Source organism: Pseudarthrobacter raffinosi (assembly GCF_023913835.1).
Classification (GTDB): Bacteria; Actinomycetota; Actinomycetes; order Actinomycetales; family Micrococcaceae; genus Arthrobacter; species Arthrobacter raffinosi.
Genome location: NZ_JAMXBG010000018.1, coordinates 56,485 through 106,052, shown reverse-complemented (window position 1 = coordinate 106,052; position 49,568 = coordinate 56,485). Strand labels below are relative to the sequence as shown.

Here is a 49,568-nt window from a genome sequence, read left to right as displayed (position 1 = left end):
CAAACCACCAAAACCAGTCCGGAACTTCCCTAGCGCCAACGGCTGCACGGGATCCTACTCCACCCGTAGATTGCCCCTGGGGACACGCTCAGGAGTACTGGGCCACTAGCGGAGACTCAACCCTGCTCCAACGCTATTCGCCCGGTGCCGACACCATAGCCAGCGGTGTGATCGTCCACGACTACTGGGAAGAAGTCATGATTCTCTCTGGAGAACTCACTGATGTGAGTCTCGGGAGGACTTTCACACCCGGCATGTACGCCTGCCGCCCACCTGGCATGCGTCACGGACCCTACCTCAGCGGCGCCGGCTGCAGCATGCTCGTTGTTGTTCGGCCTTCCCCGGAACCCGGCGCGAACGGACTCTTGGGGCCCTAGCCGAACGGACGCACGACGGCGGGACCTCCTTGAGTTCGTCCGCTTCCGCCTGATGCCGCGTCAGGAAGGCAACGGAACAGACAGCAGACCGAGTTCAGCCGAGTGGGGTGGGTTTGCCCCCGGCCTGGAGCAGGTGATCGCCGCGGCGCGGTTAGCGTAGGCGGCGAGCGCGTGCAGTTCATCGCGGGATAGGCTCTGGAGCCCGTCCCGCGCGCGGGCCCCGAGCGCTGCGAGCTGGTCCAGACCGGAGATGAGCGCGGCCATGAAGGAGTCGCCGGCGCCCACGGTGTCTGCCACGGAGACGGGTTCGGCTGCCATTTCCGCCCTCCCCTGGCGGGCAAGAATGACCGGGCCTGATGCGCCGCGCGTCAGGGCTACGAGTGCCGGTCCGAGTTCAAGCCAGGCTGCCAGGCTTTCCTCCGGCGTCCGGTGCGGATAGAGCCAGGCGAGGTCCTCATCGCTGGCCTTGACGATGTCGCTCACGGCGACGAAACGCTCCGCCTGCGTGCGGGCCGCGGCCACATCGGGGCAAATCGCCGGCCGACAGTTGGGGTCGAAACTGGTCGTCGCCCGGTCACGGGCGGCCTCCAGCAGTCCAAGCGTGGCCTGGTCACCGGGCGCCAGGACGGCCGCGATCGATCCCGTGTGGACGTGGGTGGAACCTTGGACCGCGGCCAAGGCCGGAAGCGACGCCCCATTGATGTCCCAGCTGATGTTGAAGGCATAGATGGCCGCCCCATCCGGACCGAGCGTGGCGGTCGCCGTTGACGTGGGCGAACTGCCGCCCCGGATCACACTGACGCCATTGGCCTTCAGGTGCCCCTCGATCATGTCCCCATGCGGATCACCGGCATAGTGCGTCACAAGGTTCGTCGCCAAGCCCAGCCGTGCCACGCCCACAGCCACGTTGAGGGGACTACCTCCCGGGTGGGCCTGGACCTCCCCCGGCCGGCGGGGGTCCCTGATGATGTCCACGAGCGATTCGCCGATGACGGTGATCATGTTCAACGGCCCGGGTAGACGACGGCTTTGAGCTGGCCGGCCTGCTTGCCCGCTTTCAGGGCTTCTTCGGACTCGGCAAGGGTGAACTTTCCGGTCACGAGGATGTCCAGGTCCACTTTTCCATCCGCGATCAGTTGGATCGCCAGCGGCCAGGTGTTGGTGTAGCGGAACACGCCGGAGAGCCAGATTTCCCGGTTCTGGATGAACGAAACAGGGAGTTCGACGTCGTCCGCCCCGAGCCCCACCAGGATCACCCTGCCGGCCGGCCCAACGGCTTTGATCCCGGAACGGACTGCCTGCGGTGCGCCGGAAGCGTCAATGAACGCATCGACGTCGAGCCCTTCCACACTGTCCGTTATCGCGTTGAGCGCGTGCGTTGCGCCGTGTTCCAAAGCGAATGCGAGCCGGTCCTCGGCGATGTCCGTGATGTAGATTTCACTCGCCCCAAAGGCGCGTGCGGCCTGCGCGGCGATGATGCCGATAGGGCCGGCGCCGGCGATCAGCACCCGGCTTCCGGGCTTGATCTGGGCCCGTTCGCAGGCCCAGAGTCCAACCGACAACGGCTCAATGAGGGCGGCGGCCTCGTCGCTCACATTGTCCGGAATGTCATAGGCGAAATCGGACTGGATGGTGACGTACTCAGCAAACGCGCCATCGATCGGCGGGGTGGCGTAGAACTCGATGTCCGGGCACAGGTTGTAGCGGCCGGCTTTGCACTGCCTGCATTTACGGCAGGGGCGCTGAGGCTCAACCGCCACCCGCTGTCCGACCCGGGCGGGATCCACTTCGCTGCCGACGGCGGCGATCCTGCCGGAGAGCTCGTGGCCGAGAATCAGCGGGTGGTCCACCACGTAGTCGCCGATCCGGCCGTGCTCGTAGTAGTGGACATCGCTGCCGCAAACGCCGACGGCGGCAACCTGCACCAGGACCTGGTCGGCCTCGAGCCGGGGAACGTCCAGGGTTTCCATTGCCATGTCCCCTTTGCGCTTAAGGACGGAGGCGCGCATGGTTGCCGGCACATCCGTACCGAGCGCAGGGGACTGTGCGGTTGGTGTTGTCATGGAAAGGCATCCTTAAGAATCGGGCGGGAAGACGGTTACTTGACGGCGCCGAGTGAGAGGCCCTGGACCAGCTTGTCCTGGGCGGCGAAGCCTGCGAAGAGGACGGGCAGGGAGATTACGACGGCGGCGGCGCAGACTTTGGCGAGGAAGAGTCCTTGGCTGGAGACGAAGCCGGTGAGGAAGACCGGGGCTGTTCCGGCCATGACGCCGGTGAGGACGCGGGCCAGGAGGAGTTCGTTCCAGCTGAAGATGAAGCAGATCAGGGCTGTGGCGGCGATGCCGGGCATGGCCACGGGGGCGACGATCTTGCGGAGGGTCAGCAGCAGCCCGGCGCCGTCGATCTGTGAGGCTTCAAGCATTTCCACCGGCACTTCGGCCAGGAAGGAACGCATCATCCAGACCGCGATGGGCAGGTTCATGGAGGTGTACATCAGGACCAGGAACCAGATGTTGTCCAACGCTCCTGCCATCTTGGCGAACAGGAACAGCGGCAGGATGGCGGCCACCACGGGCATCATCTTGGTGGAGAGGAAGAAGAACATCACGTCTGTCCACTTCTTGACCGGCCGGATGGACAGCGCGTAGGCGGCCGGGATGGCGAGCACCAGGACCAGCACGGTGGAGCAGATGGAGGCTGTGGCTGAGTTGATCAGCGGCGGCCAGGGGCTGACGCCTGAGCTGGCGCCGAAGAACTCCTGGTAGGCGTCCAGCGTGATGTCGGCCGCGAGAGAGGGCGGATTGGTGGCGGCGTCGACCTCGGAGTGGAAGGAGGTCAGGATCATCCACAGGACCGGCGCGGCGAAGAGCAGGGCCAGGATCCAGGCGGCGACACCGGCGGCTGTGTTGTTGCGGGTCGGGTCCATCCGGGACTTGCCGCGGCGTCGTGATCCGGTGTTCCGGGCCGTCGGACGATGTCTTGTGTTGCGGGGTGTGTTGCGGGGTGTGTTGCGGGGTGCGGCAGGAGTGAGGGCGCTCATCGTGCTGCCTCCTTCTTGAAGAGCGAGAAAACGGTTCGCAGCGCAAAGGTGGCCACGATGATGGTGCCGATGACCACCACGACGCCGGCCGCTGATGCCAGGCCGTATTCGTTGGCGAAGTAGAACGTCTGGTAGACGGCGTAGGGCAGGTTGGCGGTGCCCAGGCCGCCGGAGGTGAGGGTGAAGACGGCGTCGAAGTTCTGCACGATGTAGATCGCGCCGAGCAGGCCGCCGAGCTCCAGGTACTGGCGCAGGTGCGGCAGTGTCAGGTGCGTAAAGATGTTCCAGGGGCTGGCGCCGTCCATCTGGGCTGCTTCCACCGTGTCCATGGGACGTGACTGCAGGCCCGCGAGCAGGATCAGCATCATAAACGGCGTCCATTGCCAGACCAGGGACAGGATGACAGCCATCAGCGGGGCCTGGGACAGGAGGTCCGGCTGGGGCGGGGTGTCGCTGCCGAACAGGGACCAGATCCGGGTGAGGATGCCGTTGATCAGGCCGTAGGTCGGGTTCAGGAGTGCGTGCTTCCAGACGAGGGCGGCTGCTACCGGCACCACGAGGAACGGTGCGATCAGCAGGGTGCGGGCCAGGCCGCGGCCGATGAACTTCTTGTCCAGCAGCAGCGCGAGTCCCAGGCCGATGACCAGGGACGCCAGGACCACCGAGACGGTCAGGACGATGGTGGTGAAGATCGCCTGGCGCAGGTCAGCGTTGGTGAGGACCTCGATGTAGTTGCTGAATCCTGCGAAGCCGGTCTGGTCCGGGCGGAGGCTGTTCCAGTTCAGGAACGAGATGAACAGGCTCACCACGAACGGCAGCTGGGTGACGATGATGAGGAAAATCAGGGCCGGCAGCAGCGGTGCTCTCCGTGCCCACGCCATGGCACGTTCGCGTGATTTGGCGTTCTTGGAAGGTTTGGCTGCACTGTTCCCGGTCCGGGAGACGCGCGCTGTTGCGGAAGTCATGATGTTCTCCTGGGGTTCCGTGGCCCGCCGGGGCGGGCCACGGAACCGGTTGGTAGGTGGTTACTTCTGGTACTTGTCGCCGATTTTCTGTGCCGCTTCCTGGCCCTTGGCCAGTGCGTCGGCCACTGAGCCCTGACCGGCGATGGCGGAGCTCACACCCTGGGAAACCGTGGTGCCCAGATCCGCGAACTCCGGAATGCCCACGAACTGGATGCCTACGACGGGCCGTTCCTGGAGGCCAGGGTTCTTCGGGTCGGCGTTCTCGATGGCGGAGCGCTCAGCCTCGAAGAACGGGGCGGCCTTCTGGAATTCGGCGTTCTCGTAGGTGGAGATGCGCTTGCCGGACGGAACCTTGGCCCAGCCAAGCTTTTCGGCGACCAGTTCCTCGTATTTCTTGGAGCTGGCCCAGGCGATGAACTTGCCCGCCGCGTCCTGCTTCTTGGAAGCAGCCTGCACGCCCCAGGACCAGGTCCACAGCCAACCCGAGGACTTTGTCTCCTTGACCGGGGCCTGCACGTAGCCGATCTTGCCCTTAACCGGGGAGGAATCGGCCTCGAGCGAACCGGCAGCCGAGGTGGCGTCGTACCACATGGCCACCTTGCTCTGGCTCATGTTGTTCAGGCATTCGGTGAACCCTGCCTGTGCGGCACCGGCCTCGCCATGCTTGCGCACCAGGTCCACGTAGAACTCGGTGGCCGCGGTGAACTCCGGAGAGTTGACCTGGGCATTCCAGTCCTTGTCGAACCAGGTGCCACCAAAGGTGTTCACGACGGTGGTCAGCGGTGCGAAGACCTGGCCCCAGCCCGGCTGACCGCGAAGGCAGATGCCTTTCATACCGGCCTCGGCGCCGTCGGCCTGGGCTGCGAGTGCCGCCACCTCATCCCACGTCGGGTTCTCCGAGATCTTCAGGCCCTTGGCCTCAAAAACATCCTTCCGGTACATCAGGAAAGAGGACTCGCCGTAGAACGGTTCACCGTACAGCTTGCCGTCCTTGCCCGTCAGGGAAGCCGTGTAGGCGGGGAGGATGTCGTCCTGGTTGAACTCGGCATCCTTGGCGACGTTGTCCAGGGGCGCCAGCCACCCGTTGGCCGAGTAGAACGGAATCTCGTAGTTGGACAGCGACGCGACATCGTACTGCCCGGCCTGGCTGGAGAACTCCTGGCTGATCTTTGCGCGGACATCGTTCTCCGGCAGGATCGTGTAGTTGACCTTGATGCCGGTGTCCTTGGTGAAGTTGTCCGCAGTCAGCTTTTGCAGGTCCTCCATCTGCGGATTGTTCACCATCAGGACGTTGATGCTGTTCTGGTCACCGGCGGTGCTTCCGCCGCCGGCGCCCGAACAGGCTGAGGCAGAAAGTGCGATACACAGGGCACCTGCGGCGAGAGTTGCGGCGCGAATTTTCGGGCGCATTAAGGACTCCTTTGTTCTTCATGGTGTGCGCAGTCGCAGCACCCCGACTGCTGTGTCGAAGTACCGGACTGGAGCGAGGCGAAAGATCGGGAATCCGACGTGCCGCGCTGTTGTTCCTCAACATTAGGCCTGTGGGACAGGGCACAACTAGCGTCGTGGTTGCTACTTTCCGATACTAATTTTCCCTAACCACCCTCCGGGATAGGCGCTAATCTGAGGGAAGGCGCCAACGGCGCTGTCCATATTTCATGAACTCGGATGCCTGGAGAACCACTATGAGCGCTGCAGATACCGGCGACGGGGCATCGGCCAGGCTTGCCGAAAGGCTGCTGGGGATGCGGGCCAGCCGGGAGGTCATCCCGGCGGACCCGCACCATTCGGTCCGGTGGCACGAGCATGACTACCCCACCGCGGCGGCCCGCTGGAATTACCACCCCGAGTACGAGATCCACCTGATCAGGAAAGGCACCGGCAAGTTCATTGTCGGGGACCACATCGGCACGTTCGAGGCCGGGCATGTGTCCCTGGTGGGATCAGGACTACCCCACGACTGGGTCAGCGACCTCGAGCCCGGGGAGGTCATTGCCGGCAGGGACGCCCTGATCCAGTTCGATGGAAAGTGGGTGGAGCAGACCGCGGCCCTCGTCCCAGAGCTGGCCGAAATCGAACCCCTGCTGGAACAGTCCGCACGCGGCATCGAGTTTCTCGGGAGCACGGCCCTGTCTGCGGCCGCATCCATCGAAGCGATGGGCACCGCCACCGGGCTGGGGCGTCTGTACCACCTGCTGGAACTCTTTGCCATCCTTGCGCGCTCACCGCAGGAGGACCGGCGCTACCTCGCTGACGAATGGTTCAGGCCGCAGCTGGACGGCCAGGCCGCGGCGGTGGTGGACATCGTCCTGGAGTACGCGTTCGGCAATCACGCCGACAGCGTCAAAATGTCCGAGGCGGCGGCCCTGGTGGGAATGTCCGAACCGACCTTCTCGAAATACTTCAAGCGCGCCACCGGCCAGAACTTCAGCGATCTGGTCCGCAAACTCCGGCTGGCCCATGCACGGCGGCTGCTCGAGCGCAGCGACAAGCCAATTTCGGACATTTGCTACGAAGTCGGGTTCTCCAACCTTTCCAACTTCAACCGGCATTTCCTGAACGACGCCGGCGAAACGCCCCGGAGCTACCGCCAACGAATGCAGGGGTGACCCACACCCAACGTGCGCTAAGCGGTGGGCGAGCTAGAGTGAAAGCCCACTTCGAGGAGGCCATACACGTCGAAATACGGGGAGCGGAAGACGGCGAACTATATCTACCTGACCGCCACGTTGGATGCGGCTACCTGGGAGCGGAGCTCGGGGTGGGCGAGGGACCAGGCAGGATCTACCGAGTCGAACCCACAGGACCCTTTGAGGATGACCCCAACCTGACGGACAAGAAGTTCCCTGGCAACCCCACGAGGTCCTACCGCACCCAAGAGCCCCTGCGCGTAGTTGACGAGATCTTGGATTGGCAGCCCCATTCCCCCCCAGTGGCTTCAGAACAAGCGGAACCACCTTGAAGAACTCAAACGGCTGGGCATCGAGGCAATCAACTGAACTCCCGCGTAGTCCAGCGGGAGCGCAGTGAACTCCCACCACGGGACCGCAGCCTCGTCACTGTTGCCAGCTTGGTCACCGGCGGCAGCACGGAGCAGCTCCGAGGACATCTCGTCCGGGCCAAGGCCAATGGCCTCACCGAAGCCGAACTCAAGGAAATCATCATCCACCTGGCTTTCTAGCGGGGTGGCCCAAAGCCATGTCCGCCATCACGGTAGCCAAGGAAATCTTTCGCTCCTGAATCCGCGCACGTCCGCTCTCTGTTTCAGAGGGGTGCTTTGGCGGTGATGAACTGCCGGATCCACTGGATGGTTTCCGGGCGGTCCAGGTGGAGGCCGTGGCCGGCGCCGGGGACTTTGACCAGCGTGGAGCGGCGGATGTGCCGGTGCAGCTGGACGGCGTTGGGCATGGGCGTCAGGGCGTCGTGCGTGCCGTGGAGGATGAGGGTGGGCGATTCGATGGCGCCGAGCCGGCTCCACGCATCGTGGTCCCGGCTGGCGCGGAAGTGGCGTGCTTTGGCCCAGGCGGTGGCCCTCGAATTGAAGAAAGTGTGTATTGCGTCGGAGTGGTCCGCGGCCCATTCCGGCGCGAAGAACAGGGGCTCCAGTCGCGCCATGTCGCCGCTGACCAGCGCTTCCATGGCGTACTTGGTGGGCTCGGCCCCGGCCAGTTTGCCTCCGCTGGTGGCAGCAAGAATCAGCGTACGAACACCTTGCGGGTGGTCGATGGCGAGCCATTGGGCGACCCGCCCGCCCATGGAGTGGCCGTACACGTGCGCACTGTCCACGTTCGCCGCCTTGAGGACAGCCGCTGAATCGGCGGCGAGGAGCCGCGTGGTGTAGCGGCCGGCGTCGCCATTGCTGCTCCCGCCGATCCCCCGATGGTCGAAACGAATGACGCGGAAATGCTGTGCCAAGGCCTCGGCCGCTGGCCCCCAACCGTCCATGGCGGTTGCCTGGCCGGCGATCAGGAGCAGGGGCTCGCCATGCCCTTCTTCGGCCCACGCCAGCTCGGCGCCGTCGGGAGCCAGGGCAATCTTCACGGTGACACTCTATCTTTACGCGCGGCCAGGGCGATGTGGTGCAGGGCACGGCGGGCATGCGCCGGGCCAGCCCGGAACGCTGTCCCGGGGGGCCCTTAGTTTGCCACCACCCAGATTGCTTCGGCCGCGGAGGGGCCCAGGTCAACGTCGCGGTCCCCGACCCGAATCGTGGTCACGTCCGCATACGGGCGGTGTGCCAAGACTTGGAGCCGGGTGTCCGGTCCCAGCCCGAGCTGGGTGAAGTACCGGAGCATGTCCGGGTCCGCGTCCGAGATTCTTGTGATGGTGACCGTCCGTTCCGGTTCCACGGATGTCAGGGGATCCCCTTGCGGGGGGTGCGGTAGCCCATTTCCCGAGGGGATTGGGTCGCCGTGTGGATCCCTGGTGGGGTGGCCGAGCTTCTCGTCGATGCGCTGGATCATGGTGTCGGAAACGGCGTGTTCGAGGATCTCGGCCTCGTCGTGTACCTCGTCCCAGCCGTACCCCAGAATCTGCACGAGGAATGTTTCCAGAAGCCGGTGCCTGCGCACCATTTCGACAGCGTGTGCCCGGCCGGCGGGCGTCAGTTCGATGCTGCCATAGGGGGCATGGGTGACCAGGCCCTGCTTTACCAGCCGACGGATGCCGTCCGAAACGGTTGACGGTTTCACTGCCATCCGCTCGGCCATGGCGCCAACAGTGATGGGAGCCTCGGCCCATTCCGTTGAGGACCAGATCATCTTCAGGTAGTCCTGCGCGGAAGCTGTCAGCTCGGAGACGGTCATAACCCCATATTACCAGCCGAACATGAATGTTAGACTGGCCTAACATAAGTGTTTGACCAATGGAGATGAGATGGACGGCATGCCGAAACCTGAGGGAAAGACGATGCCGACCCGGCGTGCCATGCTCACAGGAGCGGCGGCCTTCGCCGCCGCGCCTGCGCTTGCCGGCTGGGCACCGTTGGATTCCAAGGATCCCGGGCATCACGCCGGACACGGCACGGTCTCAGGTCAGGCAGCGAAGACCTCCACGGGCGGTTCCTCAGCGGCGGGCGCTGGTTCGCCCCGCACGGACTCTGGCCACATGGCGAACCATGCCGGTCACGCAGGCTTCGCCGGCGGTTCCGTCCCGCCGGAGCGCGCCGGGATGGACCCGACCGCGATCCTGCACGATTTTGACCGAGGGACGACCAGTAAGCTTCCGGACGGCCGCACCCTCCGGGAATGGGACATCGTCGCGGTGGACAAAGATTTCGAGATCGCCCCCGGCGTGACGTTCCCGGGCTGGAGCTACAACGGCCGGATCCCCGGTCCCACTCTCTGGGCGCAGGAAGGCGACGCCCTCCGGATCCACTTCACCAACGCCGGCGCGCACCCCCACACCATCCACTTCCACGGGATCCACCGGGCCGAGATGGACGGCACCCCGGGGATCGGCGCCGGGTCCATCGCTCCGGGCCAAAGCTTCACCTACGAATTTGATGCCACACCATTCGGCACGCATCTCTACCACTGCCACCAGTCACCACTGGCGCCGCACATCGCCAAGGGCCTCTACGGCGGCTTCATCATCGAACCCAAAGAAGGCCGGCCGAAAGCCGACAACGAAATGGTCATGGTGATGAACGGGTATAACACCGACGGCGGCGACGACAACGAGTTCTACTCCGTCAACGGCCTGCCGTTCCATTTCATGGACTTCCCTGTCCAGGTCAAGCAGAACGAGCTGGTCCGGATCCACCTGATCAACGTCCTCGAATACGACCCCATCAATTCCTTCCACGTGCACGGGAACTTCTTCCACTACTACCCGACCGGGACCATGCTGACCCCCAGTGAATACACCGACACCATCTCCCAGGTGCAGGGCCAGCGCGGCATTGTGGAGCTCCGCTTCCCGTACCCGGGCAAATACATGTTCCACGCCCACAAGACCGAGTTCGCTGAACTGGGCTGGATGGGCTTCTTCGAGGTAGGCGCATCATGAGCCTTGATGAAAAGTCAGCAGCCGCCCTGGCGGCAGCACCCCACCGCCGGCCGCCGGTCCCGCGGTGGCTGCTCGGCATCGGCCCGCTGGTCCTGATCGCGATCCTCCTCGGACTGTTCACCTTGCTCAACGCACCGGGCCTCAACAAACTCTCCGAGGGCGTTCCGCCGAAGGAGGAGGTCGCCGTCGAAGACGTCCGCCTGACGGCCGGCCAGATCGCCATTACCGTCCGCAACGAAGGACCGGACCCGGTATCAGTCGCCCAGGTGAACGTCTCGGATTACTATGCCCTGTTCACGCAGACCCGGGAGACCATGGCGCCGCTGGAGTCCACCACACTGACCATCAGCTACAACTGGGTGGAGGGGGACCCCTACGAGGTGGCGCTAATGACCTCGAACGGCGGCAAGATCCCGGCGGTTATTGAAGCGGCCGCCCTGAGTCCGGAGCGCGGTAGTTCCTTCTTCGGACTCATGTTGCTCATGGGGATCTATGTAGGCGTGATACCGGTAGCCCTGGGAATGCTGTGGATGCCGTTCGTGCGCCGTTCGTCCGCGTCCTGGGTCCGCGTCCTCTTGGGAGTCACCGTCGGGCTGCTGGCCTTCCTGGCCATCGACGCGACCCTCGAAGCCGTGGGACTCGTCGCCGGCAGCGGCGCGTTCGGCGGCCCGATGGTCGTCTTCCTCGGCGCCGTGACCGCCTACCTCATCCTCGAGGGAACGGATGCGTGGATGCGCCGGCACCAGAACGCGACTACCGCTGGCCAACCTTCAGCCCTGCCGCCCCAGCACCTGGCGCTGCTGATCGCCATCGGCATCGGCCTGCACAACTTCGGCGAAGGACTCGCCATAGGATCCGCCTACGCGGTGGGCTCACTCGCCCTGGGCGCCTCCCTGATCGTCGGTTTCGCCATCCACAACACCACCGAGGGCCTGGCGATCGTCACCCCGCTCGCCAAACAAGCCCCCGGCCTGGGCCGCCTGGTGATCCTGGGCCTGATCGCAGGAGCGCCCGCGGCCGCCGGAGCCCTCATCGGGGCGACCGTTTACCAGCCGGCCCTCGCGGCCTTCCTGCTCGGCATCGGAGCCGGAGCCGTCGCCCAGGTGGCCGTCAAACTCCTGCCAATGCTCAAGGACACCGCGGGCAAGACCCTCACCCCGCTCACCGGTGCCGGCGTCGTCCTGGGCATGGGACTGATGTTCGCCACCGGCCTGCTAGTCCAGGCCGAGGCCAACGAACCAACAGCGACTTGGCGGACGACGGCGGGACCTCCCGCCGTCGTCCGCTGGCGTTTAGTCGGGCTGCCCCGATTTTTTCGGCCTACCTATTGCCCCGGGACCAACGCTTCAGGCACACTGGCTACAGATCCGCAGGAACAAATGCTTCCGCCGATCCAGCCCGCCGGACAATTCGGCCGGCCACCGCCCCATCAGAGATGCCGGGCAACCCCTCTGGAACCACCGCTTTCCGCCTCCCCGGTACGCCCGGCCCCGGAAGCCTGTGCCCACCCAGAGTCCCGGGATCCCGCCGAGAAAGAGACCACCATGATCAAGCGCCACTCTGACCTCGTCCTGGCAATCACAGCCCACGATCCTGACACCGTCGAAAACGACCTCAACACCGCCGTGGAAATGGCCCGCGAACACGCCATGAGGGAAAGCCGCCACGGCATCCTGGTCACACAACACAGCTACACCAGCTACACGGTCGCCGTCAGCCGCGATGTCCCCTACGGGCAGACACACGAACGGCGCGATCTGCCCGCGTAGCAGTAACGCAAGCGGACGACGGCGGAACCTCCCGCCGTCGTCCGGTTGCGTCTGGGGCCTGCGCGAACGGTCACTTAAGCCCCCGTGCGGTGGCGTAGTTTTGTGGCATGACGGAAACCTATCGGTACGACGTTGAGGTCCTGCATCTCCTGGTGTCGCCGGCGCACGCGTACTTTGGCCGAGCCCGCGAGGGTGCCGCGGACGTCCCCACCACGGATGCCGGGCGGGTGGAGTTGGTGGCGGGCAAGGGCATCGTCGGTGACCGGTTCTTCGGCAAGGCCGCGCACATGGACGCCGCAGTCACCCTGTTCGCGATCGAGTCACTCGAGGCCATCGCCGCGGAGCTGGGAACGGCACGGCTGGACCCGCTCCTGACCCGGCGCAATGTTGTGCTCCGAGGGGCCCACCTGGCTCCGCTCCTGGGGCACGACTTTGCTCTGGAATCCCAGGGAGACCTGGTGCGGCTCACGGCCGGGCGGCCCGCCCATCCCTGCGTCTGGATGGATGAGATGCTGGCCCCGGGGGCGCACAAAGCAATGCGCGGGCGGGGCGGTGTGCGGTGCCGGGTACTTTCCGACGGCGTCCTGCACCGCGGGCCGGCGGTGCTGGTCAGCCCCGTGCCGCTGGAGCCCGAACGGGCTGGCGAGGCAACGGTGTTGCGGGCGTCGCGGCTGCCCTAGTCAGACATGCTGATCCACGAGCACCGGATTGCCGTCCGGATCCACGACAATAAAGCTCCCCGGCCCGCTTATAGCTTCATCAGCCTCGGAAACGAACTCGGTGCCTGCGGCTTTGAGTTCCCGCTGGAGGTCGCGCACATCGGTGAAGGAATCCAGCGCTTCCGCGTTCTGGCTCCAGCCCGGGTTGAACGTCAGCATGTTCTTCTCAATCATCCCCTGGAAGAGGCCAATAACGGTCTCGCCGTTCTTGAGGATCAGCCAGTTCTGCGTGATATCCCCGCCGAAACTCGTGAAGCCCAGCTTCTCGTAGAACGCAGCCGACGCCGCGATGTCCTTAACGGTGAGGCTGATCGAAAAAGCGCCGAGCTGCATGCGTAACTCCACTCTCAAAGGGACGGGTGTTCCGATGATACCCACGGACGCAAGCGGACGACGGCGGGAGGTCCCGCCGTCGTCCGCTCCCGGTCAGCCCCGCTCGAGTCGGGCGGCTGCGGAGCTGTAGTCCCGCTGGTGCAGCCGTTCGATGCCGTCGAGGAGGAGATCCAGGGCGAACTCGAATTCAAACTGGTCGTCGCAGCCGCCGCCGACAACCGAGCCGTCATCGTGGCTGGCAGCAGTCGCCACCTGCAGGACGTTCGGGTAGCTGGCAGACATTTCCTGGAACATGGCAGCCTGGACTTCCGGCGCCACGTCAGCCGGCCCTTCGCCGGACTCGCTGGCGGCCGAGTCGAACAGTTCCTGCGTGAAGCCCCACATCCGGCTTCCGATGGCGTGCATCACGTGGTGGGTGAGATCCACCGAGAAGCCCCCGGTGAGGAACATGCCAATGAACGAGTCCATGTAGCCCAGGACGGCGGGGGTCCGGTTGGTGCGCGTTTCGAGGACGGGCCGGGCCCACTTGTGGCGCTGGAGGACGCGCCTGGCCGAGAGCACCCTCAGCCGCACGGTGCTCTTCCAGTCAACATCGGCAACGGGAGGATCAATCTCGCCGATGATCACCTCCACCATGCCGTCGAGGAGCTCGTCTTTGTTGGCCACGTGTTTGTAGAGCGCCATGGGCACCACGTCGAGGTCCTGGGCGAGCCGGCGCATGCTGAGCGGGCCGATCCCCACCTCATCAGCGAGGGAGACGGCCGCCTGCAGCACGCGATCCCGGTTCAACCGCGGCCGGCGTTCCACGGAAATCTGCTGAGCCACTGTTCCCTGCTTCCGACGGTATATACATCTTCCATTGACAAGTGTACTAAGTACACCTACAGTCATTTTCATCAGAAAGGTGTACGCCGTACACCTTATGTAAAAGTCGGGAGTTCATCATGAATCCAACCCAGCCGGCGGCTGCCACGGCCGCTGCCGGAGCCTCGCTGTGAAGGCCGCGACGTACCGCCGCTCCGGCGGCCCGGACGTCGTCAGCGTCGAGGAGATCCCCCAGCCGCCACCGCGGCCCGGAGAAGTGCTCATCAAGGTCATGGCCAGTACTCTCAGCGCCGCCGACTACCGCGCCCGCAGCCGCAAGGTACCCGCGGGGCTGGAGGCACTCACGGCGCTGGCGCTCGGCGTCTTCCGCCCCCGGACCCGGGTCCTTGGTATGGACATTGCCGGCGTAATCGACTCCGTCGGCCAGGGCGTGACCGCGTTCCGGCCCGGCGATGAGGTTATTGCGATGCTCGGCGCCAGGTTCGGCGGGCATGCCGAGTACGTCTCGGTCCCGGCTGACGGGCCCATCGCCGCCAAACCCCGGAACATGGGCTTCGAGGAGGCCGTCACGTTGATTTTCGGCGGACTCACGGCCAAGAACTTCCTGGGCCTGGCGGCCATCAAGCCCGGAGACACTGTCCTCGTCAACGGAGCATCAGGCGCGGTGGGAACGGCGGCAATACAGCTGGCCAAACACCTGGGCGCCCATGTCACCGCCGTGTGCAGCGGAGCGAACAAGGAACTGGTCGAATCACTCGGGGCGGACAGCTTCATCGACTACACCACGGATGATTTCACCGAAGCGGACACAACGTACGACGTCGTTATGGACTGCGTCGGGAACGCTCCGTTCACCAAGGTGGAGGGGTCCATCACACCGGGAGGTGCCCTGCTCCTGGTCATCGCCGACTTCAAAGGACTTCTCGGCGCACGGGGACAGAGCCGCCGAAGCGGCAAGCTGGTCACCGCCGGCAGCCTCAAGCTCACATACACCGCCGACGACGTCGCTTTCCTTGTGGGCCTCGCGGAGGAAGGAAAGTATCAGGCAGTCATCGACCGGACCTACAACCTCGCCGACGTGGTCGAGGCCCACCGCTTCGTGGACACCGGACGCAAGCGGGGCAATGTGGTCCTGCGCGTCCACCAGCTTCAGGGACAGATGCCAAACCACTGAGGCGGCTAGACGGACGGCGCGCCGTAAAGCGGACGACGGTGGGAGGTCCCGCCGTCGTCCGTCCTCAGATCATCCGCCCGCCTAGGACTTTTTTGCGGACTTTGCCGGAGCCTTGGCTTTGGTCTCTTTCGGGCTGTCTGCTTCCTTGAGCTCCACCTCGGCGGTGGCCTGGATCAAGGCGAGCAGGTCGGGATCGAGCCCAGGTGAGAACTCCTCACGGCGTTCGGGTGAGATGGTCATGGGGAAGCCTTCGGGGGCGACGTCGGTGCTGAGTTCGGTGCCGTCATTGGAGGGCGAGGCTCCACGGTAGAGCTTTCCGGCCTCGCTGAGGTTATCTGCGCTGAACGTGTACTGGATGCTCTGCAGCCCCTTGTCCAGCAGCTTCTTAACCTCGGGGAACTGCTCGGCATTGGTTTTGGGGATGGGCAGCACTTTGCCCCAGTTCACGCCCAGGCTTTCCAGCGCCTTGGCGAAGGCGTTCTCGTGGGCCTGGTCCCGGACAATGAGATACGCGATCGTGGACCGCGCCGTTTTGTTCTCCGTCATCTCGTAGATCCGGCACTTCTGCAGCCGGCCGGTGGATTCCAGCATGAGGTTGTACAGCAGGTCCAGGACCAGGTTGCCGCTGTTGTAGACGTAGGATCCGCTCCAGGGGTTGCCCGCAGCGTCTACCGGCAGGGCACCCTGGGCGCCCACCAGGTAGTGGTGGATATTGCTGGTGTCCAAAGCTATTTTCAGGGGTGTGGCACCTTTGGCACCCGGCTCATCCACGGGATCAGTCTTCTTGCCCTGGTACCGCGGAGATCCGTCCAGGAGTTGGGAGATAGTGGTGCCGATGAGCTCGACGTGGCTGATCTCCTCAGTACCGACGCCCTGGAGCAAGTCCTTATAGGGCTTGGAGGCAGGATCGCCACGGAAGTTCATGCTCTGGAACAGGTACTGCATCATGGTGCGCATCTCGCCGAACTGCCCGCCAAGGCCCTCCTGCAGCGCGTTGGCTGCAGCGGGATCAGGCTCGTCGGCGGCGATTTCGTTGATCAAAAGCTGTGTATGCAGGTACATGGGCTTCCTCACTTATTGAAATGATGACGGGCTGTTGACGCGCTCCGCGGCACCACCATAAGCGTGCTTAGGGATAATTGGCAAGCATGCTTACTATTTTGGGCATGGCTGAGGGCCAGTCAGCGGCAGCTCTGCACTGCGGCGGTCAATCGTCGTCGTGGTGGACAGCGGCAACGTCCCCGCTATCCACCGGACCCGCCTCTTCGGACTCAGGCACCGCATCGTGGTGCGGATCGTCTTTGTGGAGGGCTTCCTGGAGGTGGTGCTCTAATTTCTCCTCCGCCTCTCGGCGGCGTTGACCCACGGTCCGCATTTGCTGCGTTGTCGGAGCGGCGTGGGCGTGCTGGTGTGGGCCGTGATCCTGCGGGCCGTCAGCGATCTTCTCACTCATACTGAAATCGTCCCACCGTCCGTCAGTGTCGGGAAGGCTCCACTTCAAGTGCGAAGGACGACGCCGGGACCTCCCGCCGTCGTCCGCTTGTCTCTGGCGCGCTACGGGGTTGCCGGGCTCCAGGGTTGCGATCACCGGCGGCGAAAACCCGGAGGCAGGCTAGGGCCGGCACTGCGCAGGGTGCAGGGTGCATGCGCAGGCTGCTTTTGGGCACCGTCAGGCGGTGGAGTGGAGGAACCGTTCCACGCGGTCCTCGCCCAGGGATATCCCGGTGTGAACAAAATCCGGATCGCCGTAACCTTCACGCCGAGTGGGGAGCCGGTGCCCGGTCCTGCGCCCTTCCGGTTTCGGTTCTTTTGGCCAGTGTGGTGGTTCCCAGTCCTGGTGTTCACTCTTGTAGTGCCGGCCAGTGGGCGATATCCAGCCGGGTGGTTCGTTCTTTGTGGCTGGTGTGGGTTCCCAGGCGCTGGTGTGTCTCATGCGGTGATGTTTAGGGCAGGGTTGACCCAAATTCGATACGCCGGTGGTTCCGCCCTTGTCCCAGGCGAGGATGTGGTCCGCCTCGTTGTCCAGTGAATGGTTACTGCAGCCAGGGAAGGGGCACTTGCCGTCGCGCAGCCGGAGCCAGTTCCGCATGGCCTTGGTGAGGCGGTAGTTGGCGCGGCCGATCTCCAGGGGTGCCCCGTCCCGCGGGTCAACCAGGACCCGGTAGAACGAATCGGCCCCGTTCGCCACGAGGTCCCGGGCCATCGAGGCCGGGATCGGGCCGTAGCCGTCAAGCATCGCCGGTTCCTCGGTGGCGCCGAGCAGGGAAAATACCGGGACCGTCACCATCACGAGGGCCCGGGGCGGCGGATCCTGCCCGGGATCATGTTCTGCGGGGTTCCCGCCGCCGAGGAGGGCGGCGGCGAAGATGTCGGCCCGTAGCTGTGTGAGGGTCAGGGGCTCGTCCGGGCCCTGCAAACCACGGGCGACGGCGGTGGTCCGGTTCCAGATCCCGGTCGCCTGGTCCGCGGGGAGGTAGGCCGAGAGCCATGCCATCCCGTCCTGATCCGGGGCGTACTCGACCCGACGATCCAAAACACCCTTTGCGTGCCGCTTCTCGATACTCTCCGTATGGTGGCGTTCCCGCCAGGTGCGGGCCCTGTGACGGAACCGGAACGCCGGCATTTCCCCTGCGGGACAACCACCGGCCGCGTTCGGCGCATCCGGGTCCAGAAAGTGGGCCTCCAGCGACGCGGCACCGGCCGGGTCAAGGGTTGCGGCTTCATCCACCATGGCCCGCGCGTGCTGCCACGAAATGGTGCCCGCTTGCAGAGCGGACAGCGTCAGCGGCAAAACAGTCATCAGCAGCTGGGACTGGTTCAGCAGCGCACTTGCGGCCCGTTCGCCGATGGCCAGGACGCATGCGATCTCCGCGGTCACCGCCATCTCCTGCGCCTGCACCGGCGCACCTGGCGAAGCGATAGCTTGGGCGGTGTCCGCATATTCCACTGCGGCCCGGGCCTTCAGGGCAGCCATCCGCGCCTCAACTCCCGCGGCGCCGGAGAGGATGTCCAGACACGTATCGCCCAGGCCACGCAAAAGATCAGCCTCCGATGACACTTCAGAACCGGACCCGCCAGCCCCGTTCAGTGCGGAATTCAGCACGGCAATGGCAGCAATGATGTCCGCATATGCCTTCGCCACCGCCGCGTTTCCCATGTTTCCATCATCTAGTGAGGGTCTGACATTTAAGCGAGAATGGATTTCGGGGCGTGTGGCCAAAACGAGAGCCGGTTCTTGGCGATCGATGCAACCGCCCCGGATCATTTCTCCGCCGGGAAACTATCGTCCCCGCTGTCCCCCGGCCCGCCTCGTCGGACTGAGACACCGCATCGTGCCGGGATGGCGCCACGAACGACGGCGCGAGGCCCCGCAGTCGCGCGGCACGTGGAAGTATTCAGGTATGACTATCGATAATGATGATGCCAACACTCCGGCGCCAACGGACTCACAGGGCACAGACGCCGCGGCCGAAGTCAGCCGTGGCTGGTTCCACATCGGGGCCATCATTGTGGATGCCACGCTTCAGCGCCGCCAGAACTACAACGAAACCGTCAAGCCGCGCGTCGAAGCCCTCGTCGCGGAATGGCCGGATGCCGCCACAACCAGTGGATTCCGCCAGCACCTCGATACGGGGAAGCTCTCGGAAGTCATCGACTGGCCATCGCCTGGCCGCCTGGCCCAGATAGAGGACATTACGCAAGTATTCGAGCGTGAGGGCATCGAAACGGTAGCGGAGCTCCGCGGCACGCTCGAGGACCACATCCAGGGTGCGGCCCTCCGGGAAGCCCTTGCGCTAGTGCGGCACGTCAGTCCCAAAACGCTGGATTACATTGGCACATTGAGCGGGATCTCAACAGGTGCGGCCGCCGACCGGGCTGCCGGCGTGGAGGACCTGACCTAAGCGCAGATCGCTTTTAGTCGGCAAGTCAGCAAATGCGTTCAGGGCTGTCTGGCCGAAGCCGGAGGACAACCCATAAACCGCAGCGCCGGCAAATGTAGACGGGTTCGATGCCGAGCACATGCAGCTGCTTGCGACTCATCACCCTGCCGCAGCAGGAGCATCTGCAGGTCCCTTCAGAGTCCATTGTTTTTGAGCGCTTCGGTTATTTGGCTGATCGTCGGAAGACCCGCCAGCCCGCTTGGAGTCGCGTATATCCGGCAGGCCAGATCGTCTGCAGTCGCACCGGTCGGAACAATGTCGGACCCATTGAGGGTGATCGTGGGGGAACCCGCGAATCCCGTGCCCGCCGTATCCGGCGCGGACTCCAGGAGTCGTATGGTCACTGGAATATCGCTGTGTCCCAAGGCGGTCAGGGCTGATTCCAGTCGCTCCTGCGCCTTAGCAAGGTTGGGGCACTCGTCGATGTGGAGCAGTTCGATCCTCATAGAATCATTCTCCACCCCCAGCATCAGCCTCCGGGACTCACCGGCGGTGTGTGATGTGGACAAGCGGACGACGGCGGGACCTCCCGCCGTCGTCCGCCCGGTGGTTGAGCTAGTCGAAACCTGCCGCTCGACTACGCCGCGGCGGAAGCAGGAACCTTCAGGGGCTCCACCTTGCCCAGGACGAACAGGTAGTTCGCGGCTCCGGCCAGCGACACCAATCCGATGACCGCGAGCGGCGCCACGTAGGATCCCGTCTGGTCCACCAGGACACCGATCAGGACCGGCGTGAAGATGCCTGCCAGGTTGGAGGCGAAGTTCTGGAGCCCGCCGATGGATCCGACGTGGCGGGAGCTCGGGGCAACGTCCGCGGGGAGCGACCAGATGCCGGTGGCGGCGACGGTGAGGCTGGAGTATGCCACCGACAGGAGGGCAAGTGCCATCCACGCCTCGGGGACCACGGCGGCGAACATGATGACCGAACCGCCGATCAGACCGCCAGCGATGGCGGTCTTCCGGACCCGTGTGACCGAGACCCCGCGCTGGACGGCCCGGTCGGCAACGTAGCCGGCCAGCCAGCCGAAGGCCACCGCGCAGATGCCCGGGATGGCACCGAAGAGGCCGAGCTTGAGCAGGTCGAAGCCGCGTTCCTTCACGAGGTAGCTCGGGAAGAAGGTGATGAAGAAGTAGATGGCGCTGTTCAGGCAGAAGAAGCCAAACATCATGCTGAGGATGGTGCGGTATTTGAACAGTGAGCGCCAGGGGAGCTTCGCTGCGTCGGCGTCGTCGTTCGCTGCGCTCCGGGCACCGCCTCCCCGGATGTAGGCCCGCTCCTCGTCATTGGCCGTCGGGTGGTCCTCGGGGCTCCGGTACATCTTCCACCACACAACAGCCCAGATCAGGCCGGCAATCCCAATGATGATGAAGACCGCGTGCCAGGACGTGAAGGCGACGATCAACGTGACGATCGGCAGCGCGATGACCGCACCTACACGGGAGCCTGAATCCCAGATGCTGGTGGCAAAGGCCCGTTCGCGGACCGGGAACCAGGTGGCCACCACCTTGGCGGCGGTGCTGGGGGCCGGACTTTCACCGACACCGAGCAGGAACCGCGCGGCGAACAGCGACCAGAAATTCTGCGCAAAGGCGGTGACCATGGTGAACACGGACCACCAAACCGCTGCCAGGGTGAAGGACTTCCGCGGCCCAACCTTGTCGACGTACCACCCGGCGGCCAGCTGGCAGAAGTCATACGCCCAGAAGAAGGCGGCAAAAATGAGGCCCTGCTGGGTTGCCGAGAGCTCAAAATCCTTACCCATAAACGGCAGGGCAACGCTGAGGCTTGAGCGGTCAAGGTAGTTAATACTGAGCCCGATGAACGCGAGCCAGATGATCACCCAGCGCTTGCGGGTCATGGTGCGGGGAGCCTTGGACGAAAGATTGGGGGAAGAGTTGGGGGCGAGCCTGCTGCCTAGGACAGTCATACCGTCTCCTTTGACGTAAACGTGGCTTTCGGGTGCCTGGACACCGGGGAAGACGCCGAGGATTCCGGCGCAAGATCATGTAGGAATCGGAATAATCATATAGTTAATGTGATCCAGAGCAACTTTTGGAAGAAAACGCCCCACCCCCGGCCGCTCCCACCCGTGGAATATGATTCCCACAGCGACTCCACCAACCAGCACAAAGAGGTAACCGCGTGCCCACACGTCAATCATCCGATGCATCCAAAGGCAAGGCAGCCGTAAGTGACGTCTACGCCTCCATGCGGGCCTCCATCCTCAAGGGCGAAATCGCACCCGGCGCACGGATCAATATTGATGCGGTCTCCCGCAGCCTGGGCGTCTCACAGACCCCGGTCCGCGAAGTGCTGCAACGGCTGGAGGGTGACAACCTGGTGGTCTACAGCCCCGGCCGAGGATACAGCACCACGCCGCTGCTGGACCTACCCGCGCTGCGATCGCTCTTTGAGTTCCGGCTGCTGGTGGAACCGTGGGCCGCGCGGTCCGCGGCCGTGGACCGCCTCGCCAACCCAGCCGCGGCCTTGGAGAAGGAACTGTCGGCCATCCGCAACTCCATGAAGACCACCAGCGGCGACGCTCGGCAGGACCTCGTGGCCCATGACACCCGCTTCCATGACACCATCCTGCTGGCAGCCGGGAACCCGGTAGTCCAGCACGCCTTCGCCCAGACCCACTGCCACCTGCACACCTTCCGCCTCTACCCGGCAGACATCGACGGCGCCATCACCATCGCCGAGCACGCCACCGTACGGGAGGCCATCGCGTCCTGCCTGCCCGACCGCGCCGAGGAGGCCATGGCCCAGCACATCAGGAACTCCTTCGCCCGGTTCGCCAAGGCCTTCGAAGGCACGGCAGACCTCTCGCCGCTGGAGAACGGCGGACCACCAAGAAGGCATATCGTCACCTGAAATCGAAGCTCCGGCCTGCTGGCCGGGGCTTCTTTTTTCTCGGGCACTTGATCTGAGTCACCGTTCCTATATGATTATGAGAATTCATATAGGAATCGTGTTCACGAATTGAATTGACCAGAGAGAGAAGAAACCCATGACCTCCATCATTTCCATCCACACCCAAGACGTGCGGTTCCCCACGTCCCTGGAGCTCGACGGTTCCGACGCGGTCAACGTTGACCCGGACTACTCCGCTGCGTACGTCGTCATCCGCACCGACGCGGGCGACGAAGGCCACGGCTTTGTTTTCACCTGCGGACGCGGCAACGAAATCCTCACGCACGCCATTGACGCCTATGCCGGCCTGCTCCTCGGCCGGGACATCGATGAACTGATCTACGACCTCGGTGGCGCGTCGAAGCGCCTCATCCACGATTCCCAGCTGCGCTGGCTCGGCCCGGAGAAGGGCGTCACACAGATGGCGGCCGGCGCCCTCGTCAGTGCACTCTGGGACATCCGCGCACGGCGCGAGAACAAGCCCCTGTGGCTCCTGCTCAGCGAGATGCCCGCCGAAGAAATCGTCGACGTCGTAGATTTCACACACATCCGCGACGCTCTCAGCCCCCAGCAGGCACTGGACATCCTGCGCGCCGGCGAAGACGGAAAGGCCGCCCGGATCGCCGCCCTGAAGGTGGACGGCTACCCCGCCTACACCACCTCGCCGGGCTGGCTGGGCTACAGCGACGAGAAGCTCGTCCGGCTGAGCAAGGAAGCCGCCGCGGACGGCTTCTCCATGATCAAGCTGAAGGTGGGCGGCGACATCAATGACGACCGCCGCCGCATGGCCTTGGCCCGTAAGGCCGTGGGCGACCTCCCGATCGCCATCGACGCCAACCAGCGGTGGGAGGTCTCCGAGGCCATCGAGTGGGTCAACCAGCTCTCCGAGTTCAACCCCTACTGGATCGAAGAACCCACCAGCACGGACGACATCCTGGGCCACGCGGAGATCCGGAAGGGCGTTGCCCCCGTCCGCGTCGCCACCGGCGAGGCCGTCGCCAGCCGCATCGTGTTCAAGCAGCTGCTCCAGGCCGGTTCCATCGACGTCCTCCAGCTGGATTCCACCCGTGTGGGCGGCGTCAACGAGAACATCGCCAACCTCCTGCTCGCTGCCCGCTTCAACGTACCGGTTTGCCCGCACGCCGGCGGCGTGGGGCTGTGCGAACTCGTCCAGCACTTCTCCTTCTTCGACTACGCGGCCATCACAGGAAGCCAGGACGGCCGGATGATCGAGTACGTTGACCACCTGCACGAGCACTTCGCCGAGCCGGTCCGCATCGTCAACGGCCGCTACGCCGCCCCGGAACTCCCGGGCACCGGCGCCGAAATGCTCAGCGCCTCCCGGGCCCGCTGGGAGTTCCCCGCCGGCGCCGGATGGCTCGAAGTGGGCGACCGCGCCGCGGTTACGGGCGCCTCCGTGACCGGAGCCGGTGCTCTCCGATGACAACCACGGTCCATGACCTCAACGCGAGTGTCGACGCCGCCCACGCAGCCTTCGAAAAGGGCCGCGCCGCAGACCCCAGCACCCGCGCAGCCTGGCTGGAGGCGATAGCCGCCGCACTGGAGAACGACGCCGATGCGCTGGTGGAGATCGCTGTTCAGGAAACCCATTTGGGCGAGCCGCGGCTCCGGGGCGAGCTCAAGCGCACGGTCTTCCAGCTCAGGCTCTTCGCCACGGAGGTCCGCGACGGCGAGCACTTCGACGCCACCATCGATCACGTGGACGCGGACTGGGGCATGGGCCCGCGGCCGGACCTGCGCCGGCTCAACGTTCCCATCGGCGTCGTGGGCGTCTTCGGAGCCTCCAACTTCCCCTTCGCCTTCAGCGTGATGGGCGGCGACAGCGCCTCGGCACTGGCCGCCGGGTGCGCCGTGGTGCACAAGGCACACGACGGGCACCGGAACCTCGCGCTCCGCACCGCCGAGACCGTCATCGCAGCACTCGATGCCGCCGGAGCACCTTCCGGGCTGTTCTCGCTCGTCACCGGCCGGCCTGCCGCGGAGGCCCTGGTGGACCATCCTGCCGTGAAGGCCATCGGGTTCACGGGTTCGACGGCGGGCGGCCGGGCATTGTTCAACCGTGCCGCCGCCCGGCCCGAACCGATTCCCTTCTTCGGCGAACTGGGCGGCATCAACGCCGTATTCGTCACCGAGAACGCCTGGGCGGTGCGGCGCGACGAAATCCTCAGCGGATACGCCGCTTCATTCACTATGGGAATGGGACAGTTCTGCACCAAGCCGGGGCTGCTGTTTGTTCCGGCTGGAGAGGCCGACGGCGTCCGGCAGGTTCTGAGCGCCGCGCTGGCGGACTTTGCCGCAGCACGGCTGCTGAGCCCGCGGTTGCACGAGGGCTACCGGCAGTCCGTGCAGGATCTGCGGGGCACCACCGGCGTGGAGGTTCTCGTGGAAGGAGACTTCGTCGAGGCACCGGCGCCAACCGTGCTCCACACGACTTCCGCGGCTGTCCGCAGTGATCCGTCAATTCTGCGGCAGGAAATGTTCGGGCCGGCCAGCCTGGTGGTGGAGTACGGCGACGAATCGGAACTCCTGGAACTCACCGGACTGCTGGAGGGACAGCTGACCACCACGCTCCAGGCGGAGCCGGAGGATGATGTGTCAGAACTGGCCGCACGGCTGACGGACATCAGCGGCCGGGTCCTCTGGAACGGCTGGCCCACGGGGGTCACGGTCAGCTACGCCCAGCACCACGGCGGACCGTACCCCGCCACAACATCGGCCACCACCTCTGTAGGAACGGCCGCGATCCGGCGCTTCCTCCGGCCTGTGGCCTACCAGTCGTTCCCGGAAGGTCGCCTGCCCGAACCTCTGCAGGATGCCAATCCGTGGCGCGTTCCGCAGCGAGTGGATGGGGTGTGGCAGCGGCCCGTCCGGCAGGGACAGACTGCAGTCCAGACTGCAGGAAACGAGGTCCGGCCATGAGCGCCGCACTGGACCTCGGCGGGGCCTCGGTACTCCCGGAAGACGCAGCGCGGGCACTCCTGATCGGCCGCGTCTGGGACGTTGAAACCGGCGGACCACGCGTGGTCGCCGTCCAGGAGCAGGACGTCTTCGACCTCCAGCATCTGGCCGAAACCGTCTCCGAGCTCCTGGAACGGCCGGATCTCGTGGCCGCCGTCCGCGCCGCGATGACACTGCCCCGGTGGAAGACCAGCGAGATCATTCACGCGTCGCTGACGCAGGACGCGGCTCGCCCTCATTTCCTGGCTCCCGTGGATCTCCAGGTCATCAAGGCCTGCGGCGTGACGTTTGTGGACAGCATGATCGAACGGGTCATCGAGGAGCGTTGCGGCGGAGACGCCAGCCGCGCGGCCGAGATGCGGGAACTGGTGGGCCGTGCCCTCGGCGGCAGCATCAGCTCCATCCGGCCCGGCTCCCCCGCGGCTGCCGAAGCCAAGAAGGTGCTCATCGCCGAAGGCCTCTGGTCGCAGTACCTGGAGGTGGGGATCGGGCCGGATCCCGAGGTCTTCACGAAGGCCCCGGTGCTCTCGTCGGTGGGGCTGGGCGCGGCGGTCGGGATCCCTGCGTTCTCCTCCTGGAACAACCCGGAACCGGAACTGGTGCTGATTGCCACCTCGGCCGGCACAGTTGTGGGCGCAACCCTGGGCAACGACGTGAACCTCCGCGACGTGGAGGGCCGGAGTGCCCTGCTGCTGGGGAAGGCGAAGGACAACAACGCGTCCAGCGCCCTAGGTCCATTGATCCGGTTGTTCGACGACGGCTTCACCCTGGAGACGCTGCGCCAGGAGGAAATCCTGCTGCGCGTCGAAGGCCGGGAAGGCTACTCACTGGAGGGACGCAATTCCGTGTCCCGGATCAGCCGTCCGTTCGAAGAGCTCGTCGCCGCGACGGTTGGGAAGCACCACCAGTACCCGGACGGCTTTGCACTGTTCACCGGCACTCTCTTCGCGCCAACGCAGGACAGGGACCATCCGGGACAGGGGTTCACGCACCACATGGGCGATACGGTGACCATCCGCAGCCGCCACCTCGGGGCCCTCATAAACGTCGTGGGGGCGGCGGAACAGTTGCCGGAATGGTCGTTTGGCCTGCGGCAGCTGTTCGGCTATCTTCATGCCCAACGCGAAGTCCGCGCATCAAGCAGTAAGGAATATGCCTCATGAAGTTCGCCCAGATTGGCGCCCCGGGCGCCGAACAGCCCGTCCTGGTCCACGGGGACAGGCACTACTCGCTCCAAAGCATCACACCGGCCATCAACGGTGACTTTCTGTCCAACGGTGGCCCCGCGGCTGCCGCCGCAGCACTGGGCGCAGGCACGCTGCCGGACGTCAGCTCCGACGTCGTACGCTACGGCGCCCCGGTGGTGCGCCCGTCCGCCGTCGTCTGCGTTGGCCTGAACTATGCCGCCCACGCAGCGGAATCGGGTGCCCAGCCGCCGGAGCATCCGGTCATCTTTCTCAAGACACCCAATACCGTGGGCGGTCCGGACGATGCCGTGGCCATCCCCCGGGGATCAACCAAAACTGACTGGGAGGTGGAGCTCGGGATCATCATCGGCAAACGCGCCTCCTACCTGGACTCCCCCGAGGCCGCCCGGGACCACATCGGCGGGTTTGTGGTGGTGGACGATCTCTCCGAGCGTGACTTCCAGCTGAACGTTTCCGGCGGCCAGTGGTCCAAGGGCAAGAGCTCACCGGGGTTCTGCCCCACGGGTCCCTACCTGGTCACCCCCGACGAGGTCGACGCCGGCAAGCTGCGGCTGCGCAGCTGGGTCAACGGCGAAATCCGCCAGGACTCATCCACCGCGGACATGATCTTCGACGTCGAGACCATCGTCTGGAATCTGAGCCAGTACATGGTGCTTGAGGCCGGCGACCTCATCTGCACCGGCACCCCCGAGGGAGTCGCGCTGTCCGGGCGGTTCCCGTACCTGAAGGCCGGCGACGTTGTGGAAATCGAAATTGACGGGCTGGGGCGGCAGCGCCATGAATTCATCGCATGAACGGGGACCCGGCAATGGAGTTTGAAGGCATCCGTGCCATCGTCACCGGCGGGGCTTCCGGCATCGGAGCGGCCATAACGGCGCATCTGACCCGGCGCGGAGCGAGGGTGGCGGTGCTGGACCTGAATCCCGAGGCGGCGTCCGGAGCGGCGCTGTCGATCCGATGCGACGTGGCCGATGACGCTTCGGTGCGTGCCGCCGTTGAACGCGTTGCCCGGGAATTCGGGGGGATCGACGTCGTGGTCAACAACGCAGGGATAGGGGCCCAGGGAACCGTTGCGGACAATGACGACGCCGAGTGGCAGCGCGTTCTGGACGTCAACGTGATCGGCGCGGTGCGGGTGAGCCGTGCCGCCTTGCCCCATCTCCGGCAGTCCCCCGCCGCCGCGATCGTCAACACGTCCTCCATCGCCGCCACGGCCGGGCTGCCCGCCCGCGCACTCTACGCGGCCACCAAGGGCGCCATCCGGGCGCTGACGCTCAGCATGGCGGCCGATCACGTCCGCGAAGGCATCCGGGTCAACTGTGTCAATCCGGGCACGGCTGACACGCCCTGGATCAACCGGCTGCTGAGCCAGGCGGATGACCCGGTAGCCGAACGCGCGGCGCTGGAGGCCCGGCAGCCGCACGGCCGGCTGGTGACGCCGGAGGAGGTTGCAGCGGCGGTCGCGTATCTGGCCAGTCCGCTGGCCGGTTCGACGACGGGCACTGAACTGGCGGTCGACGGCGGCATGCAGGCGGTGCGCCTGCGTCCCGTCGAGTAACGTCCCGCCGAGTAACGCCCCGGCGGGGTAACTCCCCGTCGGAGTAGAAGCTGCGAGGCGCCGTCGTGTCCTGATTTACCGGGGCACGGCGGCGCCTCTGGCGTGTCCGGATGAACCGCGCCAACCCCTTCCGGCGAACGCACACAAGCGGTTTTCAGGAGGGGCTTGACCTGCGTCACATCCCCTATATGATAGTGCGTATTCCTATATGATCTCCGACGGCGAACGACCGGGATCCCCGGACTCCGTCACCCCCGCATCCGATCCGCATCAATAATCCCAGGAGAGCACCATGTTCAAAGCAACACCGAAGTTGCTTCTTGTTCCGGCTATCGCGTTGGCCCTCACGCTGGGAGGCTGCTCCTCCGGCGGCGCCTCGGCCGGCGCTGCGAGCGCAACAGTAGCCGTGGCTGACAGCCACCTCACCCAGATCCTCAAGACGAAGACGATCAAAATCGCCGTCAGTGCCGACTCTCCGGGATACGGCGTGATGACGTCATCAGGTGAGCACGAGGGTTTCGACATTGACGTCGCGAACGCGCTCGGCGCCTCGCTGGGCGCAAAGATTGAGTTCGTCACGGCCACGAACGAAAGCCGCATCCCGCTGCTGCAGACCGACAAGGCGGACGCCGTCATTGCAACCTTCACGGCATCGGATGCGCGGGCCCAGGTGGTGGATATGTCCGAGCCGTACGCCGCCAGCTCCACCGTCTTTATGGTGCCCGCGGGAAGCCCGATCGCCAGCTACGCGGATCTGGACGGGAAATCCGTGGCCACGTCGCGCGGAAGTGTGGGCGAGCAAATCCTCAAGGCCACCTTCCCGAACGCCAAGATCGCCGGCTTCAACACCACGGCCGATTCCATCCAGGCCCTCAAGAGCGGCAAGGTGGACGCGCTGATTGAAAACAACGCGATCATCGGCGGGCTCGTGAAGAGTGATCCGTCCGCATTCCAGGTGCTCAAGGGCGACCCGATCAAGCCGGCGCTGTTCTCCATCGGCGTCAAGCAGGGCGACCAGACGTGGGTTAACTACATCAACAACTTCATCCGGAACTACACCATCTCCGGACAGAACGAGGCCTCCCTGCAGAAGTGGTTCGGGCTGGAACTTCCGCCCTTCCTCGCCCACTAACAGTATTCGGACGCACTCTCCGGTGTGGGTGAAGGACAGGCAGTCATTCACCCACACCGCCGTTCACGGATAGGACCCTTTGCTCATGGCTTTATATTTCGGAGACCTTCTCCCGTTCAGCTCGCTATTGCTTGAGGGGCTCTGGACAGCTCTTTACATCACGCTCGTGGCCATGGTGGCAGGAAGCGCACTCGGCGTCTTCCTGTACCTGGGGAAGGTCGGGCCCGGAAAAGCAGTCAGCATCTTCTGCTCGTGCTACATCGAGGCCATCCGCAACACGCCTCTGCTGGTGCAGCTGTACCTGATCTACTTTGCCCTTCCCGCGCTGGGCATCAACCTCGAACCCATCTGGGCCGCCGTTATTGGCCTGACCCTCAACAACGCGGCATACACGGCGGAAATTTACCGGGCCGGCTTCGAGTCGGTGCCACACGGCCTGCGTGAGGCCGGCAAGGCCCTGGGTATGAAGAACGCCCAGATCGTGCGCTACATCGTCCTGCTGCCAGCCACCCGGAACGTTTTCCCTGCACTGACCAACCAGCTGATTCTGCTGTTCCTGGCTTCGTCGATTGGATCCATCATCTCGCTTCCTGAACTGACCAACGCGATCATGAGCGTCAGCAACACCACGTACCGGACCATCGAGGTGCTCGCAGTGGGCGGGCTGCTCTACCTTGGCGTTTCCGCCCTGCTGTCCCTGGCCTCGAAACGGGCCGAAACAACGCTGTTTCGGTGGGCGGTGGGCGCACGTGTTTAGGGCCTTTGATTGGCAGGACCTCATTCCGCTGGCCAAGGGGGCCTGGCTGACCATTCAGCTCTGCGCCATGTCCGGCATTCTCGGCATCATCTTCGGACTGATCCTCGGCATTGCCAGAACGTCCCCCAGCAGGATCGCCCGGTGGATCAGCACCATCTACATCAGCTGCGTCCGCGGCATCCCGATTCTGGTCATCATCTTTTTCATCTTCTTCGGAATCCCGCTGCTGTTCCCCGGCCTGGAACTGGACAAGTTCACCTCGGCCGTCATCGCATTGACCTGCTTCGCCGCCGCCTATGTGGCAGAAATTGTGCGTGGCAGCATCGAAGCCGTGCCGAGGGGACAAAGTGAGGCGGCAGATGCCCTCGGCCTCAACTACTGGGCGAAACTCCGGTATGTGGTGATGCCGCAGGCCAGGAAGATCATGGTTCCCCCCGGCGTCGGCTTCATCATTGGCCTGGTGAAGGATTCCTCCCTGGTGACGGTGACCGGGCTGGTGGAGCTGACCCACGCGGGCAACATTGTCACCAACCTCACCGGCGACCCCATCATGACGTTCCTGACGGTCGCCGCCATGTACTTCGTCATTTGCTACAGCATCTCCCTGCTGGGGCGCCTGTACGAGAAACGGACCGGCATCCAGGTGGACCCCCTCAAACTTCCCGAGCCCGCGAGCGTTTAGATCGGAATATGACTGTGATTTTTGTTGAGAATTTGAATAAGAAATTCGGCCCGAACCATGTCCTCAAAGGCGTTGACTGCCACATCCGTGAGCGTGAGGTGGTGTGCGTCATCGGCCCCTCAGGTTCGGGCAAGAGCACGTTCCTGAGGTGCATGAACGGCCTGGAATCGATCACGTCCGGCAGCATCGTGATCAACAAGCACCGGTTGGACGATTCGAAAACGAACATCAACCTGGTCCGGCAGGAAGCGGGAATGGTCTTCCAGCATTTCAACCTGTTCCCGCACCTGAAGGTCATCGACAACGTTATGCTGGCCCCGCTCAAGGTTGCCAAGGTCAACAAGGACGAAGCCCGCGCCAAAGCCGAAATGCTGCTGGCAAAGGTGGGTCTGGCCGAAAAGATGGAGGCCTTCCCCGGGAGCCTGTCCGGCGGTCAGATGCAGCGTGTGGCCATAGCCCGCGCGCTGGCCATGGATCCAAAAATCATGCTCTTTGACGAGCCCACCTCAGCCCTGGACCCGGAAATTGTCGGCGAGGTGCTCACCGTCATGAAGGACCTGGCCAATGAGGGTATGACCATGGTGGTAGTTACCCACGAAATGGGCTTCGCCCGGGAAGTGGCCGACCGGGTGCTGTTTATGGACCAGGGACTGATCGTCGAGGAAGGCTCCCCCGATGAGATCTTCTCCTCGCCGCGGAACGCCAGAACTCAGGGGTTCCTCAGCAAGGTTCTGTAACCGGAGCACGCAGTGAGCGGACGACGGCGGGAGGTTCCCGCCGTCGTCCGCTCACTGCCGCGGTTCGCGGGGCCATGCCGTCGCCCTTAGCGTGTCGCAGCCGGACCGGTCGCCAGTTCGCGCCGTTCCTGACACACTGAGCCAATGAATGAGGCCCTCCCACCGTCCCGCAGGCCTGGCATCCGAGCTGCGATGTTCGTTGATTTCGACAACGTCTTCACCGGCCTGCAGGCACTGGATCCGCTGGCAGCGAAGCGCTTTGCCGAAGACCCGAAGCACTGGGCGGATGCGTTGTCAGCAGGTGGTTCCGGCGAGGACGCCCGCCGGTTCCTGATCCGCAACTGCTACCTGAACCCGGTGGTGTACTCGAAGTACCGGACGTATTGGACCCGCGCCGGATTCCGCGTGATCGACTGCCCGTCGCTGACGCAGCGGGGCAAGAGCAGCACGGACATCAATCTGGTGCTCGACGCCATGGACGCGCTGTCCGGCAACGTTGGCATCGAAGAGTTCTTCATTGCCTCGGCCGATGCCGACTTCACGTCCCTGATCCAGCGGTTCCGGGCCGCTGACCGCATGACCACGGTTATCGCAGCCGGTGCCGTTGCTTTCGCGTACCGGGAGATGGCGGACCATGTGGTGGAATCCCACGACTTCGTCGCCATCCTCAACGGCTCAACGGTGGAGCCGGTTCATGCGGTGGCGTCCGGGAAGCACCAGACTGTCCCCGCCGCAGCGAAGGCGAAGGCCAAGTCCGCCTCGCCCGCCATCCGTGAGGTCCTCGAGTTCGTCCGCGCCGCTCCCGGACCGGTTAACGGCGCGATGGTGGCCCACCGGGCACTCACTGCAGAGCCTTCCCTGAAGACGGACTGGGGAGGCTGGGGAAAGTTTGGGACGTGGGTGTCCCAGATCGGCCAGGGCGTCGAATATTCTCCGGCACAAGGTGGCTGGGTCTGGGACGCGAAGCGGTTCTCGAGCGAGGATCTTCCTGCGCCCGCGGACCTGCAGCCGGGCATCGAGGAACAGGTCACCAGGGTGACGGACGTGCCGGCACTTTCCGCAGCCCAGTTCCGCCAGATGTTCCATGCCATGGAAGCCAGGCTTCGTGAGCATCCACTCAACCGCACCGAACTGTCCCGGCAGGTGAGGGACGACTGCGTCAACGCGGACCAGCCCGTCTCCCGCAACGCCGTGAGCTTTGTTCTTCAAGGTCTGGCCTACGTCAATTTCCCGCTCACCGACGAGGCGACCGCGGAAGGTCTGGCAGCAGCCTGGACCGCGAACGTGGAAGAGCTCTGCCGCGTGGCGCTCCTGGAGTTCGACGCCGCCGAGAAGCTGGCCGTGCGGCGCTGGGCAAGCGGCGGACTGCTGGACGCCTGAGAACAGAAGACGGACGACGGCGGGACCTCCCGCCGTCGTCCGCCAGCCTCATGGGCGCTGATCAGATGGTGGCGCGTTGGGACGCCACCAGCGTCCCGTCCACAATGGCTTCGAGCTCTTGCAGGCGGGGAAGCGCACGCGTCGTCAGCAGTCGCTCGCGGACTTCTGCCGAGACAGCAAGGCTGTCCTTCCAGAGCGAGCGTCCCGCCATGGCGCCGCCGGCACCGTTTGCGACAGCGATCTCTACCTGCCTGATGAACGTCTCGTGGTCCACGCCTGCAGACAGTACGGCCCACGGCACGCCTGCGGCCGCCTCGGTGACCGAGGCACTGGCCTCACCGGATCCGGGGTACTGCAGCTTAAGCACCTTGGCGCCGCATTCGACGGAGAGCCGGGCAGCACCGGCGACGAGTCCGGGGAACGCAGCAGCGTAGGCTTCCTCGCTTTCGTCTTCGAGGCGATAGACCAGGATCTCGACGATGAGGAGGAGTCCTTCGTCGGTGCATGCCGTGACGAGTTCGCGGATTTCATCCGCGACGCGCGAGCTGGCGTCCTGAAGATCGGGGCGCATGTACCAGAGCATCTTCGCCACGTTGCCGCCGAGTTCGCGCACCCTGCGGGGCGTCATTCCCGAGACGAACTTTGTGTACTGAAGGCCGTCGACCGTGTCGAAGCCCGAAGCGTCAAGACCGACAACCAACGCGGTGTCGCGAGAGAGAACGCCCTCATCCGCCACACGGGGCAGGGCAATCTCAGGATCGAGCAGGATGGCCGGTGCGGCGTTTCCCAGGTAGCGGACCAGATCCACCTTCGCGTCGGAGAGCTGCTCGGCTGTAATGGAGTTCGGCCCGCCGGGTGCGTCGTTCATTACGGCCTTCATGCCGTTGCGCTGGTCGGCTGCAACGATGAGCATCTTGCCGCCAGGGGTCGAGATCGCTGCCATGCCGCGGCGCTCGAGAGTCGTAAGAGTGTTCACTGGTTTCTCCTAATTAGATGGTCTTGGTCTTGTGAGGATCTGGGGTCCGGCGGCCGGATGCACCGGAAACTGCCGTCGTGAGGGCGCGACAAATCGCGCCTCGTAGGGGGTGCGCCTTGGGAGGCATGGCCCCTCGGTGGAGGAATGGCGGGGTGACCGCTAGCGGCGGCTCAGTGCACGGCCTCGCGCACAGCGAAGTCCGAGAGGAAGTGCTCAAGCTGTTGACGCGGCGTAAGCAGGCCATCAATACGGATATGCCCGACGCCGGGGGCCTGCGTAACCTCTGGAGAAAGGAAACGCTCCGGGTTCTTGACCTTGTCGAGGTCGCGGGCCGCTCCGCGGAGCCGCATGCGTCTCACGACCTCGCCCGGCGGGGTGTCCATCCAGGCGAGGTGCACCCGCGGTTCAGGGATCGCGAGGCGTTCAATAAGCCGTGCCCACGCAGCCGGGAACGTGCGTTCGGACGTGAACGGAGCAACAACAACCACGCTGTTGCCCAGTGCGAGATTCTCCCGGGTGGTGTCGAAGAGGCAGGTGTAGCGAATATCGTTCACGCTCGCACGCGCTGCGGGTTGTGCTGTAGGGACATCGACCAGGAATTCGCCGCCCATGTGCTCAAACAAGGGATTCGTGACGGTGTCCAGGTCAAGGATGGTCCAGTGGAGCTCGCGGGCCAGGTCATGAGCAAACGTCGTCTTGCCACTCGCCGGCACTCCGCAGACGATAATCGCCTCGGATGCGCGTTCTTCGGTCAGGTTCATTGTCATCCATTTCACATTGAGGTCGGGTCGCGGCGCCCCGCGCCGGGAACGGCGGTCAGCGGCTGGTGTAGCCGCCGTCGATCGGGAGGGAAGCACCGGTGATCATGGCGGCGGCGTCACTGAGCAGGAAGACAATGGGGCCGGCCACGTCGTCGACGGTGGCCCATCGTCCGAGTGGCATTTGCTCAAGGAAGGGGCCGCCGACGTCGGGTCGCCCCCAGTAGAAGTTGGACATGTCGGTCATGACCACTGTCGGGTTGACGCTGTTGACGCGGATGTTGTGCTTGCCAAGTTCCAGGGCCGACACCCGGGTGATGTTGTCCAGGGCGGCTTTGGAGGAGCCGTAGGAGATGTGGCCATGAAGTGCGACCATGCTGGCCTGGCTGGAGACGTTGACGATTGCACCGCCATTGCCCTGGCGGATCATGGAGGGCACCGCATGTTTGATGACCAGGAGGGCCCCACGGGCGTTGATGCTGATGACCTTGTCGAAGACGTCGATGTCGGTGTCCTGCGGTGTGGCGATTTCGCCGCCGAAGCCGCCGCAGTTCACGACGCCCCACAGGTCCAGGCCCTCGAGGGCGTCTCTGATGCTTTCCTCGGAGGTCAGGTCGAATGCCAAGGGCTGGGCGCCAGTTTCATCGCAGAGCGGCGCCAAGGACTCGAGCGTGCGGGCGCTGGCGGTGACCTTCGCCCCCGCGGCGGTGAGTTGCCGGACGGTGGCGGCCCCGATGCCGCCGCTGGCTCCGGTGACCAGGATGGAGCGGCCGTTGAAGTCGGTTGTTGCAGATCGGGCTTCGACTGCCGTGCTGGCTGTGGGTGAGTCGGTCATGAAGTACTCCTTGTAGGCATCAAGAGTTCGGTCAGGTCCTGAACGGCGGTTCGCGCCCCGGAGCGTTCCAGGGCTTTGCGGGCCTGCCGGTACGCGGCGGCGAAGCGGGCGTTCCGGCCCAGGTCGCCAAATATTTCGGTCAGGTTGAGGAAGGCACCCGGCTCTATCTGGTCCGCACGGGCAGCCGCGCGGAGTTCGTCCAGGCGCCGGTCGGTGATGGCTACCGGTTCGCCATCTTCGTCCGTGCTTTCCAGGAACCGCGCCCAGGCGGCGATCACGAGTACAGCCCGGTCTATTGGGCCTCCGAGTTCAAGCTGTTCACGCACCACCGGAAGCACGAATTTGGGGATCCGTTCGGATGCGTCGACCATTTGGCGGGCGAGGGTGTCACGAATGGCGGGGTTGGCGAAGCGGTGGATGAGTTCGTTCCGGTACGCTTGCAGATCGATTCCGGGCACGGGTCGCAGGGTGGGTGTCGCCTCGCGTTCCATAAATCCGCTGATGAACTCGGCGAACAGCGGATCGGCGCAGACCTCATGGACGAACCGATATCCGGCGAGGTAGCCGAGATAGCTCATGACCTGGTGGCTCGCGTTGAGCAGCCGAAGTTTCATGAGTTCATAGGGCTCGACGTCGTCCACGATCTGCACACCGACGTCTTCCAAAGGCGGACGCCCGGCGGTGAACTTGTCCTCGAGAACCCATTGTTCAAATGGCTCGGCAACGACCGGCCATGCGTCTGAGAATCCGTAAGCTTCGGTCACCGCGGCCCGGTCATGGTCGGTGGTGACGGGGGTGATGCGATCGACCATGGAGTTGGGAAAGGCTACGGTGTCGGCGATCCAGCCGGCCAGTTCGGGATCCTTGAGTCGGGCGAAGGACACGAGCGCTTTGCCGGCGACGTTGCCATTCCCCTGAATGTTGTCGCACGACATGACGGTGAACGGGGCCGTGCCCTGGTCACGGCGGTGCGCCAAGGCTGAGGTGATCAGGCCAAACGCGGAGCGTGGAACGGCGTTCTGCTTCAGGTCGTGGAGAATGTCCGGCGTACGGGGATCGAATTCACCCGTGCCGTCGCTGATGCTGTAGCCGCCCTCGGTAATGGACAGGGAGACTATGCGCGTAGCAGGATCTGAGAGTTTGCGGATCACCGCTGCCGGGTCGTCGGGGGCATACAAGTACTCAGTGATAGAACCGATGATTCTGGCGTCTTCGGTGCCATCCGCTCCCTTCAACACCAGCGTGTACAGGCCATCCTGGTCTTCGAGGACATCGCGCATGCGGGCATCCGAGGCGAGCACTCCGACGCCGCAGATTCCCCAGTCCTGGGAGCCGCCCAGGTTCAGGAGGCGGTCGATGAACATTGCCTGGTGCGATCGGTGGAATCCGCCGACGCCGAAGTGAACAATCCCGGTCCGCACCGCGCGGCGCTGATACGAGGGGATGGGTAGCAGGCCTGCCGTTTCTGGAAGGGCCGCTTCATTCAGGGACGTCATGTCGTTCTTCTCTTTGGTCGGGAGAGGTGGGATGGTGCCGTTGCCAGCTTGCGAGTGGGCGGACAACGGCACCGGAACGCTCGCTGTTAGCAGGAGGACTTGTAGACATACTTCGCGCCGTCACCGCTGATGTTGTCCGCGGTGATCTGCTTGAACCCGGTCTGGATCTCCTTCTCTGTGGGCTCGCCCTTGATGGCCTTGAGGGCCTGCTCCACACCCTGGGTGCCGATTGATGCCGGTTCCTGTGCGATCAGGGCCTGGACGATGCCCTCCTTGAGCTGCTTGACCTGTGCCGGCCCGGCATCGAAGCCGACGATCTTCACCTGATTCTGTTTGCCGGCCTGGCGGATGCCTGTGGCTGTTCCCTCTGCCGCGAAGGTGTTGGCCGCGAAGACTCCGACAATGTCCGGGTCCTTGGCCAACGCAGCGGAAACGAGTCTGGCGGCTTCAGCCGGATCGTTGTGGCTGTACTGCACGCCCAGGTACTGGAAGGTTGAGTCGGCTTTGGCGCCCTCTTCGAAGCCCGCAACACGGGCATCGGCTGTTGAGACTCCGGGGTCAGTGGAAATTACGAGGACTTTGCCCCCGTTGGGGCTAAGGTTTTTGATTGCCTTGAAGGCCTCAAGGCCACCGCCCTTGTTGTCCGAGGCGATCGCAGACGCGGCGAATGAGGGGTCCTGCACCGTGGTGTCAACCAGGATGACCTTGATGCCCGCGGCCGCAGCAGCCTTCAAGGGTGCCTGCATTGCGGCCACGTCCGTTGGCGCGATCAGGATGGCATCCGGCTGGGATGCCACAACAGAATCGACAATGGGCTTTTGAAGGGTCGGGTCGAACTTGGCCGGCCCCTGCGTGTTGATCGTTGCGCCGGCTGCCTTGGCAGCGGCGTCGATGCCGCATTGCATGCTGACGTAGAACTCGTCACCGGCCACACCTTGGATGAAGGTGAGCTTGGGCTGGTCTCCGGCTGAGCTCCCGGCCGAGGCGCTTCCGCCGGCACAGGCCGTGAGGGACGTTGCGGCGAGGAGAGCAGCCGCGAGCAGGGTGGCTTTAGGGGTCAACTTCATTGTGTAGCTCCTAGTTTGCTTGGATAGGTTGATGCGGGGGGAAAATCAGTTGGAGCGTCGGCCGTACAGCTTCTTTTTGCCGTCAGGCTTGGCGGACTGCCCTCGGGCTGCCGCCGCCCGGCGGCGCTGATCGACATAGACGGCGAGGACGAGAACGGCGCCGACTGCCACCTGCTGCCAGAACGGCTGAATGCCGACGATGACGAAGCCGTTTTGGAGTACCGCGGGGATGAAGAGGCCAATGACGGTTCCGAAGATGGTGCCGACACCGCCGAAGAGTGACGTTCCACCGATCACGACGGCGGCGATTACGTTAAGGTTTGTCGCTGACTGACCGGCGATGGCGGTCGTGCCGTACTGGGACAGCGACAGGATGCCTGCCACGCCGGCGAGGCCACCGGAGAGTGCGTAGATGGAAATCAGTTGGCGGTCCACTTTCACGCCAACCCGGCGGGCGGATTCCTCATTGGAGCCAACGGCGAAGGTGTAGAGGCCGAATCTGGTCCGGTGGAGTACGGTCCCGAAGATCAGGATCAGGACCATCGCGATCAGGGAAATTGTCGGCCAGGTGGTTCCCGGAACGTTGCCGTATCCGATGGTGTCCTGGAGAACCGCAGGTACTTCGCGGATGTCCACGCCGCCTGTGATGACCTGCGCCAGCCCCAAGGCGCCGCCAAGTGTTCCCAGGGTGACAATCAGCGGCGGCACCTTGGCTTTCGCGATGAGAACACCGTTGAGAAGACCCCAACCGAGCCCGCATCCGACGGCGACGAGGATACCGACAATGGCAGTTCCCCATCCAGAATCGCCCATGGCCTGCATCACTTTTGCCGCCACGACTCCGGAGAAGACAAGGTTGGATCCAACGGACAGGTCGATGCCCGAGGTGACAATGACGAAGGTCATGCCGATACCCAGGACACCCAGGATGGAGACGTTCTGGATGATCTGGCGGACGTTGCCCCAGGTCGGAAACACGTCCGGCGCCAGCGCTGTGAAGGCCAGGAAGATGACCATCAGAACAAGCAGGATCTGGAACGATTGAACGTGGAGAACTTGTCGGAGGGTGTGTGCGCGTGAAATCTCGGGTGCCGTCCCGGCTGTCCGGGGTACGGCTTCGGTTGTGGTCATGAGTGTGCTCCATCAAGTGCGCCGGTCATTGCACCGACTAGTTCTTCCACAGTCGTTTTCTTCGCCTCGTAGGTGGCCACCCGGCGTCCGAGCCGGAGTACCTGGACTCGGTCGGCAACATCGATGACGTGCGGCATCGAGTGGCTGATGAACACGACGCCCACACCTTTGTCACGGACACGCCGGATCGTCTCGAGCACGTTTTTTGTCTGTACGACTCCCAGCGCGGCTGTCGGTTCGTCCAGGAAGATGACACCCTTGGCCCAGGCAACAGCACGTGCAATGGCGATCGCCTGCTTCTGGCCTCCCGACATGCTGCCGACTGGGTCGGACAGGCTTCGAACCGTAGCTCCGAGTTCATCGAAGGCTTCCCGTGACTTGGCACGCATTGTCCTGTTGTCCATGAATCCGAGCCGCCCTTGAAAGCCGGGCTTGGGGATTTCGCGGCCCAGGAACATGTTTTGGGCTGCGTTCAGGTGTGGTGCCAGGGCAAGGTCCTGATAGACGGTTTCGATGCCCAGGCTGCTGGCATGGCTCGGGGAAGTCAGTTCAACCTCGCCGCCGGCAAACAGGATCTTGCCGGAGTCCAAAGCAAGGTTTCCCGACAGTGCCTTTACGAGGGTCGATTTTCCGGCGCCGTTGTCACCTATGAGGGCAACCACTTCGCCTGCGTTGACATCGAAGTCGACGCAGTCGAGGGCGCGTACATTGCCAAAGCTGCGGGTGAGGCCGCGGGCTTCCAAAACGGGGATTGTTGTCATGGTGTAACACCTGTCAGCTGGTACGGGACGAATGCGGCGGCCCCGGCCCTGCAGCCGGAGACACTTCGTTGTGCTGTCACTTCTGTCTTCCTCTTCATTCAGGCCTTCGTGAAGGTCTCACGGCTGTGGGAATAGCTCAGGTCGATGATCAAATCGGCGCGTTCCCGGGTAGCAGCAACGACCGCGGCATTCCTTTGGTCGCTGCCAAGTACCCACGCTTCTGCTTCCGCGGGCGGCTTTCCGAAGGCTTCGTGGCGCCGGAGCAGCCGCAGCTGCCGCTCGTCGTCGCTTAGGTCCAGGAACCAGAGCTCGTCGATCTGCGCCCGGCTCTCCCGCCAGCCTTCGGCGTCCAGGAGAAGATAATTCCCCTCGGTAATGACCAGGGGGACCTTTTGGGCCACCGGGATCGCGCAGCCGATGGATTCCTCCAGGCTGCGATCGAACATCGGGGCATAGACAACCGGCTCGCCGTTCGCCTTGAGCCGGCGTAGCAGGTTGGCATATCCCCAGGGGTCAAACGTGTCCGGAGCGCCCTTGCGGTCCATCGAGCCACGCGCAGCAAGAACTCCGTTGGCCAGGTGGAAAGCATCCATTCCGACCCGGGCAGCCTGGCCATCCAAGGCATCGGCGATAGCCTGCGCCACAGTGGACTTTCCTGCACCCGGCGCTCCCGCAATGCCCAGGATGCGCCGGCTTCCGCTGACAGCGAGGGTACGGGCCCGCTCTACCAGCTCGTCCAAGGTGCACGTCAGATGCTCGGCTTCCTGCTGGGAAACCTGGGGTCGAACTTCAGCAGTGTTCATCACTGTCTCCTCCGTTGGTCATGCCACGGTGAAGAAGCTCTGCTGCTACACCCTTGAAGCGCTGCCTTGAATCAAACTCGCAGGTCTGGATCGAGTGGCTCTAACCTTCGGCTTCGAGGAACTCGCTGTGACCTGCCTTACAGAAACTTAGATGCCTATGTCATCGATGTCAAGGGAAATCAAAAAACGCATGTCATCGATGACATGCGTTGCTTGAAGTTACTGCGGACATCGGGCAGGATGGGGTGGGCGGCGGATTGTCACCGATGACATCTTTAACAGTGGAGGTGTTCCCGCTTTTGAACAGCCCAGCCTGTAGGGTGTGCCCAGCAAACAATGAAGGAGCCGAACCGTGACTACGATGCAGGATGTGGCCACGCACGCCGGAGTGAGTGCCAAGACGGTTTCCCGGGTTTTTAACGACGATCCGCACGTCACGGAAGACACGCGGCAGCGCGTTCAGTCGGCAATGCGCGAACTCAAGTACGTGCCGAACATGCTCGCGCGCACCTTCCGCGAGGGCAAATCCGCCGTCATTGGCATCGCTGTGCCTGACGTCGCCGATCCTTTCTTCGCTGCCGTCACGAAGGGGATTGAGCTGGCGGCACGCGAACACGACATGGCCATCGTCGTGACCAGCCTCGGGGATAGCCCGTCCCTGGAGCAAAGCATCATTGAAGCGACGGTCCGCCGCCAGATCGACGGCCTCATTATCGCCCCGATCGCAGCCGATCAGTCCTACCTCGCACGGTGGCAGGACAGCTTCCCCATCGTCTTCATTGACCGCGTACCCACCAAGCTCAACGCCGACTACTTCGTCGAAGACGATTTCGGCGGCGCCTTCGAAGCGACGCAGCACCTCATTTCCCACGGCCACCGCCGCATCGCCATCGTCGGAGACTCACCGGACGTCCCCACCACGAGGCTGCGCCTGGAAGGCTATCGTGCCGCCCTTGACGATGCCGGTTTGGAGATCGACGAGGATCTGATTGTGCTTGGGTCGCGCGACGCGGACGCTGCCGCCCAGGTCTGCAGGACCCTGCTGGCACTGAGCGATGCGCCTACGGCTATCTTCTCCTCCAACGCGCGGTTCTCAACGGGCGTTTTCCCGGCCCTTCAGGCTTTGAAAAGAAGCGACATTGCGCTCATCAGTTTTGGCGACTTTCCCATGGCGGATGTCCTCCAACCCTCGGTGTCAGTCATCGACCAGAACCCTCGTCAGGTCGGACGGATTGCTGCCGAGCGCATCCTCGCCCGAATCGCGACGCCCGACAAGAGGTTCCGGCGCAAAAACGTCATTCCCGTCAGGCTGATCGAACGCCAGTCGTGCCAGCCAGCAGGCGCGGTGCTGGCATCCTCAGTCGCAGTGTGACGCCTCGAGGTTCCACTCCCCCACCGAATCTTTCCCGCACCGGAAATCAGCAGCCAATGGACGCACAAGCACCTTTGAGTGGGCCTGCGACCGGAGCACCTCACGACCTCGGCCAACGTCGGCGGCCGAGGTCTGGCCGGTACCGTCCGGCGCATCGAATACCTCGGCGCGGACACCCTGATCGGAGTCCAGCCGGACCCTGCCCTCGGCCTGAAAATGTGGGAACTCAACCAGGACGACCTCATCTGGATCCGCCAGACGGGACAAGCACGCCTGATAGCCGGAGATCCCTGCACCATAGCCCTCGAGGCCAGAATGGCCAGCTACTTCGACAGCGAGACCGGCGCGAACCTGGCATCATCCGACCAGGTCTCAGCCGCTGGGTTGCTGCCAGTGCGTGGCTGACGCCGCACTGCTCGACGCCCACGGCGACGGGGATCCCGTCAAGCGGCTCAACGCTTCGCTCGAGGGACTCCTGGCGGAACCCGTGGAGGTCGTCCGCCTGGTGCCGATCCCCGCGGAAATTCCCAACAGGGCGCACTCTAGGCAGTACCCGCTACCGGCAAGAAGCGGACTACGGCGGGACTTCCCGCCGTCGTCCGCTTGCGTTGGTGCCGTTGACCTGCAGAGCCGGCCGGCCGCCTACTTGTCGACCAGCGTGATGTCGAAGGAGTACAGGTCCGGACGGTAGCAATGGCGGCCGATGTCGACAGCCTTCCCGAGACTGTCATAGACCCGGCGGTTGACGGTAAGGACGGGAGCTCCGGGAGGCATTTCGAGGAGCCGCTCCTCGTCTGGCTCGGCTGTCCGGGCGCCGATGTTCTGCTTGGCCACCCGCATGGTTGCGCCGCGGGCTTGCATCAGCCGGTAGAGGCTGCCTTGCTCCAACTGTCCGTGCGACAAGGCGGCGAACCTTTCCGGCAGGTAGTTCTCAAGTATGGCGAACGGAACGCCGTCTGCGAGACGGATCCTGCGCAGGTGCAAGACCTTGGCGCCAGGTCCTGTGTCGAGGGCTTCGGCAACGTGCGGAGGGGCTGTTACGAGCTCGTGCGTCAGGACTCTTGAACCCGGGCGCTTGCCAATCCTGGACAGGTCTTCAAAGAGGCTGGACAGTGCCACATCCCGGGTGAGCTGGCCGTGGACAACCTGGGTGCCGATTCCCCGGCTTTTCACCAGGAGTCCTTTGTCGACGAGCTCCTGGATCGCGTGGCGGATGGTTGGCCGTGAAAGGCCCAGCCGTCGCCCCAGAACCATCTCGTTCTCCAGGCGTGCACCGGCGGGCAGGTGGCCGGTGAGAATTGCTTGCTCAATGCAGGACGAGACCTGGGAGTAGAGGGGAACGGGACCTGCGCGGTCGACATCCACGAAAAGGTCCTCGGGCAAGACGATGTGATCCTGCAGCATTGTGGTCCTCCGGAATGACGTTGCGAACGGGTGGGGGCAGGAAGCCGGCGGACGTCCGTTGACGATGAGAAACCGTGACGTCTGCTCGACTCGACGGCCCTGCCGCCCCATGGGCAAGGCCGTCGCCGGGGAACCTCTTCCGAGGCGGGTGCCGGGTCCCGTCATCACCGGATTGTCGGGTCAGGCCGCGGTGGCGTTCTCACGGTATCGGCGGATGCCAAGTTCACCTTCGACGACGGCGGCAGTCAGTTCTTCGACGCTCGTGTCTTCGCGGCGAACGTCGAGGATCTTGCGCCCGTGGTTCATGACGATGTGCCGATCGCAGACTTCGAAGGCGTGGTGGAGGTTGTGGGTGACCAGTACGGAGCTGACTCCGTCGGCCTTCAGTGCCCGCAGGTAGTCCAGCAATGCTTCCGTGGCGCGCACCGCGAGCGCAGACGTAGGCTCATCAAGGATCAGGAGGCTGCGCTTGAAGTGGACGGCCCGGGCAATGGCCACCGCTTGCGCCTGACCTCCGGACAGCGACGAGACAAGCTGCTTGGAGCTCTTGATGCCTTCAATGGTCACCACGGAGTCCAGGATTTCGGAGGTGATGGCATCCATCTCCTTGATCTTCATCAGACCTAGGCGGTTCGTGATCTCGCGGCCCATAAAGATGTTGCGGCTAATGGACATCTGCGGGACCAGCGCCGAGTCCTGGAAGATCGTTTCGATGCCCAGGCTCTCGGTCAGGGCCCTGTTCACGTGCGGGTGCTTGGTGCCGTCCCAGGAGAAGTCGCCTGCGGTGGCCGCGACCACGCCTGACATGATCTTGACCAGTGTCGACTTACCGGCACCGTTGTCACCAAGGAGGCCCACAACCTCGCCTTTTCCGATGTCGAAAGATACATCGTCCAGGACGGTGTTGACGCCGTACTTCTTGGTGATGCCCTCAATCCGGAGCAGGTAGTCCTCGTTGATGGTCATGATGCTTTGCCTTCCATGAGCTTGTTGAAGATGGCGGCGACCACGATGATCAGGCCGACGAAGAGCTGGATGTAGAAGCCGGGCGCCTTGCCCAGGATCAGGCCGTTTTCGATGATGCGGATCAGGGCGGCGCCGACGATCATGCCGATGATGGTGCCCCGGCCTCCGAGGAGGGAGGTTCCGCCTACCACGGCAGCGGCAATGGCCATCAGGGTGTAATCCTCCGTGGAACCGGGCTGCATGGAGGAGGTCCGGACCGAGATCAGGATGCTGGCCAGGCCCACCATCGCTCCGAACAGGGCGTAGGAGAGGAGCTTGACCTTGAGCGGGTTGATGGAGATGGCCCTCGCGGCCGATGCGTTGCCGCCGACGGCGAAGATGTGGTTGCCGAGCTTGTGGCGGTGCAGGAAGAACCACGCCACTACTCCGACCACGATCATCCAGACCAGCTGCGAGCGGAAGAAGCCGAAATCGCCGGCGAAGAGGGTGACGAGTGCTTCGTCTTTGCCCTTGCGCAGCAGCGCCGGTGCCGTGCCGTTGATGAAGATGCTGGCCCCGGTCCAGAAGAACGCCATGCCAAGAGTGGCGATGAAGGACGGGATGCCGGTGATTACCACGATCAGTCCGTTGATCAGGGCAATACCGGTGGCCGCGGCGATTGCGGCCAGGACCCCCCAGCCCCAGCCGAACGAGTTGGAGACGTGAATGAACGTGATGGAAGAGAACCCGATGCTCGCGCCCAGGGAGAGGTCGAATTCTCCGGCGATCATCAGGATGCCGACTCCGATGGCCAGGATGGCCAATACCGGAATGCTCTGGGAGATGACGCCCGAGAGGTTGTTGGCCGACAGGAATGGGAAGGCGGGGCTGGCGATGCTGGCGATGACGAAGCCGATGATGACGACCGCCAGGATCGCGCCGATTTCGAGGGCTCCGCGGCCGCGGGTGTAGCGGATGTAGTCCTTGAATTTCTCGGCTGTTGTGACGGGTTGGTTATCGGCAAGACGGCGGATTTTGGTGATGGCCCCTGTTTCCAACGGCGCCGTGAGGACGTGTTGGTCGGTGCCTGTGTCTTGTGGTGACATGACCTGATCTTTCGATGGCAGCGGCGTCGATGCCGCGGAATGGAAGAGGTGGGCGCTGGGGCCCGGAAGGGGATGGAGCGGGGGCGTGGCCGCCGCTCCATCCCCCTATGACGCAGTTACCAGCGGACGCCCTGGAGGTCCGGCGCTTCGAGGTTTCCCACGTTTGTCTTGTCGATGAGGGAGACGCCGCCGGAGTTGATGTTCGCCGGTGCCAGGCCGAAGTCGATGGCAAGGGCGCTCTGCATCAGCGACTGGAATCCCTGGACGAAGCCCTGCTGGTCAGCCGTGGCGATGATGTCCCCGGCCTTGATGCCGTCGATGACCTGGGGGGAGGTGTCAAAGCCGACGATAGGAACCTTCACGCCGGCTGCCTCCATGGCAGCCAGGATGTTGCGGTGCGGGGTGCCTCCCAGAGGCGCCACTGCCTTGACGTCCTTGTTGGCGATGAGCCATGAGGTGAGGGAGTTCAGCGCTTCCTCATCGGAAGCGGAGGTCCGGAGGTACTCGCCCTTCGCACCCACCTTGTCGAGCGCTTTCTGCACGCCTCCGCCACGCTGGATGGCGTAGTTCTGCTCGGGCTCTTCCGCCGGGAAGAGGACCTTGTCGCCGGCGCCCAGCTTGGCTTCCGCAGCGAGACGCTCGCCAACGAGCGTGCCGACCTCGAAGAAGTCCTGACCGACGAAACCGCTGACGCAGTCGGCGGCACTCTCGGGTGCCGGCACGTTGTAGGCAACGACCTTGATGCCTGCCTTGGAGGCGTCACACGCCACCTTGACCCACTTCTCGCCTTCGTTGAAAGGCATCACGATGACGGCGGGCTTGGACGCCGTGGCTGTTGCCACGAGGTCCACCATTTTGTCCGGATCAGCATCGGCGGTCTGGTGCGTCAGCTGCAGGCCGCCGAGAGTGGACGCGTCTTCCGCTCCCTTGAGGATCTGGGCCCAGAATGCGTCGCCGGCAGGGTTGTAGTAGGTCAGGAAGTACACACTGCGGTTTTCGGCACGGCTGCCGAACTTGTCGGCCAGGCCGGTGGTTGATGATGCAGTGGTCGTTGCGGTGCAGCCTGCCAGCGCCAGCGTAGCCACGCCCGCCATGGCAATTACGCCGAGTCCCCGCTTGAAGGTAGAAATAGGTTTCACTTCGTCGTGTCCCTCTCATAGGTGCCGAAGCCTGCCTCCATCCGGAACTGGTGTCCGGTGGGAGCGGCCGATCTTCGACTTATTGTCAGGACATTCTTACGCCTAATCCCTGGCACGTGCAAGGCTTTTTGAAAAAGTCCTGTCTCGTGCCAGTTTTGTGACGCGGGGCACACGGCGTGGATTGCGGATGCGGGCATGCAACTTCCGCGGGAAACGCTGCGCCGGGACGTCGGCGGCAGCGCCGGCCTACCTGGGGTGCAGCTGCGCCTCTGACCGGGGCTGGCCCGTACTTCCCCTGATGACCAGCGTGGGAACGATCATGCGTTCCTGGGGCGCCGACTCCTGGTCTGACATCATCTGAACGGCGGCCTCAACGGCTGCCGTGCTCATTTCCGCGGGATCCTGGCGGACGCTCGTCAGGTCAAGGAACGACAGCCTGGCGATGCGGCTGTCATCGTAGCCCGTGACCGAAACATCCTCGGGCACCCGCAATCCGGCACGCAGAAGCCTATGGATCAGGCCCATGGCAGCGTGGTCGTTGGAGCAGACCACCGCGGTGGGCATGACCGGCTCCGCGAGAAGCGACTCGGCGGCACTGGCGCCGGATTCCTCGGTGAAGTCCCCGCCGATCTCCCGGACCCGCGAGGGCAGTCCGTGCCTGTCCATGGCCGTCACGTATCCCTGGTGGCGGGCAGCGAATTCAGGAAGTGACCGCGTCAGCACGTAGGCAATATCCCGGTGCCCGAGTTCCACCAAATGGTCCACGGCCGCCGCGATCCCCCGTTGCCCGTCTGACCGGACAGCACTGCAGACACCCTGCGGCAGAGGTCTGCCGATGCTGACCACCGGCAGCCTCTTTGCCAGTTTCCGCAGCTCGTTTACAGGCGTTTCCGGCGAAATCAGGATGACGGACTCAGTGCGGAACCCGAGCAGTTCCGTGATGGCATCCCGCTCGTCCCGCGTCGCCGTCAAGGCACCGAGAATCAGGTTGTAGCCACGCTCGTGGGCCGCCGCATAGAGGGCTTCCACAATGTCGTCCGCGGATGAGTGGGCGGGATTGAAAAGCACGCCGATGTAGTTGCTGCTCCGCCGGCGAAGTGACCGCGCCGCTATGTCCGGGCTGTATCCAAGCTCGGAAGCCGCCTCAAAGATGCGTTCCCGCGTCGAGGAACTGACGCCCGCCTCATTGCGGAAGGCGAGCCCCACAAGCTGCCGTGAAACGCCGACGCGAGTGGCGACGTCCATCATGGTCGGCCGTTTAGAGATCACTTGGACATCCTATACGCGCAGGGTTGATGGCCCTCCGCCGAGTTTGTCAGGACATCCCTTGACGAAAAACTGGCACGTGCTAGTCTTTAGGAAATCGCGCTCAGATCCCCTTCCTCACACGGCTGAGGTCTCGTTCCCTCATCCAGGCAAACCCCACGAAAGCAGGGCCTACCAATGTCGTTAGCCACTGATCCGAACACCACCGACATCCAGCAATGCCCTTTCAGCGGCGCCGCACTCGCCGGCGAAGAAGCACTCAGGCCGGACCCTGTCGCGGCGCCCGGGATTGGCCCGAATCCCGCTCTGGAGACAGATCCCGGCGTCTTCTACGATCCGCTCTCCTACGCCGCGTATGACCATCCCTATGAGCTGTACAAAATCCTGCGGGACAAGGCGCCGGTCTACTACAACGAGCGCCGCGACCTGTACGTCGTCTCGCGTTATGCCGATGTCCAGGCAGGCCTGCGAAACCACGGGCAGCTCTCCAGCGCCCTGGGCAATGACATGGACGGTACTCATGCGTCCTACGGGGCAGGCAACCTGATCATGGTCGACGCTCCCCGGCACACCTCGCTGCGATCAGCCGTCCGTCGCGTCTTTGTCGGACGCGAGATACTGTCCAAGGAAGACGGCATCAGGGAACTGGCCCGCCACCTGATCGCGGAACTCCGCGAGAACGGCGGCGGTGATTTTGCCACTGAGGTGGCGCTTCCGTTGGCTATCGGTGCGGCCACGAAAATGATTGGCATGGCCGTCGAGGACAGCGGAATGCTGCAGGAACATCTCCTGCGCTCCATGGTGCGGACGGTGGGCGAGTTCGGAGTGCCGGACGACGCCGCGGTCTCCAATCAGGAAGCCGAAGAGCACCTCGCGGACGTGTTTGGGAAGCGGAGCGAAGAGGTCGAAGCCGGTGGCACCGCCACAGGGGCGGATGCCATCACCCAGATCATCCTCGGCATGCACGCCGGGAAGGTGGAGCCGGATGAACAGGTGGGCCTCGCCCATCTGATTCTGTCGGCAGCCATCGACGCCCCCGCCGCCCTCCTCACCAACCTCGTGGCCACCCTCGACAAGTTCCCGGCCTTCCAGCGCTGCCTTGCGAAGGACCCTGCCGCCATTCCGGCCTTTGTGGAGGAGACACTCCGCTTTGACACCCCCGGCCAGAACCTCTGCCGGCAGACCACCGCCGAGATCACCATCGCCGGCGTGACCATACCGGCGGACTCCCGGGTGATGTTCCTGCTGGGCTCCGCCAACCGGGACGAAAGGGTCTTCCAGAACCCGGACTTCTTTGATATCAGCCGCGAGCTGACGCCGGAGAACCGCATCATGACCTTCGGCGACGGTATCCACGCCTGCCTGGGCGCACCCCTGGCCCGGCTGGCCGGACGCGTCCTCGTGGAGACTCTCCTCGAAGGCCCTGAGATCCGCGTCGTCGGGTTGCCGGAGCGCTGGGCCAAGCAAATGGTCCGCGGCTTCGCAAAGCTTCCGGTGAAGTTCGTTGACTGAGGTCAACGGCTGGGAGAACCTCTCCGGCCTGCTGCCACAGTCACGCGGCTGGATGCACTCCGGTGTCGCCGTGCTCAGCGACGGCAGGATTCTCTGCGCCCACCCGGAAGGCTGCGACCTGTTGGTCATCGACCCTTCAGGTCGCTCCGAAACCATACGAACGTCCCTGACCGAAATGCACAGCATTTTCACCTGCGACCGTGACGGCGTAGAAGTCATCGCGGTGGCCGATCCCGGGCACCGCTTCGTCGAGGATCCCGCCGATGCGTCGGCCTACGCCGATCACTTCTCGCCCGGGCGCGCAGTGATCCTGAACAGGGACGGAAGCGTCCTCCTGGAACTGGAATGCCCGCCACTGCTGGACTATGCACTGGAGTCATGGCGCCCGACGTCGATCGCCGTCGACGACTCCCGATACTCCGGCAGCGGTGACATCTGGGTAGCCGACGGGTACGGCGCCAGCCTGGTGCACCGTTTCGACGCCTCGGGCCACTACCTC

The 49,568-nt window shown here is 64.2% G+C and carries 50 protein-coding genes (1 of these 50 running past the window's edge); 23 read left to right on the top strand and 27 right to left on the bottom strand.

Going from position 1 to position 49,568, the window contains the following annotated elements; translation table 11 throughout:
• Positions 1–437: 437 nt before the first annotated feature.
• From NG697_RS16570 to NG697_RS16550, 5 genes are read right to left on the bottom strand one after another with little or no spacing between them, the layout of a single operon-like run.
• On the bottom strand, positions 438–1,379 hold the full coding sequence (locus NG697_RS16570; RefSeq protein WP_252612062.1) for a carbohydrate kinase family protein: 942 nt from the start codon (positions 1,377–1,379) through the stop codon (positions 438–440).
• A gap of 2 nt (positions 1,380–1,381) precedes the next feature.
• Positions 1,382–2,440: an NAD(P)-dependent alcohol dehydrogenase gene (locus NG697_RS16565; protein WP_252612064.1), complete on the bottom strand. Its 1,059-nt coding sequence runs from the start codon at positions 2,438–2,440 to the stop codon at positions 1,382–1,384.
• Positions 2,441–2,475: 35 nt separating this feature from the next.
• Positions 2,476–3,417, bottom strand: a complete 942-nt coding sequence (locus tag NG697_RS16560; protein ID WP_252614687.1) for a carbohydrate ABC transporter permease — start codon at positions 3,415–3,417, stop codon at positions 2,476–2,478.
• Entirely contained in the window at positions 3,414–4,382 is a 969-nt protein-coding gene (locus NG697_RS16555; protein ID WP_252614686.1) for a carbohydrate ABC transporter permease, read from the bottom strand. The genes NG697_RS16560 and NG697_RS16555 overlap by 4 nt, the downstream gene beginning before the upstream one ends.
• 60 nt (positions 4,383–4,442) lie before the next feature.
• The gene (locus tag NG697_RS16550) at positions 4,443–5,792 is read right to left on the bottom strand and encodes an ABC transporter substrate-binding protein (protein ID WP_252612067.1); all 1,350 of its coding nucleotides are present in this window, start codon (positions 5,790–5,792) and stop codon (positions 4,443–4,445) included.
• A gap of 275 nt (positions 5,793–6,067) precedes the next feature.
• Here NG697_RS16550 and NG697_RS16545 point away from each other — a divergent pair, with 275 nt between their 5' ends.
• Genes NG697_RS16545 through NG697_RS16535 form a run of 3 tightly spaced genes read left to right on the top strand, consistent with a single transcriptional unit; the run spans position 6,068 to position 7,563 of the window.
• Positions 6,068–6,991 carry an AraC family transcriptional regulator gene (locus NG697_RS16545; RefSeq protein WP_252612069.1) on the top strand — a complete coding sequence of 308 codons (924 nt, stop codon included), beginning with the start codon at positions 6,068–6,070 and terminating at the stop codon, positions 6,989–6,991.
• Positions 6,988–7,344, top strand: coding sequence for an NAD(+)--rifampin ADP-ribosyltransferase (locus NG697_RS16540; RefSeq protein ID WP_252614685.1), 357 nt, complete (start codon positions 6,988–6,990; stop codon positions 7,342–7,344). The genes NG697_RS16545 and NG697_RS16540 overlap by 4 nt, the downstream gene beginning before the upstream one ends.
• A 33-nt stretch (positions 7,345–7,377) precedes the next feature.
• Positions 7,378–7,563 (top strand): carboxymuconolactone decarboxylase family protein, encoded by a 186-nt coding sequence (locus tag NG697_RS16535; protein ID WP_308293062.1) that lies wholly within the window; start codon positions 7,378–7,380, stop codon positions 7,561–7,563.
• A gap of 83 nt (positions 7,564–7,646) precedes the next feature.
• Here the strand turns inward: NG697_RS16535 and NG697_RS16530 are convergent, their stop codons facing one another.
• Entirely contained in the window at positions 7,647–8,423 is a 777-nt protein-coding gene (locus NG697_RS16530; RefSeq protein ID WP_252614684.1) for an alpha/beta fold hydrolase, read from the bottom strand.
• 95 nt (positions 8,424–8,518) lie between these two features.
• Complete coding sequence (locus NG697_RS16525; protein ID WP_252600505.1) at positions 8,519–9,187, bottom strand: metal-dependent transcriptional regulator; 669 nt, start codon at positions 9,185–9,187, stop codon at positions 8,519–8,521.
• 52 nt (positions 9,188–9,239) lie between these two features.
• Here NG697_RS16525 and NG697_RS16520 point away from each other — a divergent pair, with 52 nt between their 5' ends.
• The 3 genes from NG697_RS16520 (at position 9,240) to NG697_RS16510 (ending at position 12,840) form a co-directional block, all read left to right on the top strand.
• Positions 9,240–10,391 (top strand): multicopper oxidase domain-containing protein, encoded by a 1,152-nt coding sequence (locus tag NG697_RS16520; protein ID WP_252614683.1) that lies wholly within the window; start codon positions 9,240–9,242, stop codon positions 10,389–10,391.
• Positions 10,388–12,160, top strand: a complete 1,773-nt coding sequence (locus NG697_RS16515; protein ID WP_252614682.1) for a ZIP family metal transporter — start codon at positions 10,388–10,390, stop codon at positions 12,158–12,160. The genes NG697_RS16520 and NG697_RS16515 overlap by 4 nt, the downstream gene beginning before the upstream one ends.
• A gap of 107 nt (positions 12,161–12,267) precedes the next feature.
• The gene (locus NG697_RS16510; RefSeq protein ID WP_252600500.1) at positions 12,268–12,840 is read left to right on the top strand and encodes an MOSC domain-containing protein; all 573 of its coding nucleotides are present in this window, start codon (positions 12,268–12,270) and stop codon (positions 12,838–12,840) included.
• Here the strand turns inward: NG697_RS16510 and NG697_RS16505 are convergent, their stop codons facing one another.
• Both NG697_RS16505 and NG697_RS16500 read right to left on the bottom strand, forming a co-directional pair.
• Complete coding sequence (locus NG697_RS16505) at positions 12,841–13,212, bottom strand: VOC family protein (protein WP_252600498.1); 372 nt, start codon at positions 13,210–13,212, stop codon at positions 12,841–12,843.
• Between the two features lie 93 nt (positions 13,213–13,305).
• The gene (locus tag NG697_RS16500; protein WP_252600496.1) at positions 13,306–14,037 is read right to left on the bottom strand and encodes a TetR/AcrR family transcriptional regulator; all 732 of its coding nucleotides are present in this window, start codon (positions 14,035–14,037) and stop codon (positions 13,306–13,308) included.
• A gap of 169 nt (positions 14,038–14,206) precedes the next feature.
• Between NG697_RS16500 and NG697_RS21210 the strand changes: the two genes are divergently transcribed.
• The gene (locus NG697_RS21210) at positions 14,207–15,211 is read left to right on the top strand and encodes an NAD(P)-dependent alcohol dehydrogenase (protein WP_252600494.1); all 1,005 of its coding nucleotides are present in this window, start codon (positions 14,207–14,209) and stop codon (positions 15,209–15,211) included.
• An 81-nt stretch (positions 15,212–15,292) separates the two neighbouring features.
• Here NG697_RS21210 and NG697_RS16490 read toward each other — a convergent pair whose 3' ends face one another.
• The 3 genes from NG697_RS16490 to NG697_RS16480 all read right to left on the bottom strand — a co-directional run bounded on the left by NG697_RS16490 (position 15,293) and on the right by NG697_RS16480 (position 18,368).
• On the bottom strand, positions 15,293–16,273 hold the full coding sequence (locus tag NG697_RS16490) for a manganese catalase family protein (protein WP_252600492.1): 981 nt from the start codon (positions 16,271–16,273) through the stop codon (positions 15,293–15,295).
• Positions 16,274–16,418: 145 nt separating this feature from the next.
• The gene (locus NG697_RS16485) at positions 16,419–16,664 is read right to left on the bottom strand and encodes a hypothetical protein (protein WP_252600490.1); all 246 of its coding nucleotides are present in this window, start codon (positions 16,662–16,664) and stop codon (positions 16,419–16,421) included.
• A 216-nt stretch (positions 16,665–16,880) separates the two neighbouring features.
• Complete coding sequence (locus tag NG697_RS16480; RefSeq protein WP_252600488.1) at positions 16,881–18,368, bottom strand: HNH endonuclease signature motif containing protein; 1,488 nt, start codon at positions 18,366–18,368, stop codon at positions 16,881–16,883.
• A gap of 244 nt (positions 18,369–18,612) precedes the next feature.
• Here NG697_RS16480 and NG697_RS16475 point away from each other — a divergent pair, with 244 nt between their 5' ends.
• Positions 18,613–19,113 carry a hypothetical protein gene (locus NG697_RS16475; RefSeq protein ID WP_252614681.1) on the top strand — a complete coding sequence of 167 codons (501 nt, stop codon included), beginning with the start codon at positions 18,613–18,615 and terminating at the stop codon, positions 19,111–19,113.
• A 173-nt stretch (positions 19,114–19,286) separates the two neighbouring features.
• On the opposite strand, the gene NG697_RS16470 is transcribed toward NG697_RS16475, so the two are convergent.
• Positions 19,287–19,598 (bottom strand): thioredoxin family protein, encoded by a 312-nt coding sequence (locus NG697_RS16470; protein ID WP_252600480.1) that lies wholly within the window; start codon positions 19,596–19,598, stop codon positions 19,287–19,289.
• Between the two features lie 131 nt (positions 19,599–19,729).
• Positions 19,730–21,079 carry an MFS transporter gene (locus NG697_RS16465; RefSeq protein WP_252600478.1) on the bottom strand — a complete coding sequence of 450 codons (1,350 nt, stop codon included), beginning with the start codon at positions 21,077–21,079 and terminating at the stop codon, positions 19,730–19,732.
• Between the two features lie 215 nt (positions 21,080–21,294).
• Here NG697_RS16465 and NG697_RS16460 point away from each other — a divergent pair, with 215 nt between their 5' ends.
• The 11 genes from NG697_RS16460 (at position 21,295) to NG697_RS16410 (ending at position 32,498) form a co-directional block, all read left to right on the top strand.
• Entirely contained in the window at positions 21,295–22,026 is a 732-nt protein-coding gene (locus tag NG697_RS16460; protein ID WP_252600476.1) for a GntR family transcriptional regulator, read from the top strand.
• Between the two features lie 136 nt (positions 22,027–22,162).
• Entirely contained in the window at positions 22,163–23,509 is a 1,347-nt protein-coding gene (locus NG697_RS16455; protein ID WP_058931159.1) for an enolase C-terminal domain-like protein, read from the top strand.
• Positions 23,506–25,005 carry an aldehyde dehydrogenase (NADP(+)) gene (locus NG697_RS16450; protein WP_252614680.1) on the top strand — a complete coding sequence of 500 codons (1,500 nt, stop codon included), beginning with the start codon at positions 23,506–23,508 and terminating at the stop codon, positions 25,003–25,005. The genes NG697_RS16455 and NG697_RS16450 overlap by 4 nt, the downstream gene beginning before the upstream one ends.
• Positions 25,002–26,207, top strand: a complete 1,206-nt coding sequence (locus NG697_RS16445) for a fumarylacetoacetate hydrolase family protein (protein WP_252600472.1) — start codon at positions 25,002–25,004, stop codon at positions 26,205–26,207. Before NG697_RS16450 ends, NG697_RS16445 begins: the two co-directional genes overlap by 4 nt.
• Positions 26,204–27,046: a fumarylacetoacetate hydrolase family protein gene (locus tag NG697_RS16440; RefSeq protein ID WP_252610982.1), complete on the top strand. Its 843-nt coding sequence runs from the start codon at positions 26,204–26,206 to the stop codon at positions 27,044–27,046. Before NG697_RS16445 ends, NG697_RS16440 begins: the two co-directional genes overlap by 4 nt.
• A 14-nt stretch (positions 27,047–27,060) precedes the next feature.
• Positions 27,061–27,810: an SDR family NAD(P)-dependent oxidoreductase gene (locus tag NG697_RS16435; protein ID WP_252600526.1), complete on the top strand. Its 750-nt coding sequence runs from the start codon at positions 27,061–27,063 to the stop codon at positions 27,808–27,810.
• A 292-nt stretch (positions 27,811–28,102) separates the two neighbouring features.
• Positions 28,103–28,942, top strand: coding sequence for a transporter substrate-binding domain-containing protein (locus NG697_RS16430; protein WP_252614679.1), 840 nt, complete (start codon positions 28,103–28,105; stop codon positions 28,940–28,942).
• 85 nt (positions 28,943–29,027) lie between these two features.
• Positions 29,028–29,699 carry an amino acid ABC transporter permease gene (locus tag NG697_RS16425; protein WP_252600468.1) on the top strand — a complete coding sequence of 224 codons (672 nt, stop codon included), beginning with the start codon at positions 29,028–29,030 and terminating at the stop codon, positions 29,697–29,699.
• Complete coding sequence (locus tag NG697_RS16420) at positions 29,692–30,381, top strand: amino acid ABC transporter permease (protein WP_252600467.1); 690 nt, start codon at positions 29,692–29,694, stop codon at positions 30,379–30,381. Before NG697_RS16425 ends, NG697_RS16420 begins: the two co-directional genes overlap by 8 nt.
• 8 nt (positions 30,382–30,389) lie before the next feature.
• A complete protein-coding gene (locus NG697_RS16415; protein ID WP_256471159.1) occupies positions 30,390–31,118 on the top strand; it encodes an amino acid ABC transporter ATP-binding protein in 729 nt (242 codons plus the stop codon).
• A gap of 144 nt (positions 31,119–31,262) precedes the next feature.
• Positions 31,263–32,498 carry an NYN domain-containing protein gene (locus tag NG697_RS16410; RefSeq protein WP_252600466.1) on the top strand — a complete coding sequence of 412 codons (1,236 nt, stop codon included), beginning with the start codon at positions 31,263–31,265 and terminating at the stop codon, positions 32,496–32,498.
• A 61-nt stretch (positions 32,499–32,559) separates the two neighbouring features.
• On the opposite strand, the gene NG697_RS16405 is transcribed toward NG697_RS16410, so the two are convergent.
• The 8 genes from NG697_RS16405 to NG697_RS16370 all read right to left on the bottom strand — a co-directional run bounded on the left by NG697_RS16405 (position 32,560) and on the right by NG697_RS16370 (position 40,325).
• Positions 32,560–33,474: a hypothetical protein gene (locus NG697_RS16405; RefSeq protein ID WP_252600465.1), complete on the bottom strand. Its 915-nt coding sequence runs from the start codon at positions 33,472–33,474 to the stop codon at positions 32,560–32,562.
• Positions 33,475–33,644: 170 nt separating this feature from the next.
• Positions 33,645–34,235 carry a P-loop nucleotide/nucleoside kinase family protein gene (locus NG697_RS16400; protein ID WP_252600464.1) on the bottom strand — a complete coding sequence of 197 codons (591 nt, stop codon included), beginning with the start codon at positions 34,233–34,235 and terminating at the stop codon, positions 33,645–33,647.
• Positions 34,236–34,290: 55 nt separating this feature from the next.
• Positions 34,291–35,067, bottom strand: coding sequence for an SDR family oxidoreductase (locus NG697_RS16395; RefSeq protein WP_252575942.1), 777 nt, complete (start codon positions 35,065–35,067; stop codon positions 34,291–34,293).
• Complete coding sequence (locus NG697_RS16390) at positions 35,064–36,563, bottom strand: mannitol dehydrogenase family protein (RefSeq protein ID WP_252614678.1); 1,500 nt, start codon at positions 36,561–36,563, stop codon at positions 35,064–35,066. Before NG697_RS16390 ends, NG697_RS16395 begins: the two co-directional genes overlap by 4 nt.
• Before the next feature lie 86 nt (positions 36,564–36,649).
• A complete protein-coding gene (locus tag NG697_RS16385; RefSeq protein ID WP_252575940.1) occupies positions 36,650–37,630 on the bottom strand; it encodes an ABC transporter substrate-binding protein in 981 nt (326 codons plus the stop codon).
• A gap of 45 nt (positions 37,631–37,675) precedes the next feature.
• Positions 37,676–38,761: an ABC transporter permease gene (locus NG697_RS16380; RefSeq protein ID WP_252600462.1), complete on the bottom strand. Its 1,086-nt coding sequence runs from the start codon at positions 38,759–38,761 to the stop codon at positions 37,676–37,678.
• Entirely contained in the window at positions 38,758–39,522 is a 765-nt protein-coding gene (locus tag NG697_RS16375; RefSeq protein ID WP_252600461.1) for an ATP-binding cassette domain-containing protein, read from the bottom strand. The genes NG697_RS16380 and NG697_RS16375 overlap by 4 nt, the downstream gene beginning before the upstream one ends.
• Positions 39,523–39,620: 98 nt before the next feature.
• Positions 39,621–40,325 (bottom strand): nucleoside/nucleotide kinase family protein, encoded by a 705-nt coding sequence (locus tag NG697_RS16370; protein WP_252614677.1) that lies wholly within the window; start codon positions 40,323–40,325, stop codon positions 39,621–39,623.
• A 361-nt stretch (positions 40,326–40,686) separates the two neighbouring features.
• On the opposite strand from NG697_RS16370, the gene NG697_RS16365 reads away from it, so the two are divergent.
• Entirely contained in the window at positions 40,687–41,697 is a 1,011-nt protein-coding gene (locus NG697_RS16365) for a LacI family DNA-binding transcriptional regulator (protein WP_252611075.1), read from the top strand.
• 78 nt (positions 41,698–41,775) lie between these two features.
• Complete coding sequence (locus NG697_RS16360; protein ID WP_252614676.1) at positions 41,776–42,102, top strand: TOBE domain-containing protein; 327 nt, start codon at positions 41,776–41,778, stop codon at positions 42,100–42,102.
• A gap of 237 nt (positions 42,103–42,339) precedes the next feature.
• On the opposite strand, the gene NG697_RS16355 is transcribed toward NG697_RS16360, so the two are convergent.
• From NG697_RS16355 to NG697_RS16335, 5 genes are all read right to left on the bottom strand, one after another.
• The gene (locus NG697_RS16355) at positions 42,340–43,101 is read right to left on the bottom strand and encodes a GntR family transcriptional regulator (RefSeq protein WP_252614675.1); all 762 of its coding nucleotides are present in this window, start codon (positions 43,099–43,101) and stop codon (positions 42,340–42,342) included.
• 180 nt (positions 43,102–43,281) lie between these two features.
• Entirely contained in the window at positions 43,282–44,067 is a 786-nt protein-coding gene (locus NG697_RS16350) for an ATP-binding cassette domain-containing protein (protein WP_252600457.1), read from the bottom strand.
• Positions 44,064–45,152: an ABC transporter permease gene (locus NG697_RS16345; protein WP_252600456.1), complete on the bottom strand. Its 1,089-nt coding sequence runs from the start codon at positions 45,150–45,152 to the stop codon at positions 44,064–44,066. Before NG697_RS16345 ends, NG697_RS16350 begins: the two co-directional genes overlap by 4 nt.
• Before the next feature lie 116 nt (positions 45,153–45,268).
• Positions 45,269–46,291 (bottom strand): substrate-binding domain-containing protein, encoded by a 1,023-nt coding sequence (locus tag NG697_RS16340; RefSeq protein ID WP_252614674.1) that lies wholly within the window; start codon positions 46,289–46,291, stop codon positions 45,269–45,271.
• A 246-nt stretch (positions 46,292–46,537) separates the two neighbouring features.
• Positions 46,538–47,560 (bottom strand): LacI family DNA-binding transcriptional regulator, encoded by a 1,023-nt coding sequence (locus NG697_RS16335; RefSeq protein WP_252614673.1) that lies wholly within the window; start codon positions 47,558–47,560, stop codon positions 46,538–46,540.
• 174 nt (positions 47,561–47,734) lie between these two features.
• On the opposite strand from NG697_RS16335, the gene NG697_RS16330 reads away from it, so the two are divergent.
• Both NG697_RS16330 and NG697_RS16325 read left to right on the top strand, forming a co-directional pair.
• Positions 47,735–49,069: a cytochrome P450 gene (locus NG697_RS16330; RefSeq protein ID WP_252610996.1), complete on the top strand. Its 1,335-nt coding sequence runs from the start codon at positions 47,735–47,737 to the stop codon at positions 49,067–49,069.
• Positions 49,062–49,568, top strand: partial view of an NHL repeat-containing protein gene (locus NG697_RS16325; protein ID WP_252614672.1) — the 5' portion only. It continues 468 nt past the right edge of the window; the window shows 507 of its 975 coding nt (coding positions 1–507); it begins with the start codon at positions 49,062–49,064; the stop codon falls past the right edge of the window. Before NG697_RS16330 ends, NG697_RS16325 begins: the two co-directional genes overlap by 8 nt.

Coding starts and splice junctions, on each gene's coding strand:
- NG697_RS16570 (WP_252612062.1), bottom strand. CDS start 1,379: ATGATCACCGTCATCGGCGAATCGCTCGTGGACATCATCAGGGACCCC.
- NG697_RS16565 (WP_252612064.1), bottom strand. CDS start 2,440: ATGACAACACCAACCGCACAGTCCCCTGCGCTCGGTACGGATGTGCCG.
- NG697_RS16560 (WP_252614687.1), bottom strand. CDS start 3,417: ATGAGCGCCCTCACTCCTGCCGCACCCCGCAACACACCCCGCAACACA.
- NG697_RS16555 (WP_252614686.1), bottom strand. CDS start 4,382: ATGACTTCCGCAACAGCGCGCGTCTCCCGGACCGGGAACAGTGCAGCC.
- NG697_RS16550 (WP_252612067.1), bottom strand. CDS start 5,792: ATGCGCCCGAAAATTCGCGCCGCAACTCTCGCCGCAGGTGCCCTGTGT.
- NG697_RS16545 (WP_252612069.1), top strand. CDS start 6,068: ATGAGCGCTGCAGATACCGGCGACGGGGCATCGGCCAGGCTTGCCGAA.
- NG697_RS16525 (WP_252600505.1), bottom strand. CDS start 9,187: ATGACCGTCTCCGAGCTGACAGCTTCCGCGCAGGACTACCTGAAGATG.
- NG697_RS16515 (WP_252614682.1), top strand. CDS start 10,388: ATGAGCCTTGATGAAAAGTCAGCAGCCGCCCTGGCGGCAGCACCCCAC.
- NG697_RS16510 (WP_252600500.1), top strand. CDS start 12,268: ATGACGGAAACCTATCGGTACGACGTTGAGGTCCTGCATCTCCTGGTG.
- NG697_RS16505 (WP_252600498.1), bottom strand. CDS start 13,212: ATGCAGCTCGGCGCTTTTTCGATCAGCCTCACCGTTAAGGACATCGCG.
- NG697_RS16490 (WP_252600492.1), bottom strand. CDS start 16,273: ATGTACCTGCATACACAGCTTTTGATCAACGAAATCGCCGCCGACGAG.
- NG697_RS16485 (WP_252600490.1), bottom strand. CDS start 16,664: ATGAGTGAGAAGATCGCTGACGGCCCGCAGGATCACGGCCCACACCAG.
- NG697_RS16480 (WP_252600488.1), bottom strand. CDS start 18,368: ATGGGAAACGCGGCGGTGGCGAAGGCATATGCGGACATCATTGCTGCC.
- NG697_RS16475 (WP_252614681.1), top strand. CDS start 18,613: ATGACTATCGATAATGATGATGCCAACACTCCGGCGCCAACGGACTCA.
- NG697_RS16470 (WP_252600480.1), bottom strand. CDS start 19,598: ATGAGGATCGAACTGCTCCACATCGACGAGTGCCCCAACCTTGCTAAG.
- NG697_RS16465 (WP_252600478.1), bottom strand. CDS start 21,079: ATGACTGTCCTAGGCAGCAGGCTCGCCCCCAACTCTTCCCCCAATCTT.
- NG697_RS16455 (WP_058931159.1), top strand. CDS start 22,163: ATGACCTCCATCATTTCCATCCACACCCAAGACGTGCGGTTCCCCACG.
- NG697_RS16450 (WP_252614680.1), top strand. CDS start 23,506: ATGACAACCACGGTCCATGACCTCAACGCGAGTGTCGACGCCGCCCAC.
- NG697_RS16445 (WP_252600472.1), top strand. CDS start 25,002: ATGAGCGCCGCACTGGACCTCGGCGGGGCCTCGGTACTCCCGGAAGAC.
- NG697_RS16440 (WP_252610982.1), top strand. CDS start 26,204: ATGAAGTTCGCCCAGATTGGCGCCCCGGGCGCCGAACAGCCCGTCCTG.
- NG697_RS16435 (WP_252600526.1), top strand. CDS start 27,061: ATGGAGTTTGAAGGCATCCGTGCCATCGTCACCGGCGGGGCTTCCGGC.
- NG697_RS16430 (WP_252614679.1), top strand. CDS start 28,103: ATGTTCAAAGCAACACCGAAGTTGCTTCTTGTTCCGGCTATCGCGTTG.
- NG697_RS16425 (WP_252600468.1), top strand. CDS start 29,028: ATGGCTTTATATTTCGGAGACCTTCTCCCGTTCAGCTCGCTATTGCTT.
- NG697_RS16415 (WP_256471159.1), top strand. CDS start 30,390: ATGACTGTGATTTTTGTTGAGAATTTGAATAAGAAATTCGGCCCGAAC.
- NG697_RS16410 (WP_252600466.1), top strand. CDS start 31,263: ATGAATGAGGCCCTCCCACCGTCCCGCAGGCCTGGCATCCGAGCTGCG.
- NG697_RS16400 (WP_252600464.1), bottom strand. CDS start 34,235: ATGAACCTGACCGAAGAACGCGCATCCGAGGCGATTATCGTCTGCGGA.
- NG697_RS16395 (WP_252575942.1), bottom strand. CDS start 35,067: ATGACCGACTCACCCACAGCCAGCACGGCAGTCGAAGCCCGATCTGCA.
- NG697_RS16390 (WP_252614678.1), bottom strand. CDS start 36,563: ATGACGTCCCTGAATGAAGCGGCCCTTCCAGAAACGGCAGGCCTGCTA.
- NG697_RS16385 (WP_252575940.1), bottom strand. CDS start 37,630: ATGAAGTTGACCCCTAAAGCCACCCTGCTCGCGGCTGCTCTCCTCGCC.
- NG697_RS16380 (WP_252600462.1), bottom strand. CDS start 38,761: ATGACCACAACCGAAGCCGTACCCCGGACAGCCGGGACGGCACCCGAG.
- NG697_RS16375 (WP_252600461.1), bottom strand. CDS start 39,522: ATGACAACAATCCCCGTTTTGGAAGCCCGCGGCCTCACCCGCAGCTTT.
- NG697_RS16370 (WP_252614677.1), bottom strand. CDS start 40,325: ATGAACACTGCTGAAGTTCGACCCCAGGTTTCCCAGCAGGAAGCCGAG.
- NG697_RS16365 (WP_252611075.1), top strand. CDS start 40,687: ATGCAGGATGTGGCCACGCACGCCGGAGTGAGTGCCAAGACGGTTTCC.
- NG697_RS16355 (WP_252614675.1), bottom strand. CDS start 43,101: ATGCTGCAGGATCACATCGTCTTGCCCGAGGACCTTTTCGTGGATGTC.
- NG697_RS16350 (WP_252600457.1), bottom strand. CDS start 44,067: ATGACCATCAACGAGGACTACCTGCTCCGGATTGAGGGCATCACCAAG.
- NG697_RS16345 (WP_252600456.1), bottom strand. CDS start 45,152: ATGTCACCACAAGACACAGGCACCGACCAACACGTCCTCACGGCGCCG.
- NG697_RS16330 (WP_252610996.1), top strand. CDS start 47,735: ATGTCGTTAGCCACTGATCCGAACACCACCGACATCCAGCAATGCCCT.